This window comes from Pseudomonas sp. PDM01 (assembly GCF_014852325.1).
GTDB lineage: Bacteria > Pseudomonadota > Gammaproteobacteria > Pseudomonadales > Pseudomonadaceae > Aquipseudomonas > Aquipseudomonas migulae.
Genome location: NZ_JACVBK010000008.1, coordinates 342,682 through 397,102, shown reverse-complemented (window position 1 = coordinate 397,102; position 54,421 = coordinate 342,682). Strand labels below are relative to the sequence as shown.

49 protein-coding genes (1 of these 49 cut by a window edge) are annotated in these 54,421 nt (G+C 59.9%); 24 read left to right on the top strand and 25 right to left on the bottom strand.

Features of this window, described 5'->3' with window-relative positions:
- Positions 1 to 480 precede the first annotated feature (480 nt).
- Genes IB246_RS21720 through IB246_RS21695 form a run of 6 tightly spaced genes read right to left on the bottom strand, consistent with a single transcriptional unit; the run spans position 481 to position 6,417 of the window.
- Entirely contained in the window at positions 481 to 2,223 is a 1,743-nt protein-coding gene (locus IB246_RS21720) for an extracellular solute-binding protein (RefSeq protein ID WP_008043892.1), read from the bottom strand.
- A 47-nt stretch (positions 2,224 to 2,270) separates the two neighbouring features.
- Positions 2,271 to 2,543, bottom strand: coding sequence for a DUF2160 domain-containing protein (locus tag IB246_RS21715; RefSeq protein ID WP_032829048.1), 273 nt, complete (start codon positions 2,541 to 2,543; stop codon positions 2,271 to 2,273).
- Positions 2,544 to 2,553: 10 nt separating this feature from the next.
- Positions 2,554 to 3,354, bottom strand: a complete 801-nt coding sequence (locus tag IB246_RS21710; protein WP_008032760.1) for a carbohydrate ABC transporter permease — start codon at positions 3,352 to 3,354, stop codon at positions 2,554 to 2,556.
- A gap of 8 nt (positions 3,355 to 3,362) precedes the next feature.
- Positions 3,363 to 4,229, bottom strand: coding sequence for a carbohydrate ABC transporter permease (locus tag IB246_RS21705; protein WP_008032762.1), 867 nt, complete (start codon positions 4,227 to 4,229; stop codon positions 3,363 to 3,365).
- Positions 4,226 to 5,323 carry an ABC transporter ATP-binding protein gene (locus IB246_RS21700; RefSeq protein ID WP_008043895.1) on the bottom strand — a complete coding sequence of 366 codons (1,098 nt, stop codon included), beginning with the start codon at positions 5,321 to 5,323 and terminating at the stop codon, positions 4,226 to 4,228. Before IB246_RS21700 ends, IB246_RS21705 begins: the two co-directional genes overlap by 4 nt.
- Positions 5,323 to 6,417: an ABC transporter ATP-binding protein gene (locus IB246_RS21695; protein ID WP_008043897.1), complete on the bottom strand. Its 1,095-nt coding sequence runs from the start codon at positions 6,415 to 6,417 to the stop codon at positions 5,323 to 5,325. The genes IB246_RS21700 and IB246_RS21695 overlap by 1 nt, the downstream gene beginning before the upstream one ends.
- A 453-nt stretch (positions 6,418 to 6,870) precedes the next feature.
- On the opposite strand from IB246_RS21695, the gene IB246_RS21690 reads away from it, so the two are divergent.
- Positions 6,871 to 8,712, top strand: coding sequence for a sigma-54-dependent Fis family transcriptional regulator (locus IB246_RS21690; protein ID WP_008045123.1), 1,842 nt, complete (start codon positions 6,871 to 6,873; stop codon positions 8,710 to 8,712).
- Positions 8,713 to 8,903: 191 nt separating this feature from the next.
- On the opposite strand, the gene cysS is transcribed toward IB246_RS21690, so the two are convergent.
- Positions 8,904 to 10,286, bottom strand: a complete 1,383-nt coding sequence (cysS, locus tag IB246_RS21685; protein ID WP_008032770.1) for a cysteine--tRNA ligase — start codon at positions 10,284 to 10,286, stop codon at positions 8,904 to 8,906.
- Positions 10,287 to 10,303: 17 nt separating this feature from the next.
- Positions 10,304 to 12,004, bottom strand: coding sequence for a glutamine--tRNA ligase/YqeY domain fusion protein (locus tag IB246_RS21680; RefSeq protein WP_008032773.1), 1,701 nt, complete (start codon positions 12,002 to 12,004; stop codon positions 10,304 to 10,306).
- Between the two features lie 250 nt (positions 12,005 to 12,254).
- On the opposite strand from IB246_RS21680, the gene IB246_RS21675 reads away from it, so the two are divergent.
- Positions 12,255 to 12,758 carry a peptidylprolyl isomerase gene (locus IB246_RS21675; protein WP_008032775.1) on the top strand — a complete coding sequence of 168 codons (504 nt, stop codon included), beginning with the start codon at positions 12,255 to 12,257 and terminating at the stop codon, positions 12,756 to 12,758.
- Positions 12,755 to 13,507 carry a UDP-2,3-diacylglucosamine diphosphatase gene (gene lpxH, locus IB246_RS21670; protein WP_008045125.1) on the top strand — a complete coding sequence of 251 codons (753 nt, stop codon included), beginning with the start codon at positions 12,755 to 12,757 and terminating at the stop codon, positions 13,505 to 13,507. The genes IB246_RS21675 and lpxH overlap by 4 nt, the downstream gene beginning before the upstream one ends.
- A 119-nt stretch (positions 13,508 to 13,626) precedes the next feature.
- On the opposite strand, the gene IB246_RS21665 is transcribed toward lpxH, so the two are convergent.
- The 7 genes from IB246_RS21665 to IB246_RS21635 all read right to left on the bottom strand — a co-directional run bounded on the left by IB246_RS21665 (position 13,627) and on the right by IB246_RS21635 (position 24,773).
- Positions 13,627 to 15,156, bottom strand: a complete 1,530-nt coding sequence (locus IB246_RS21665) for a DHA2 family efflux MFS transporter permease subunit (RefSeq protein ID WP_008032779.1) — start codon at positions 15,154 to 15,156, stop codon at positions 13,627 to 13,629.
- A gap of 102 nt (positions 15,157 to 15,258) precedes the next feature.
- Positions 15,259 to 16,461 (bottom strand): efflux RND transporter periplasmic adaptor subunit, encoded by a 1,203-nt coding sequence (locus tag IB246_RS21660; RefSeq protein WP_008045127.1) that lies wholly within the window; start codon positions 16,459 to 16,461, stop codon positions 15,259 to 15,261.
- A 15-nt stretch (positions 16,462 to 16,476) separates the two neighbouring features.
- A complete protein-coding gene (locus IB246_RS21655; RefSeq protein WP_008045129.1) occupies positions 16,477 to 17,946 on the bottom strand; it encodes an efflux transporter outer membrane subunit in 1,470 nt (489 codons plus the stop codon).
- The gene (locus IB246_RS21650) at positions 17,943 to 18,416 is read right to left on the bottom strand and encodes a MarR family winged helix-turn-helix transcriptional regulator (protein ID WP_008032787.1); all 474 of its coding nucleotides are present in this window, start codon (positions 18,414 to 18,416) and stop codon (positions 17,943 to 17,945) included. The genes IB246_RS21655 and IB246_RS21650 overlap by 4 nt, the downstream gene beginning before the upstream one ends.
- A 246-nt stretch (positions 18,417 to 18,662) precedes the next feature.
- A complete protein-coding gene (locus IB246_RS21645; RefSeq protein WP_008045131.1) occupies positions 18,663 to 22,331 on the bottom strand; it encodes a translocation/assembly module TamB domain-containing protein in 3,669 nt (1,222 codons plus the stop codon).
- Entirely contained in the window at positions 22,328 to 24,055 is a 1,728-nt protein-coding gene (locus IB246_RS21640; protein ID WP_032832898.1) for an autotransporter assembly complex protein TamA, read from the bottom strand. Before IB246_RS21640 ends, IB246_RS21645 begins: the two co-directional genes overlap by 4 nt.
- A 67-nt stretch (positions 24,056 to 24,122) precedes the next feature.
- A complete protein-coding gene (locus IB246_RS21635) occupies positions 24,123 to 24,773 on the bottom strand; it encodes a GNAT family N-acetyltransferase (RefSeq protein WP_008032790.1) in 651 nt (216 codons plus the stop codon).
- A gap of 318 nt (positions 24,774 to 25,091) precedes the next feature.
- Here IB246_RS21635 and xthA point away from each other — a divergent pair, with 318 nt between their 5' ends.
- Both xthA and IB246_RS21625 read left to right on the top strand, forming a co-directional pair.
- Positions 25,092 to 25,904: an exodeoxyribonuclease III gene (xthA, locus tag IB246_RS21630; RefSeq protein WP_008045135.1), complete on the top strand. Its 813-nt coding sequence runs from the start codon at positions 25,092 to 25,094 to the stop codon at positions 25,902 to 25,904.
- Positions 25,905 to 26,105: 201 nt separating this feature from the next.
- Positions 26,106 to 27,446 carry a substrate-binding domain-containing protein gene (locus IB246_RS21625; RefSeq protein ID WP_008045137.1) on the top strand — a complete coding sequence of 447 codons (1,341 nt, stop codon included), beginning with the start codon at positions 26,106 to 26,108 and terminating at the stop codon, positions 27,444 to 27,446.
- A gap of 1,161 nt (positions 27,447 to 28,607) precedes the next feature.
- Here IB246_RS21625 and IB246_RS21620 read toward each other — a convergent pair.
- Complete coding sequence (locus IB246_RS21620; protein WP_008031507.1) at positions 28,608 to 29,126, bottom strand: ankyrin repeat domain-containing protein; 519 nt, start codon at positions 29,124 to 29,126, stop codon at positions 28,608 to 28,610.
- A 96-nt stretch (positions 29,127 to 29,222) separates the two neighbouring features.
- On the bottom strand, positions 29,223 to 31,061 hold the full coding sequence (locus tag IB246_RS21615) for a long-chain-acyl-CoA synthetase (RefSeq protein ID WP_008042780.1): 1,839 nt from the start codon (positions 31,059 to 31,061) through the stop codon (positions 29,223 to 29,225).
- Positions 31,062 to 31,392: 331 nt separating this feature from the next.
- Here IB246_RS21615 and IB246_RS21610 point away from each other — a divergent pair, with 331 nt between their 5' ends.
- Complete coding sequence (locus IB246_RS21610; protein ID WP_008031503.1) at positions 31,393 to 31,671, top strand: DUF3509 domain-containing protein; 279 nt, start codon at positions 31,393 to 31,395, stop codon at positions 31,669 to 31,671.
- 134 nt (positions 31,672 to 31,805) lie between these two features.
- Here the strand turns inward: IB246_RS21610 and mtnC are convergent, their stop codons facing one another.
- The 5 genes from mtnC to aroC are packed head-to-tail and all read right to left on the bottom strand — an operon-like array spanning position 31,806 to position 35,940.
- Positions 31,806 to 32,489 (bottom strand): acireductone synthase, encoded by a 684-nt coding sequence (mtnC, locus tag IB246_RS21605; protein ID WP_008042781.1) that lies wholly within the window; start codon positions 32,487 to 32,489, stop codon positions 31,806 to 31,808.
- Positions 32,490 to 32,493: 4 nt separating this feature from the next.
- Positions 32,494 to 33,039: a 1,2-dihydroxy-3-keto-5-methylthiopentene dioxygenase gene (locus IB246_RS21600; protein WP_008031498.1), complete on the bottom strand. Its 546-nt coding sequence runs from the start codon at positions 33,037 to 33,039 to the stop codon at positions 32,494 to 32,496.
- A gap of 12 nt (positions 33,040 to 33,051) precedes the next feature.
- The gene (locus IB246_RS21595; RefSeq protein ID WP_008042783.1) at positions 33,052 to 33,672 is read right to left on the bottom strand and encodes a methylthioribulose 1-phosphate dehydratase; all 621 of its coding nucleotides are present in this window, start codon (positions 33,670 to 33,672) and stop codon (positions 33,052 to 33,054) included.
- Positions 33,669 to 34,820 (bottom strand): MFS transporter, encoded by a 1,152-nt coding sequence (locus IB246_RS21590; RefSeq protein WP_008042787.1) that lies wholly within the window; start codon positions 34,818 to 34,820, stop codon positions 33,669 to 33,671. Before IB246_RS21590 ends, IB246_RS21595 begins: the two co-directional genes overlap by 4 nt.
- 28 nt (positions 34,821 to 34,848) lie before the next feature.
- Positions 34,849 to 35,940 (bottom strand): chorismate synthase, encoded by a 1,092-nt coding sequence (gene aroC / locus IB246_RS21585; protein ID WP_008031492.1) that lies wholly within the window; start codon positions 35,938 to 35,940, stop codon positions 34,849 to 34,851.
- An 83-nt stretch (positions 35,941 to 36,023) separates the two neighbouring features.
- Here aroC and IB246_RS21580 point away from each other — a divergent pair, with 83 nt between their 5' ends.
- Positions 36,024 to 37,022 carry an alpha/beta hydrolase gene (locus IB246_RS21580; protein ID WP_008042789.1) on the top strand — a complete coding sequence of 333 codons (999 nt, stop codon included), beginning with the start codon at positions 36,024 to 36,026 and terminating at the stop codon, positions 37,020 to 37,022.
- A gap of 110 nt (positions 37,023 to 37,132) precedes the next feature.
- A complete protein-coding gene (locus IB246_RS21575; RefSeq protein WP_008042791.1) occupies positions 37,133 to 37,924 on the top strand; it encodes a hypothetical protein in 792 nt (263 codons plus the stop codon).
- 93 nt (positions 37,925 to 38,017) lie between these two features.
- Here the strand turns inward: IB246_RS21575 and prmB are convergent, their stop codons facing one another.
- Positions 38,018 to 38,926 (bottom strand): 50S ribosomal protein L3 N(5)-glutamine methyltransferase, encoded by a 909-nt coding sequence (prmB, locus tag IB246_RS21570; RefSeq protein ID WP_008042794.1) that lies wholly within the window; start codon positions 38,924 to 38,926, stop codon positions 38,018 to 38,020.
- A gap of 238 nt (positions 38,927 to 39,164) precedes the next feature.
- Here prmB and IB246_RS21565 point away from each other — a divergent pair, with 238 nt between their 5' ends.
- The 7 genes from IB246_RS21565 (at position 39,165) to IB246_RS21535 (ending at position 44,084) form a co-directional block, all read left to right on the top strand.
- Positions 39,165 to 39,755 (top strand): cysteine hydrolase family protein, encoded by a 591-nt coding sequence (locus IB246_RS21565; protein WP_008031485.1) that lies wholly within the window; start codon positions 39,165 to 39,167, stop codon positions 39,753 to 39,755.
- 131 nt (positions 39,756 to 39,886) lie between these two features.
- Complete coding sequence (locus tag IB246_RS21560; protein ID WP_008031483.1) at positions 39,887 to 40,207, top strand: hypothetical protein; 321 nt, start codon at positions 39,887 to 39,889, stop codon at positions 40,205 to 40,207.
- Between the two features lie 86 nt (positions 40,208 to 40,293).
- Positions 40,294 to 40,851, top strand: a complete 558-nt coding sequence (locus IB246_RS21555; protein ID WP_008031481.1) for a Smr/MutS family protein — start codon at positions 40,294 to 40,296, stop codon at positions 40,849 to 40,851.
- Positions 40,852 to 40,968: 117 nt separating this feature from the next.
- Positions 40,969 to 41,682 carry an XRE family transcriptional regulator gene (locus IB246_RS21550; RefSeq protein ID WP_008042796.1) on the top strand — a complete coding sequence of 238 codons (714 nt, stop codon included), beginning with the start codon at positions 40,969 to 40,971 and terminating at the stop codon, positions 41,680 to 41,682.
- 314 nt (positions 41,683 to 41,996) lie between these two features.
- On the top strand, positions 41,997 to 42,671 hold the full coding sequence (locus IB246_RS21545; RefSeq protein WP_008042798.1) for a polysaccharide lyase family 7 protein: 675 nt from the start codon (positions 41,997 to 41,999) through the stop codon (positions 42,669 to 42,671).
- A gap of 394 nt (positions 42,672 to 43,065) precedes the next feature.
- Positions 43,066 to 43,611 (top strand): GTP cyclohydrolase I FolE, encoded by a 546-nt coding sequence (folE, locus tag IB246_RS21540; RefSeq protein WP_032832746.1) that lies wholly within the window; start codon positions 43,066 to 43,068, stop codon positions 43,609 to 43,611.
- 101 nt (positions 43,612 to 43,712) lie between these two features.
- The gene (locus IB246_RS21535; protein ID WP_008042800.1) at positions 43,713 to 44,084 is read left to right on the top strand and encodes a glutathione S-transferase N-terminal domain-containing protein; all 372 of its coding nucleotides are present in this window, start codon (positions 43,713 to 43,715) and stop codon (positions 44,082 to 44,084) included.
- Between the two features lie 177 nt (positions 44,085 to 44,261).
- On the opposite strand, the gene IB246_RS21530 is transcribed toward IB246_RS21535, so the two are convergent.
- On the bottom strand, positions 44,262 to 45,428 hold the full coding sequence (locus tag IB246_RS21530) for a PLP-dependent aminotransferase family protein (RefSeq protein WP_008042801.1): 1,167 nt from the start codon (positions 45,426 to 45,428) through the stop codon (positions 44,262 to 44,264).
- A gap of 83 nt (positions 45,429 to 45,511) precedes the next feature.
- Here IB246_RS21530 and IB246_RS21525 point away from each other — a divergent pair, with 83 nt between their 5' ends.
- The 3 genes from IB246_RS21525 to IB246_RS21515 all read left to right on the top strand — a co-directional run bounded on the left by IB246_RS21525 (position 45,512) and on the right by IB246_RS21515 (position 48,293).
- Positions 45,512 to 45,955, top strand: a complete 444-nt coding sequence (locus IB246_RS21525) for a MarR family winged helix-turn-helix transcriptional regulator (protein ID WP_008031465.1) — start codon at positions 45,512 to 45,514, stop codon at positions 45,953 to 45,955.
- A gap of 293 nt (positions 45,956 to 46,248) precedes the next feature.
- Positions 46,249 to 47,598 carry an NCS2 family permease gene (locus IB246_RS21520; protein WP_008031464.1) on the top strand — a complete coding sequence of 450 codons (1,350 nt, stop codon included), beginning with the start codon at positions 46,249 to 46,251 and terminating at the stop codon, positions 47,596 to 47,598.
- 68 nt (positions 47,599 to 47,666) lie between these two features.
- Entirely contained in the window at positions 47,667 to 48,293 is a 627-nt protein-coding gene (locus IB246_RS21515; RefSeq protein WP_008031463.1) for a LysE family translocator, read from the top strand.
- 207 nt (positions 48,294 to 48,500) lie between these two features.
- Here the strand turns inward: IB246_RS21515 and uraH are convergent, their stop codons facing one another.
- Positions 48,501 to 48,854: a hydroxyisourate hydrolase gene (gene uraH, locus IB246_RS21510; protein WP_008031462.1), complete on the bottom strand. Its 354-nt coding sequence runs from the start codon at positions 48,852 to 48,854 to the stop codon at positions 48,501 to 48,503.
- Between the two features lie 419 nt (positions 48,855 to 49,273).
- On the opposite strand from uraH, the gene puuE reads away from it, so the two are divergent.
- The 6 genes from puuE to IB246_RS21480 form a co-directional block, all read left to right on the top strand.
- Positions 49,274 to 50,200: an allantoinase PuuE gene (gene puuE / locus IB246_RS21505; protein WP_008031461.1), complete on the top strand. Its 927-nt coding sequence runs from the start codon at positions 49,274 to 49,276 to the stop codon at positions 50,198 to 50,200.
- On the top strand, positions 50,197 to 50,712 hold the full coding sequence (gene uraD, locus IB246_RS21500) for a 2-oxo-4-hydroxy-4-carboxy-5-ureidoimidazoline decarboxylase (RefSeq protein ID WP_008042802.1): 516 nt from the start codon (positions 50,197 to 50,199) through the stop codon (positions 50,710 to 50,712). The genes puuE and uraD overlap by 4 nt, the downstream gene beginning before the upstream one ends.
- 88 nt (positions 50,713 to 50,800) lie before the next feature.
- Entirely contained in the window at positions 50,801 to 51,796 is a 996-nt protein-coding gene (gene alc, locus IB246_RS21495; protein WP_008031459.1) for an allantoicase, read from the top strand.
- A gap of 120 nt (positions 51,797 to 51,916) precedes the next feature.
- Positions 51,917 to 52,420, top strand: coding sequence for an ureidoglycolate lyase (locus tag IB246_RS21490; RefSeq protein WP_007988150.1), 504 nt, complete (start codon positions 51,917 to 51,919; stop codon positions 52,418 to 52,420).
- A gap of 50 nt (positions 52,421 to 52,470) precedes the next feature.
- Positions 52,471 to 53,763, top strand: coding sequence for a urate hydroxylase PuuD (locus IB246_RS21485; protein ID WP_008031457.1), 1,293 nt, complete (start codon positions 52,471 to 52,473; stop codon positions 53,761 to 53,763).
- Positions 53,764 to 53,929: 166 nt separating this feature from the next.
- Positions 53,930 to 54,421: the 5' portion of a nucleobase:cation symporter-2 family protein gene (locus IB246_RS21480; protein ID WP_008042803.1), read on the top strand. The gene runs 867 nt beyond the window's last position; the window shows 492 of its 1,359 coding nt (coding positions 1-492); it begins with the start codon at positions 53,930 to 53,932; the stop codon falls past the right edge of the window.

Here is a 54,421-nt window from a genome sequence, read left to right as displayed (position 1 = left end):
CGGGGGCGGCTAACCCGGCATCCATGCCGGGTTGCCCACTGCGCAGAACCTGCGCTCGGCCTCTCGAGGGGGCGCTCAGATCAAAAGCTGAAGGCGAGCTAACGCTCGGCCTGATGAGTGGTGGAAAGCAAAAGCGTATGGGATTCCCTGTAGGAGCCGGCTTGCCGGCGAAAAACGTCTAGGCGACGCGTTCAATCAGACAGCACGCGTTATCGTTGACGTCCATCGCCAGCAAGCTGGCTCCTACAATTTTGAATCGTGTGAACCCAATCCCCTGTAGGAGCCGGCTTGCTGCGGGCGGCGTTCCGACGATAGCGGTGGATCAGTCAACGTATGCATTGGCTGGACAGATGCTATCGCCAGCAAGCCGGCTCCTACAGGGGAACGTGTGCAACTGGGTAATCAGGTTGGCTGATACTGGATCTGATACCAACAAAAACGGCACCTTCCGGTGCCGCTCGCCTTTCTCAGTGCCGCCGTTTACTTACGCGCATCTGCCCACGACTTCAGCAGTTCGTTGTAGCTCACGGTTTCACCCTTAGGCTTTTCGTTCGCCAGTTTCGGTTTTGGTGCCCCCGGCTGATCGAACCAGTATTGCGCATCGCGCTCGGGGTTCATTTTCGGGGCGCAGGTGGCTTGGGCCTTTGAGCGTTCCAGACGGGACATGATCGCGTCCTGATCCTTGGCCAGGCCGTCGAGCGCCTGTTGCGGGGTTTTGTCGCCGCTGGCGGCTTCGGCGATGTGGCTCCACCACAACTGCGCGAGGCGAGGGTAATCAGGCACATTGGTCCCGGTTGGCGTCCATTGCACACGGGCCGGGCTGCGGTAGAACTCGACCAGACCACCGAGTTTCGGTGCCAGGTCGGTCATCGCTTGCGAGTTGATGTCCGACTCGCGAATCGGTGTCAGGCCGACGATGGTTTTCTTCAGCGACACGGTTTTCGACGTCACGAACTGTGCATAGAGCCAGGCAGCCAGTTTCTGTTTCTCAGGCGTGGACTTCATGAACGTCCAGGAACCCACGTCCTGATACCCCAGCTTCATGCCCTCTTCCCAATACGGACCGCGCGGCGAAGGCGCCATGCGCCATTTCGGTGTGCCGTCGGCGTTCACCACGGGCAGACCCGGTTTGGTCATGTCGGCGGTGAAAGCGGTGTACCAGAAGATTTGTTGGGCGATGTTGCCCTGGGATGGCACCGGGCCGGACTCGGAGAAGGTCATGCCCGCCGCTTCCGGTGGTGCGTAGGCCTTGAGCCAGTCGACGTATTTGGTGGTGGCGAATACCGCCGCCGGGCCGTTGGTGTCGCCACCGCGAGTCACGCTGGAACCGACCGGGTGGCAGTCCTCGACGCGGATGCCCCACTCGTCCACCGGCAAACCGTTAGGCAAGCCCTTGTCGCCACCACCCGCCATGGAGAACCAGGCATCGGTGAAGCGCCAGCCCAGGGACGGGTCTTTCTTGCCGTAGTCCATGTGACCGTAGACCCGCTTGCCGTCGATTTCCTTGACGTCTTCGCTGAAGAATTTGGCGATGTCTTCATAGGCCGACCAGTTCACCGGAACGCCCAACTCGTAACCGTACTTTTCCTTGAACTTGGCTTTTAGGTCCGCACGCTCGAACCAGTCGGCGCGGAACCAATAAAGGTTGGCGAACTGTTGGTCGGGCAGTTGATAGAGCTTGCCGTCGGGCGCGGTGGTGAAGGAAAGGCCGATGAAATCCTTGAGGTCCAGGGTCGGCGAAGTGAAGTTTTTACCTTCATTGGCCATCAGGTCGGTGATCGATTCAGTCTTGCCGTAACGGAAGTGCGTACCGATCAGGTCCGAGTCGTTGACCCAGCCGTCATAGATGCTCTTGTCCGACTGCATCACGGTCTGCAGCTTTTCCACCACGTCGCCTTCCTGCAGCAAATCGTGGGTCACCTTGATCCCGGTGATCTCGGTAAAAGCCTTGGCCAACACCTTGGACTCATATTCGTGAGTGGTCAGGGTTTCCGAGACGACCTTGATGTCCATCCCGCGAAACGGCTCGGCGGCCTTGATGAACCACTTCAGTTCCGCGAGCTGCTGATCCGCCGACAGGGTGGACGGTTTGAACTCGCTGCCGATCCATTTTTTCGCGGCTTCTTCGTAGGCATCGGCCCAGGCCGAAGCGCTCAAACCGCTGAGTGCCAGCATGGCTGCCAATGAAATGCTATGTCGCAGCTTATTGTTTTTGTCGAACATAGAGACCTCCTTTTAGGGTTTCGGAGCAACATTGCCGAGCGATTCGACTAGCCCCAACGCATCACAGCCAACAGCCACACCAGGGACAACGCGAACGCTACCCAGATGCTCCAGTCGGTGACGCCGATTACCAGCAAATGCAGGTAGGCGCTGCCGAGAAGACCGATAAACAACCGATCGCCACGGGTGGTGGCAATCGGCAAAAAACCACGCCGAAGAACGCTCGGCGAGCGTAGTTCCCACGTCGTCATGCCCACCAGAATCAGGCCAATGACGGTGAAGAACGCCGCTGTGGGGACAGTCCAACTCATCCATTCCATCATCAGTTCCTCATACTCGGCCGAGGGCAAAGCCCTTGGCCACGTGGTTACGGACAAACCAGATCACCAGCATGCCCGGCAGGATGGTCAACACCCCCGCCGCCGCCAGCACGCCCCAGTCGATGCCGGACGCCGAAACGGTTCGGGTCATCACCGCCGCGATCGGCTTGGCGTTGACCGAGGTCAGCGTCCGCGCCAGCAACAATTCGACCCAGGAAAACATGAAGCAGAAGAACGCCGTCACGCCGATCCCCGAGCCAATCAGCGGCACAAAAATCTTCACGAAGAACTTGGGAAAACTGTAGCCATCAATGTAGGCGGTTTCGTCGATTTCCTTCGGAACGCCGGACATGAAGCCCTCGAGAATCCACACCGCCAACGGCACGTTGAACAGGCAATGCGCCAACGCCACGGCGATGTGGGTGTCGAACAGGCCGATCGACGAATACAGCTGGAAGAACGGCAACAGGAATACCGCCGGTGGTGCCATGCGGTTGGTCAGCAGCCAGAAGAACAGGTGCTTGTCGCCGAGAAAGCGATAACGCGAGAACGCATACGCCGCCGGCAACGCCACGCTCAACGAAATCAGCGTGTTCAGGCTCACGTAATACAGCGAGTTGAGGTAACCGGTGTACCAGGCCGGATCGGTGAAGATCACCTTGTAGTTGGCAAAGGTGAAATCCTGCGGAAACAGCGTCAGGCCGCTGAGGATTTCGGTGTTGCTCTTGAAGGACATGTTCAGCAGCCAGTAGATCGGCACCAGCAGGAACAGGATGTAGATCAGCAGTGGAATCAGCTTTCTCTTGCTCATGGTGGGCCTCAGCGGTTGGCGTCAGAGTGAGTCATGGCGGTGTAGAACAGCCAGGACACCAACAGGATGATCAGGAAGTACACCAGCGAGAACGCCGCCGCCGGGCCGAGGTCGAATTGGCCGATGGCCATTTGCGTCAGGGTCTGGCTGAGGAAGGTCGTGGCATTGCCCGGCCCGCCGCCCGTGAGCACGAACGGCTCGGTGTAGATCATGAAACTGTCCATGAACCGCAGCATCACGGCGATCAACAGCACGCTCTTGAGCTTGGGCAACTGGATGTGTCGGAACACCGCCCAGGCGGATGCGCGATCAATCCGCGCGGCCTGGTAGTACACGTCCGGAATCGCCCGCAACCCGGAGAAACACAACAGCGCCACCAGCGACGTCCAGTGCCAGACGTCCATCACCAGCACCGTGACCCAGGCGTCCATGGTGTTGGCCGCATAGTTATAGTTGATGCCCATCGCATTGAGGCTCGAACCGAGCAAGCCGATGTCGGCCCGGCCGAAGATCTGCCAGATGGTGCCGACCACGTTCCATGGAATCAGCAGCGGAATCGCCAGGATGATCAGCACCAGGGAAGACCAGCGGCCCTTGGTTGGCATGGTCAGGGCGATGGCGATGCCCAGCGGGATTTCGATCAGCAGCACGCAGCCAGAGTAGATGAACTGGCGCAGCAGCGAGTCGTGTAGCCGTGGGTCGAGCAGCACCTGTTTGTACCAGTCGGCGCCGACGAAGTAGCGGCTGGACTGGTCGAAGATGTCCTGCACCGAATAGTTGACCACGGTCATCATCGGGATCACCGCACTGAACGCCACCAGCAAAAACACCGGCAGCACCAGCCACCAGGCCTTGTTGTTCTGCACCTTGTTCATGGCAGCACCTCCAGCAGGTAATCGTCGGCATAGACCATCAACCATTGCGCCGGAAAGCTGATGTACGCCGTGCCCTCCGGCACCGGTTTGTCTTCCGCCAACCGCACTTTCAACGGCACGCCGTCGAGGTTCAGGGTCATGATCTTGTAGGTGCCAAGGTCTTCGACGTGTACGACCTTTGCCTGCATCGCGTCGTCAAACGGTTCGTCCCACACGTGTACGAACTCAGGTCGGATGCCAACCTTCAGGGTTTTCCATTCGGACCCGGCGATGCGTTGCAGTTGCGCCTCGGACAACGGCAAATGCGTCGAGGCAAAACCGACACCGCCCGGTTGCGGCTGCACGTCGATCAGGTTCATCCCCGGGCTGCCGATGAAATAACCGACAAAGGTATGGCTCGGCCGTTCGAACAATTCCCGTGGCGTGCCGAACTGCACGATCTGCCCGCCGTACATCACCGCGATCTTGTCGGCGAAGGTCGAGGCTTCAAGTTGATCGTGGGTGACGTAGACCATGGTGATGTTGAACTGCTCATGGATCTGTTTGAGCTTGCGCCGCAGCTTCCACTTCAAGTGCGGGTCGATCACCGTCAGCGGTTCATCGAAGAGGATGGCGGAGACGTCATCGCGCACCAGCCCACGGCCCATCGAGACTTTCTGTTTTTCGTCAGCGGTGAGGTTGCGCGCCTTCTTGCTCAGCAACGCCTGGAGGTCGAGGACCTCGGCAATTTCCTGCACCTTGCTGTGAATTTTCGCTTCGGCCATGCCCTGATTGCGCAGCGGAAAGGCCAGGTTATCGAACACCGTCATGGTGTCGTAGACCACCGGAAACTGGAAAACCTGAGCGATGTTGCGCTTCTCCGGGGTCAGGTCGTTGACCGCTTTGCCGTCGAACAGGACATGGCCCTGGGACGGGCTGAGCAACCCGGAAATGATGTTGAGCAAGGTCGATTTGCCGCAGCCCGACGGGCCGAGCAAGGCATAGGCGCCGCCCTGCTCCCAGATGTGATCCATCTCGCGGATCGCGTAATCCTCGGGGCCGCTCGGCGTGCGCGTGTAACTGTGGGCGAGGTTCTGCAAACGGATTTCGGCCATCAGGCAACCCTCGATATACGGCGACCGGGCGCCTGGACTAGCCGCCCCTGCGCATCGAACACAAACAGTTTATGGGTCGGGATGTAGATGCGGATCGGCGCATCGACGTCGTATTCGTGAACACCGGGCAAATGCAGCACCAGCAGGAAATGCTCGTTGCGCACGTGGAGGAAGGTTTCCGAGCCGCTGATCTCGGCGACCTCGACGGTCACTGCCAGTTCGAGGTCATCGTCGTTGCTCGGCACCAGCGAGATGTGGCTCGGACGCACACCGAAGCGGAACTCGCCCTCGCCCACCGGGCGCAAATCGACGTTCAACGGGAAGTGCACGAAATTGGCGAAGCTGACTTCGTTGCCGGCGATGCGCCCGGGCATCAGGTTGATCGGCGGTTCGGAGAACAGCTCGGCGGCCAGCACCGATTGCGGCTGGTGATAGACCTCGGAGGACTTGCCGCTCTGAATCACCCGGCCTTCGTGAAGAATGGTCGTGGTGCCACCGAGCGCCAGCGCTTCGTTGGGCTCGGTGGTGGCGTAGATGGCGATGGTGTGCCGCGCCTTGAACAGCTCGCGCATTTCCTGGCGCAGTTCTTCGCGCAACTTGTAGTCGAGGTTGACCAGCGGCTCGTCGAACAGGATCAGTTCGGCGTCCTTGACCAGCGCCCGGGCCATCGCGGTGCGCTGTTGCTGACCGCCGGAGAGCTCGAGCGGATAGCGCTGGAGAAACTTCTCGATGCGCAGCATCTTCGCGGTTTCCAGCACCTTGCTCTGGATCAGCTCGTTGGACACGCCGGCCTGACGCAGCGGCGAGGCGATGTTCTCGAACACCGTCATGGTCGGGTAGTTGATGAACTGCTGATAGACCATCGACACGTTGCGCAAGCGCACCGGGCGTTGGGTGACGTCGACGCCGTTCATCAGGATGCGGCCGCTGTCGGGCTTGTCCAGGCCCGCCATCAGGCGCATGAGACTGGTTTTGCCGGACAGCGTGCGGCCCAGCAAAACGTTGAAGGATCCAGGTTCGAAACTCAGGTACGCATCGTCGATCCAGGTCTGGCCCTCGACGGTGCGGCTGACGTGCTCCAGAGTGAGTGACATGGCTCGGCCTTTTTATTATTGGAGTCAAGCGACCGGAGCAGTAGAGCGAGTTTCATGCCAGAAATTGCAAGTGGTTGATCTGGTTTGGAAATCCGTGAAACAGCGGTGAAACCGCTTTCGTTGCTGAACAGAAATGAACAACGTCGGCTGAACAATTGAACAATCGAACCGTTGACAATGAACAATAGTGAACAACACTCTACGGACTGTTCACGGTCCCTGTAGGAGCCAGGCTTGCCGGCGAAGGCGATTTCAAAGACGCCTTCGCCGGCAAGCCTGGCTCCTACAGGGCGCAGGCACAGAATTGCAGTACCTGTGGGAGCGAGCCTGCTCGCGATTACGGTGGGTCAGTCAATTTGATTTCGACTGACCCACCGTAATCGCGAGCAGGCTCGCTCCCACAGGGGGAATACCTATAACAACAATAAAAGCGTTATTCAGAGGCTGACTGTAATGGCCGCACCTGCCCCCGTTTTGTCCCACGACGCCATCATCCAGGACTCCTGGTCCCGTTGCCGCGCGTTCGGGCTCGATCATCAGAGTGCCCCGGCATTCGACCAGCTACCGGCAGCGGACATCGCGCAGTTGCTGGAAAGCCAGCATTCATTGGTGCAGACCACCCATCAAGAAGTCCTGCCCTACTACGAAAACATCCTCAGCAACTCCAATTGCCTGATCATGCTCGCCGACAATCAGGGCCAGGTCCTGACCTCCTGGGGCACCCAGCGTTTCATCGAGCCGAGCCTGACCCGCGGCTTCAGCGCCGGCGCCAGCTGGATGGAGCGTTGCAGCGGCACCAATGCCATCGGCACCGCCCTGGCCTGTGAGCAGGCGGTGCACATCGAGCACGATGAACATTTCCTCAAGGCCAACCGCTTCATGACAGGTTCCGCCGCGCCGATTTTCGATGCCGAACGCAAGGTCATCGCGGTGCTGGACGTGTCCAGCGACAGTTACCTGCCGCCGTCCCACACCCTCGGCATGGTCAAGATGATGAGCCAGACCGTGGAGAACCGGCTGATCCTCAACCTGTTCCACGGCCAGCACTTTCAACTGACGTTCAACACCGGGTTGAACAATCTCGACAGCCAATGGGCCGGTCTGTTGATTTTCGATGAGACCGGCCAGGTGCTCTCAGCCAATCGCCGCGCCGACAATCTGCTGGGCATCAGCCTGTCGCGGGTCAGTGTCGAAAGCCTGTTCAAGGTCTCGTTGCTGGAACTGCTGAATCAGCCGGACGGCCTGCCCTTCTCCCTCCAGGCGTCCGGGCGCAACCGCTTCCAGTGCCTGTTGAAGCGGCCGAAGCAGGCGCCGATCCAGGCAAGAATGTTCGCCGAGCCCGCCGTGGCGGCACCCGCACCCGCCGCCATCAGCCTCAATACCCTGCATTTCGGCGACAGCCGAGTGGAAAAAGCCGTGCGCCAGGCCGAGCGCCTGCTGGAGAAAGACATTCCGCTGCTGATCCACGGCGAAACCGGGGTCGGCAAGGAAGTGTTCGTCAAGGCGCTGCATCAGGCCAGTTCTCGCAGCAAACAACCATTCATTGCCGTCAACTGTGCAGCGATCCCCGCCGAACTGGTGGAGTCCGAGCTGTTTGGCTACGAGAAAGGCGCGTTTACGGGTGCCAATCAGAAAGGCAGCATCGGGCTGATTCGCAAGGCCGACAAAGGCACGCTGTTTCTCGATGAAATCGGTGACATGCCATTGCCGACTCAAGCCCGGCTATTAAGGGTTTTGCAGGAGCGCTGCGTGCAGCCGGTGGGCAGCAGCGAGCTGTTCCCGGTGGATATCCGCATTATCTCGGCGACTAACCGTTCGTTGCGCGAGCAGGTTCAGTTGGGACGGTTTCGCGAAGACCTGTATTACCGGATCGGCGGCTTGACCCTGGAATTGCCGCCGCTCAGGGAACGCAGCGACAAGCAGGCGCTGTTCAAACGCTTGTGGGAACAACACCGTGAACCGTCGCAGTGGGCCGGGTTGAGCCGTGAGGTGCTGGAGTTGTTCGGCCGTCATCCGTGGCCGGGGAATTTAAGGCAGGTCAGCAGCGTGATGCAGGTGGCGCTGGCCATGGCGGAAGAGCAACCGGTGCGGCCGGAGCATTTGCCGGATGATTTTTTTGTCGATCTGGAGATGGAACCGGTGGAGGTGGATGAGCCGTTGGCGGTTGATTTGAATGATGTGGAGGATTTGAATCGGCAGTTGCAGGCGGCTGGGGGGAATATTTCCCATCTGGCGCGGCGGCTGGGGGTTAGTCGCAATACCCTCTATAAAAGGTTGCGTCAATCAGACAGCTGACCGCTGCGCGGTCAATCGCCGGCAAGCCGGCTCCTACAGGGGTCGAGTCGTTCGCGAATGTTGTGTACGACTCGCCCCCTGTAGGAGCCAGCTTGCTGGCGATGACGTCAGCCGCAACTCCACATCCCTGATGCCCATACGAAAAACAAAAACCCGCACAAGGCGGGTTTTGTTTGTAACGAACGCAGCAATCAGTCAGCCAGACGCCAGGTCGTACCGCCCTTGCCATCTTCCAGCACCACACCCATCGCGGTCAGTTGATCGCGAATACGGTCGGATTCCGCCCAGTCCTTACCGGCACGAGCCGCCAGACGCGCAGCAATCAGCGCATCAACCTCAGCCGCATCAACCCGCCCTTCGGCACCGGCCTGCAGGAAGTCATCGGCCTCAAGCTGCAACACACCCAGCACGCTCGCCAGCTCTTTCAGACGCGCCGCCAGACCGGCCGCCGCATCCAGATCGCTCTCACGCAGACGGTTGATCTCGCGAACCATCTCGAACAGCACCGCGCAGGCTTCCGGCGTGCCGAAGTCGTCGTTCATCACCTGAGTGAAGCGCTCGACGAACGCTTCGCCGCCAGCAGGCGCGACAGTCGGCAGGCCTTTCAACGCATGGTAGAAACGCTCGAGTGCGCCTTTGGCGTCCTTGAGGTTGTCTTCCGAATAGTTGATCGCGCTGCGGTAGTGGCTCGACACCAGCAGGTAACGCACGACTTCCGGATGGTACTTTTCCAGCACGTCGCGAATGGTGAAGAAGTTGTTCAAGGACTTGGACATCTTCTCGCCATTGATGCGAATCATGCCGCAATGCATCCACGCGTTGGCGTAGGTCTTGCCGGTGGCCGCTTCGCTCTGGGCGATTTCGTTTTCATGGTGCGGGAACTCAAGGTCGCTGCCGCCGCCATGAATGTCGAAGGTCTCGCCCAGGCAGCAGGTCGACATCACCGAGCATTCGATGTGCCAGCCCGGACGACCGTCGCCCCACGGCGATGGCCAGCTCGGTTCACCCGGCTTGGCGCCTTTCCACAGCACGAAGTCCAGCGGGTCCTGCTTGGACTCGTCGACTTCGATCCGCGCGCCGATGCGCAGGTCTTCGATCTTCTTGCGCGACAGCTTGCCGTAGCCCATGAACTTGGCGACGCGGTAGTACACGTCGCCATTGCCCGGTGCGTAGGCGTAACCCTTGTCGATCAGGGTCTGGATCATGGTCTGCATGCCAGCGATGTGATCGGTGGCCCGCGGTTCCATGTCCGGCTTGAGGATGTTGAGGCGCGCCTCGTCCTCGTGCATCGCGGTGATCATGCGCTCGGTCAGCACGTCGAACGGCTCACCGTTCTCCTTGGCCCGATTGATGATCTTGTCTTCAATGTCGGTGATATTGCGCACATACGTCAGGTTATAACCGCTGAACCGCAACCAGCGGGTCACCAGGTCAAACGCGACCATGCTGCGGCCGTGGCCAATGTGGCAGTAGTCGTACACGGTCATCCCGCAGACGTACATGCGCACATTGTTGCCATCCAGCGGTTTGAATACTTCTTTGCTCTTGGTGAGCGTGTTGTAGATCGAAAGCACGTTAGAGGTTCCTTGAATCACTGGCCCCACGAATCACGCAAGGTCACGGTACGGTTGAATACCGGAGCACCTGGTTTCGAGTCCTTGATATCCGCGCAGAAGTAACCTTCGCGCTCGAACTGGAAACGGTCTTCCGGCTGTGCATTGCCCAGGGAGGGTTCAGCACGACAACCAGTGAGTACTTGCAGCGAATCAGGGTTGATGTTGTCCAGGAAACTGGCGCTGTCTTCGGCCTTTTCAGGGTTCGGCGAGCGGAACAGGCGATCGTACAGACGCACTTCGCACTCGACGCTGGCCGCGGCCGGCACCCAGTGAATCACGCCTTTGACCTTGCGGCCTTCAGGGTTCTTGCCCAATGTTTCCGGATCGTACGAGCAACGCAGTTCGACGATGTTGCCATCGGCGTCCTTGATTGCTTCGTCGGCACGGATCACATAGCTGCCGCGCAGACGCACTTCGCCGTTCGGTTCCAGGCGCTTGTAGCCTTTTGGCGGCTCTTCCATGAAGTCATCGCGGTCGATGTAGATTTCACGGGCGAACGGCAGCTTGCGCACGCCGAGTTCTTCTTTCTGCGGGTGACGAGGCAGTTCGAGGTGGTCGACCTTGTCTTCCGGGTAATTGGTGATCACGACCTTCAGCGGACGTAGGACGCACATGGCGCGCGGGGCGTTCGCGTCGAGGTCCTGACGGATGCTGAACTCAAGCATGCCGAAGTCAACCACGCCGTCGGAACGGTTGGTGCCGATCATGTCGCAGAAATTGCGGATCGACGCCGGGGTGTAGCCACGACGGCGGAAGCCGGACAGCGTGGACATGCGCGGATCGTCCCAGCCATTGACGTGCTTCTCATCGACCAACTGCTTGAGCTTGCGCTTGCTGGTGATGGTGTAGTTCAGGTTCAGGCGGCTGAACTCGTACTGGCGCGGGTTCGCCGGCACCGGCAGGTTCTCGAGGAACCACTCGTACAGCGGACGGTGGCTTTCGAACTCCAGGGTGCAGATCGAGTGGGTGATGCCTTCGATGGCGTCCGACTGACCGTGGGTGAAGTCGTAGTTCGGGTAGATGCACCACTTGTCACCGGTCTGGTGGTGATGCGCATGACGGATGCGATACATGATCGGATCGCGCAGGTTCATGTTCGGCGAAGCCATGTCGATCTTGGCCCGCAGCACACGTGCGCCGTCCGGGAACTCGCCGGCGCGCATGCGGGCGAACCAGTCGAGGTTTTCTTCGACGCTGCGATCACGGAACGGGCTGTTGCGGCCCGGCTCGGTCAGAGTGCCACGGTATTCCTTGGCTTGTTCAGGGCTCAGGTCGTCAACATAGGCCTTGCCGGCCTTGATCAGTTCAACGGCCCAGTCGTGCAACTGGTCGAAATACTGCGAGGCATAGCGCACTTCGCCAGACCATTCGAAACCCAGCCATTTGACGTCGCTTTCGATGGCGTCGATGTATTCCTGGTCTTCCTTGGCCGGGTTGGTGTCGTCGAAACGCAGGTGGGTGACGCCGCCAAACTCCTGGGCCAGACCGAAGTTCACACAGATCGACTTGGCGTGACCGATGTGCAGGTAGCCGTTGGGCTCAGGCGGGAAACGGGTGACGATCTGCGTGTGCTTACCCGAGTCCAGGTCCGCCTGGATGATCGGGCGCAGGAAATTGACCGGCACGGCAGGGCCGGTCTTGGAATTCGAGGTAGGGTCGACAGTGGGCTTGCTCATAGGATCCTTGAACGTACAAGTGCGCGGCCGGAACACGGGCCTGATAAAACAAAGCCGCTATCATAGCCGAAGCCGTCAAGTCGCTGACAGTACAGGCCCGAAAACGGCTGCATTTAATCGGATGCAAATGAAAAACAGCCTCGAAATTGGCGTCTGTCGCGCTAAACTGCGCACCTTGGCCGACATCGGCCGGACCGGTTGAGGGCTCGACAGCCCTGAAACCCACGAATTCCCAGAAAGAGTACCGATCATGACCCAAGTCAAACTGACCACCAACCACGGCGACATCGTCCTGGAACTGAACGCTGAGAAAGCCCCGATCACCGTGGCCAACTTCATCGAGTACGTTAAAGCCGGTCACTACGAAAACACTGTTTTCCACCGCGTCATCGGTAACTTCATGATCCAGGGCGGCGGTTTCGAGCCAGGCATGAAAGAAAAGAAAGACAAGCGCCCAAGCATCCAGAACGAAGCCGACAACGGTCTTTCCAACGACAAATACACCGTCGCCATGGCCCGCACCATGGAGCCGCATTCGGCTTCCGCCCAGTTCTTCATCAACGTCGCTGACAACAGCTTCCTGAACCACAGCGGCAAGAACGTTCAGGGCTGGGGCTACGCAGTGTTCGGCAAAGTGACCGCCGGTACCGACGTTGTCGACAAGATCAAAGGCGTGTCCACCACCTCCAAGGCCGGCCACCAGGACGTACCAGCAGACGACGTGATCATCGAGAAAGCCGAGATCATTGAGTGATATTGCTGATTTCAGACTTGCATCTGGAAGAGGAGCGCCCGGACATCACCCGGGCGTTTCTGGATTTGCTCGCCGGACGCGCCCGCTCGGCGAGTGCGTTGTACATCCTCGGCGACTTTTTCGAAGCGTGGATTGGCGACGATGCCATGACGCCCTTCCAGCGTTCCATCTGCCAGGCCCTGCGCGACCTCAGCGACAGCGGCACGGCGATTTTTCTGATGCATGGCAATCGTGACTTCATGCTCGGCCAGGCCTTTTGCAAACAGGCCGGTTGTACGCTGTTGAAGGACCCGAGTGTCGTGCAGTTCAACGGCGAGCCGGTGCTCTTGATGCACGGCGACAGCCTCTGCACCCGCGACGAGGCTTACATGAAGCTGCGTCGTTACCTGCGCAACCCGATCACCCTGTTCATCCTGCGCCACTTGCCGTTGCGCACCCGCCATAAACTGGCGCGCAAACTGCGCAGCGAAAGCCGTGCGCAGACGCGGATGAAGGCCAATGACATTGTCGATGTCACGCCGGACGAAGTGCCACGGGTGATGCAGGCCTATGGCGTGAAAACCCTGATCCACGGGCACACCCATCGCCCGGCCATCCACAAGTTGCAGATTGGTGAGCAAGCGGCCAAGCGCATTGTGCTGGGGGATTGGGATCGCCAAGGCTGGGCGTTGCAGGTGGATGAGAGCGGGTTTGCGTTGGCGCCGTTTGATTTCACCCCGCCGCCACAACTCGCAGCCCCCACGAGCTAACGCCAAACACTGGAACCTTGTAGGAGCGAGGCTTGCCCGCGAAGGCATCGTGTCAGTCAACATCAATGCTGAATGATCCGACGCTTTCGCGGGCAAGCCTCGCTCCTACAGGGATTCGCTCAATGGCCGGAGGCCGCGGGCCCGGCCTTTGCCGCGAACGGCGGTTTCGCCAGCCACACCAGCACGATCAACCCCATGAACGCCCACCCCAGCAACGTAAAGTAATCCACGGTGGAGAGCATGTACGCCTGGCTGGTCAGCACATGATCGAGCTGTGCATACGCCGGGTTGTTCGCACCGCCCAGCGCATTCAGGGCCTCGCGGGTCGCCGGTTCGTAGGTGCTGATGCTCTCGCTCATGTACGCGTGATGCTGATCCGCCCGGCGAATCCAGATCCACGTGGTCAACGACGCTGCAAAACTGCCGCCCAGTGTCCGCAGGAACGTCGCGAGGCCCGCGCCATCGGCGATCTGGCTCGGTGGCAGGTCCGACATCAAAATGCTCAAGGTCGGCATGAAGAACAGCGCCACGCCAATGCCCATGAACAACTGCACCAGGGCGATGTGCTGGAAGTCCACTTCGTTGGTGAACCCGGCGCGCATGAAGCAGCTGAGGCCAATCGCCAGGAACGCCAGGCCTGCCAGTAGCCGCAGGTCGAACTTGTGCGCGTACTTGCCGACAAACGGCGAGAGGATCACCGGCAGAATCCCGATTGGCGCAACCGCCAGCCCGGCCCACGTTGCCGTGTAGCCCATCTGCGTTTGCAGCCATTGCGGCAGGATCAGGTTGATGCCGAAGAACCCGGCGTAACCCAGCACCAGCACAATCGTGCCGATGCGGAAGTTGCGATACGCGAACAAGCGCAGGTTGACCACCGGGTGTTTGTCGGTCATTTCCCAGATCACGAACACCGCCAGCGCAATCGCGGAAATGGCCGCGCCGATGAGGATGAAATTCGATTCAAACCAGTCGAGGTCGTTGCCCTTGTCGAGGATCACCTGCAACGCGCCGACACCGATGATCAACGTGATCAGACCGACGTAATCCATTGGCTGATAACTGGTCACCACCGGCCGCGCCTTGAGCTGCGAACGCACCACCATCACCGCGAAAACCCCGATTGGCACGTTGATGAAGAAGATCCACGGCCAGCTATAACTGTCGGTAATCCAGCCGCCCAGAATCGGCCCGGCAATCGGCGCCACCACCGTGACCATCGCCAGCAACGCCAGAGCCATGCCGCGCCTGGCGGGGGGATAGACCGCGATCAGCAGCGTCTGGGTCATCGGGTACAACGGCCCGGCGACCAGACCTTGCAACACCCGAAAGCCAATCAGCTCTGGCATCGAGGTGGAAATACCGCAGAGAAACGAAGCCAGCACAAACAGGATCGTCGCCCACAGAAACAGTTTCACTTCGCCAAAGCGCCGACTGAGCCAGCCAGTCAGCGGCAGCGCAATCGCATTGCTCACCGCAAACGAGGTGATCACCCAGGTGCCCTGCTCCGAACTCACCCCCAGGTTGCCGGAAATCGTCGGCAGCGCCACGTTGGCGATGGTGGTGTCGAGCACTTGCATGAAAGTCGCCAGCGACAGGCCGATGGTGCTGAGCAGCAGGCTGGGCGGGGTGAAAGACGCGTTATTGCTCATCGCGAATCCTTTGAAACCTGATGGGCGCTGCGCCCCTTACAGACGCAGCAGGACCCTTGTAGGAGCCTGCGGCAGCTCCCACAGGGTCGGTGTCATGGCGAATCAGCGTTGCGCGGTTTTGCTGACCGCTGCGCTGTTGTCGTGGATCAACTGCGTGATCATCGCGTCGGCCTCGGCCAACTGACGGTCGTAGACGCTGGTGCTGAACGACGCCTTTTGCGGCGGCTGTTGCGCCAGCACCGGGCCGCTCTGGTCGCGCAGGTTCACATCGACCTGAGTCGACAGGCCCACGCGCAACGGGTGCTTGGCCAGTTCTTCGGCGTTGATGTGAATCCGCACCGGCACACGTTGCACGATCTTGATCCAGTTGCCGGTGGCGTTCTGCGCCGGCAGCAGGGCAAACGCGCTGCCGGTGCCAGCGCCGAGGCTGTCGATGGTGCCGCTGAATTTCACGTCGCTGCCGTACAGGTCAGCCTGGATATCCACCGGTTGGCCAATGCGCATGTCGCGCAGTTGGGTTTCCTTGAAGTTGGCGTCGATCCACAACTGATCCAGTGGAATGACGGCCATCAGCGCGGTGCCCGGCTGAACCCGTTGACCGAGTTGTACCGAGCGCTTGGCGACGTAACCGGTCACCGGTGCAATCAGAGTGCTGCGGGAATGGTTCAGGTACGCCTGGCGAAGTTGCGCGGCGGCCGACATCACGTCCGGGTGCGACGACACCACCGTGTCATCCACCAGGGCGCTGGTGGTTTTCAGTTGCTGTTTGGCGTTGGCCAGGGCGTTTTGCGCCGAGGTCAGGTCATCGCGAGCGTGGGACAGTTCTTCCTGGGAAATCGCCCCGCCCGCCGCGAGATTTTTCCGGCGATTGAAGTTGTCCTGGGCCTTCTGCACTTCCGCCTGCTGGGCGTTGACCTGGGCTTTCATGCCGTCGACGTTGCTGTACAAGCCGCGCACCTGACGCACGGTGCGAGCGAGGTTGGCCTGGGCACTTTGCAGACCGACTTCGGCGTCGTTCGGGTCGAAATTCACCAGCACCTGGCCTTCATGAACCAGGTCACCGTCATCAGCGCCGATGCTCACGACGGTGCCGGTGACCAGCGGCGTGATTTCCACCACGTTGCCGTTCACATAGGCGTCGTCGGTGCTTTCATTCCAGCGCCCGAAGAATTCGTGATAACCCCAGACGCCGACACCGGCGAGGACCACCACGATGGCCAGGACCACCAGCATGACTTTGCGTTTGCGCGGGTTGCTGGTGTCCTGCGGGTTGCCGGAGGTTTGTGTGTTTTGTGCAGTGGCCATGACCATTACCTTGAATTAGTTGTGCTGCGTGGCTGGGGTTGCGTTGGCCGCGGTCAGGGTTTCGCCCTGAAAACCGCCGCCCAGCGCCTGCATCAGTTGGATCGACAGGTCGATCTGCTCGGCATTCAGGTTGGCCAGCTGACGCTGGGCCTGGAGCAATTGCTGCTCGATGCTGAGCACGTCCAGGTAGTTACCGATGCCGGAACCGTACCGCTGGACCACGGTGTTGTAAGAATCCTGGGCAATGTCGGTGGCGTGCTGCTGAGCGCCGATCTGCCGGCCGATGTCACGCAACTGGTTGATGGTGTCGCTGACATCACCGAGGGCTTTCACCAGGCTTTTGTTGTACTGCGCAACGGCGAGGTCGTAATCGGCGTCGCGGGCATCGAGGTCGGCGCGCAGGCGGCCGCCGTCGAAAATCGGCAGGGAAATGGTCGGTGCGATGTTGAAGAATCGACTTGCGGACCCGAACATCGCGTCACCCAGCAACGATTCGGCACCGGCCGCCGCGCTGAGGTTCAGGTTGGGATAGAACCGGGTCTTGCCGGCGTCGATGTTCTTGCTCGCAGCCTCGACCCGCCAGCGCGCGGCCACCAGATCGGGACGACGACCGAGCAACTCGGCAGGCAGGACCGACGGCAAAGCCACGGCGCTGGCCTGAAGAATCTTCGGCCGGGCGATTTCATTGCCGCGATCCGGGCCTTTGCCGAGCAAGACCGCCAAGGCGATTTTCGCGCTTTGCAGGCGTTTCTCGGCGTCGATCAGGCTGGCTTCAGACGTGGCTTCCAGGCTTTCGGTTTGCTGGAACTGGTACTGGCTGTCGATCCCGGAACTCAGGCGACGCTGGCTCAGGTCGAGCATTTGCCGGGTGCGCTTGAGGTCTTCGTTGGCGAGGTCATAAACGATGTGCGCCTGCCCCAGATCGCTGTAGGCGCGGGCGACGTCGGCAGACAACGTCAGCTGCGCGGCCTGTTGATCGACTTCGGCAGCCCGGGCTTGGCCCAACGCAGCTTCCCAGGCGTCGCGCTGACCGCCCCAGAGGTCGAAGTTGTAATTGAAACTGGCGCCGATGTTGCGCACGGTGGAGTAGGCATCGCCCTCGCCCCTCGGGTCTTGATCCCGGGCCAGACGCGAACGGCTGACGCCGGCGCTGGCATCGAGGGTCGGCATCCGCGCAGCGTCGGCGGCATACGCGGCGGCGCTGGCCTGATGGGCGCGGGCGTCGGCGATCTGCATGTCGGGGCTGTCGTGCAGGGCTTCGCGAATCAGGCCGTCGAGCTGCGGGTCGCCGAGGCTTTTCCACCAGTCGCTTTTCGGCCAGGCCGCAGGCGACAGGGTCACGCCGCTGAGTGATTGCCCGGCCTTGAGGTCTTTCGCATCGAGGCTTTTGCCTTCGGTGGTCAGGCCGCTGTAGCTGGCGCAACCGGCCAGGGTCATGGCCGCGAGCACCAGGCTCAGGCCGGCGCGCAAGGTTTTGCTGCTCATTTGTCACCTACCCGCAGCAGCGTGATCGAGTCACCGGCTGCCACCAAAATTTTCTTCAGGATCTGTTCCAGGGTTTTCAGCTCATCCGGAGTGATCGCACCGGCCAGTTCGTTCATCGCGTCGGCGCCGATCACCGGCAAGCGGTCAGCCAACTGCTGGCCTTGCTCAGTCAACACAAGCTGCACCTGACGGCGGTCCGCTTCGGAGCGTTGGCGGGCGAGGAAACCTTTCTGTTCCAGACGATCGAGCATGCGGGTCATCGAACCGCTGTCGAGTGACAGGTGCCGGCACAGCTCGGCCGGGGTATCGACGCCGTATTGGGCGATGATGATCAGCACTTTGAACTGCGCGGCGGTGATGCCGTGGGGCTCCATGTGCGTGTCGATGATCCGGTCCTTGAGCAGCGCGGCGCGCCCGAGCAGGAGACCGAGATGGCAGTTCTTGAATTCGTCCGGGGTGAAATGTTTCATCTGACCACCAATTAGCTGCCTAGGCAGAGAATGTATGTCGAGATGTTACTGCCTAGGCAGCCAATGTCAACGTAATAGTTAGGTTGCTTTGTATTTGATGGATAAATGGTGCGGATTTTTGTGGTGAACACACTGACGCCATCGCGAGCAGGCTCGCTCCCACATTGGTTCTGCGGTGTACACAAATCCACTGTGGGAGCGAGCCTGCTCGCGATGGCAGCAACTCGGTTTCGGAAAGGACGGGACCTAGAAATCCCGCTTGTAAAAGATATCCAGCGAACTGGCCACGCCACCCGCCGCTTCGAGGTACACCTTCTTGCTCAGCTTGTAGCGCAGGGCAATGGTGTTGGCCGGTTCAAACACGCCAACGCCATATCGCAGGCTGAGCTTCTCGGAGATATTGCCGCTGGCGACCACACTCGTCGTATTGCCGCTGCCCTCGGTATCGAGCTGGAAATCCTGAATCCCCAGATCGCTGGCCAGTTTGCCGGTCACCCCGGAACTACCCATCAGCCCCAACCCCAGCGCAGCCTGCGCCAGCATGTTGTTGTCTTCACCGGTGGTGCTCAGCGGACGCCCGAGCACCAGATAGGACAAGGCCTGTTCCTGGCTCATCGCCGGTTCGGAGAAGATCTGCGTGGTCGGCTGCTCGGCGCTGCCGCTCAGGCGAATACCGGCGATGACGTCGTCGGTCTGGCGAATCGCCTCGATGTCCAGGTACGGCTGATCGATCGGGCCGGCAAACAGCAATCGTGCCCGGCGCACCGTCAGCCGCTGGCCGTAGGCCCGGTAACGCCCGTCGTTGAGCCACAGCTCGCCGCGGGTGTCCATATTGTCGCCGATGTGCACGTGCCCTTGCAGGTTGGCGGTCAGGCCAAACCCGGCGAAGCTGAGTTTGTCTTCGCCGACCGCCACGTCGATGTCCATTTTCATCGCCAGCGGCGGTTTGCCCTCTTCGGTCTGCGCGCCAATGATCACCGTGTCATCAGAAACCTTGACCGTCGATGGCGGCAACTCGCGCACGGTGATTTCGCCTTTCGGCACCAGCACTTTGCCAGCGATGGCCAGCTCGTCGCCCTTCATCGAAACCTTCAAGTCCGGCGCCACTTCGAGTTTGGCGTACGGTTCGACAGTGACCGGCAACTGCGTGCCTTTGAGCGCCAGGTCCACCACCAGCACCTGACCCCAGGCGATGCTGCCGGTCAAGCTTCCCTGCCCGCTCTTGCCGCTTTTCCAGCCACCGTTCAACTGCACGGTTTCGCCGGCGATCAGCGCTTGAAGCTGCAATGCTTCAAGGTCCATCGGCAATTCAGGACCGGAAATCTCGCCGTCGCTGAGCAACAGGTTACCGTTGACCAAAGGCGCCAGCAGCCCACCGGAAATCGTGCCGCTGCCATTCAGGCGTCCGGTGAGTTTCTCGACCATCGGCACAAACGGTCGCGCCACGGACAGGTCGAGGCCATTGAGGCGGAACGCGCCGGTCAGCGGTTTGTTCTTCGGCAATGGATTGATCTGCGCCTGCACACTCAATTCGCCGAGCTTGCCGCCAACGAAGTTGAGGTCGGTGTCGATGCGCTTGGGCGTGAGTTTGCTGGTGAGTTTCAGGGCCTGGTAGGGGAAGTCCAGCCACTGATCCTTTTCCTTGATGCGCAGGGTGCCGCCGCTGGCATCAAGGCTGATCTGGCCGTTCGGGCCGCTGGCCGGAAGGTCCAGTTGCAGATCGGCGTTGAGCCGGCCCTTCCAGGCGAAATCCTTCGGCAGCCATTGCGCAAGGCTTTCAATCGGGAATTGCTTGAGGTGATAACGCAACTTCGGTTCCGGCATCAGGCGCTGGTCTTCACCGCACAAACTGGCCGGGCCAGACATCCAGCAATGGGCACCGAAGTTGATTTTGCCGTCCGCCAGCCGTTCGAGTTTCGCCGGGTTTTGCAACTTCCAGTCCTGGCCACCGGCCTGAATATCACCGCTGGCCAAACGTCCGCGCCAGTTGCCTTTGTCCAGATTGCCGTCGAGGCCCAGGGCCAGTTTCAGTTGCGGGCCTTGCAGGTCGAGTGTCAGCTTCTGGTTTTTGATATCGCCCTGACCGCTGGCCGTCAGCGTGCCCAGCGACGTGTCGCCAGCCTGAATGCCCGAGCTCTTGAAATCGATTTTCGCCCGTTGCGCACTGTCGAGGGTCGCGTCGAGGTTCAGGCTTTGCAGTCGATTATCTTCGAACGCCAGTTGCGTGCCTTGCAGCCCGAGCTTGCCTTGCGGCGCCTTGAGCGTGCCGGCGACATCGACGCGGCCATTGAGCTGGCCGCGCAGTTGCGGCCACAGCTGCGCCAGGCGCGACAGTTTGATGTCGATCTGGCCGGCGAGTTTCTGTTGCAGGCTGCCTTTGCCGGTGATGCTGTTGTCACCGAGGCGGATTTGCAGCGCGCTGAGGTTCCATTGCTCGCCGCTACCATCGGCCTTGGCTTGCAGGATGGCCGGCTGGCCACGCAGTTTGCCCTTCAGATCAAGGTCCGCGTTCAGGCTGAGTTTTTCATTCTTCATCTCGCCTTTACTGCGCAACGGTCCGGCCAGGGTGCCCGGCAATTCCGCGACCCAGTACGCCGGGTTGATCGCCGAGAGGTCCAGCGCGGTGTCCCAGGCAATGCCATCGGCAAACTGCAGGTTCAGGTGGCCTTCGGCCTTGCCCTGCCCCGCTTCGAGCTGGATTTGTTGCAGGTAGATTTTCGTCAGGTCGCCGGCGAACGGGCTGCTCAGGCTGAACGCCCCGGCCGGACCATCCAGTGCAGCCTTGAAGTTGCCGAGGTATTTGCCGTCGGTGTAAGAGACTTCGCCGTTGAAGCTACGCAACGCCACTTCAGGTTCGTCGATCAGCGGATAGAGCCGGTGCCAGGGGAAATCCAGCCAGTCGATTTTCGCCGTGGCATTCAGGCCTTTGCTCCAGTCCAGAACACCCGTGAGTTTGAGACTTTGCTTGTCGTTGGCGGTCAGGTCCAGCGCGGCGATCTGCGCGCCGTTGGCGTCGACTTTGCCTTGCAGCATCAGTGCAACCGGGCCTTGCTCAGCGGGCAGCGTGGCGTTGCCGCGCAACTGGTAGCCGTTTTTCAGGTCGCCGTCGCCGGTCAGTTCAAGCTGATTGAGTTGCAGGGTGTCTGGCAAATCGGCGCTGGGCTTGAAGCCATCGGCGGTGATCCGCACCTTGGCCGGCAGGTTGTCCATCAGCGGCTGCAACTCGCCGGTCAGTTGGCCGTTCAGGTAACCGCTGCTGTCGGCGGTGAGCTTCAGGGTTTTCAGCAGGTCGCCGTTGATTTTCAGCGTCAGCGCCCAGGGCTCGGGCGCCGGCAGGGTCAGTTTGCCTTCAGCCTTGAGCGGCCAGTTGCCGTTGGGTTGCAGGAGGCCGGACAGATTCAGGCTGAGGTCGTCGCGTTGCAGTTGCACCGAGTCGATCTGCATCCCATGCTCGGTCCAGTGCGCCGCCAGTTGCAGGCCTTTAAGTTCTTCGCTGCCGTTGAACAGCAAGCTGCCGACCTGCACGTCGCCCAGCTCGATGGCCAGTGGCAATTTCAGGTCCGGCAAGGTGATCGGTCCGCTGCTCTGTTCTTCAGGGCCCGGTGGAAATTGCAGGCTGACCTGATCGGTTTTCAGTTGCTCGATGCACAGGGCCATGCGCGTCAGGCACAACGGCGACCAGGCGAAAATCACCTTGTTCAGCTCAACCCGGCTGGTGTCCTGCTGCCAGACCAGATGATCGGCGCTCCATTGACCGCCCAGACGGCCCTGGAAATTCTCGACCGTCAAACCCGGCACAAAGCCGAGCGCCCAGCGGCTGCCCGTCGCGGTGCCCAGCACCGTGGTCACGGCCAGCAGCACCAGCATCAACAGCGCCAGAATCGTCAGCAGCGTTACTTTCAAACCACGCTTCACAGCTCAGGCCCCATGGAAAAGTGCAGTCGTATGCCGCCGTCGTCGTCCATCGCGTGGGCCAGGTCGAGGCGAATCGGCCCCACCGGTGACACCCAGCGCACACCGATACCGACGCCGGTCTTGAGGTCGGGCAGTTCGAGTTTGTTGAAGGAATTGCCCTGGTCGACGAACGTTGCGACCCGCCATTTTTCGGCGATGGAATATTGATACTCGACGCTGCCGGCAATCATGTAGCGGCCACCGATGCGGTCGCCGTCGGAGTTTTCCGGGGACAGGCTCTGGTAGTCGTAACCGCGCACGCTCTGATCGCCACCGGCGAAGAAGCGCAGCGACGGCGGCACCGATTTGTAGCCATTGGTGGCACTGCCACCCACCTGCACCCGGCCGAGGAAACGGTGTTTATCAAAGACTGTGGTCAGGCCTTTGACCAGCGCGGTGCCGTAAAGCAGGTTGTTGTCGGAACCCAAGCCTTCCTTGGCCACTTTGGTTTCGAACTGCAGCCGATAGCCGTTGTGCGGGTCGATGCGGTTGTCGCTTTTCAGGTAGGAATAGCTGACGCCGGGCATCAGCAGATTGCTCAGCCCCGAGTCATCGCCGAGTCGATATTCTTCGCGCTGCCATTTCAGCGACACCACCCGCTGCCAGCCGCTGGGCAACTTGCTGTGCCATTCGGGGCCGAGGGTCAGCAGTTTGCTCAGGCTGTCCTTGTCGGCGATTTCTTCGCTCTGATAACCACCGGCGAAACGCAGTTTGTCGGTCAGCGGCGGGTCCAGCGGAATATCATAGAACAGCCCGACGTTTTGCCGTGGCGCCGAGACTTCGGTTTCCCAGCCATAGCTGTGGCCTTGAGGGTTGACCCAGTGCCGGGTCCAGTTGGCCTTGACCCGTGGGCCGACGTCTGTGGAATAGCCCAGGCCGAGACCCATGGTCCGTGGCTTGCGGGTATCGAGCTTGACGTCCACCGGGATCACATCGTTCTTGGACGCCGTCGGCGCGGCGTCGACGCGCACACCTTCGAAGTACCCGCTTGCCTGCAGATTCTGATTCAGTTCGGCGATCAGTTCGGAGTCATAGGGCTCACCCGCCTTGAACGGCACCATGCGTTGCAGCAGCTCTTCGTCGAACGGCGTATCGCCTTCGAAACTGACTTTACCCAAGGTGTAACGCGGGCCGCTTTCGTAGATCAGTTCGATGTCGGCAACGCCGGCTCGCGGGTCGACCGCCAGTTTCTGCCGGGTGAAATAACCGCTGAAGAAACCGTAACGCGAGGCCTGGTTCTGGATCAGCCGCTTGGCGTCTTCGTAGCGGCCATGATTGAGCACCGCGCCGGTTTTCAGCGCATTGCTTTTCGGCACACGAAAGGTTTTGAGGGAGGCCGCAGGGCCGTCGATGCGAATAGTGACATTGCGCAAATGCACAGGCTCGCCGGGATCGATGTTCATGACCAGGCGCGGTGTCTTGCCGCCCTTCACGTCCGTGTCGATCTGTGGCTGGTAATAACCCAAGGCCTGGGCGGCCTTGCGCGCCTGTTCTTCGGCGCCACGACTGAAGCGCAACAAGGCCTCCTCGTCACGATCGCCGAGGCTGCCGATATAGCCCTCTATATTGGCCTTCAGTTCATCGTTGGACGGTTTGATCCGCACATCCAATTCACTTTGCGCCAGCGCCGCGCAGCTGGTGATCAGCATCAGCACGCCACTGGTAATTCTTCCTGGAAACTTCATAGGCGCGGATGCTATCACGAGCGTGGGAGCGTGATAGAGCCTCGCGCCCCGCGAAAGTTCTACCGTTTTATGCCGTGGCGGTTTGCAGCACCTGTGGGTTGGCGTGGAAAAACACGTGCTCGCGGATCGGTCCTACCGCCACTTCACCGATTTCCTCGTAGCCCTGACGTTTATAGAACTCCAGATAACGCGGATTCCCGGTATCGAGCACTACACCCTGGGAATGTTCATCGACCGCGCACCAGTTATGGACCGCCTGCAGCAGTTGTTCGCCGAAGTGCTTGCCCTGAAATTGCGGGTGAACCCCCAGCAATGGCAGCAGGTGCACCGAATCGGACGGCACGCAGGCCATCACTGCGTCGTGGTATTCAAGGTAGCGGCGAGTGCAGCGAAAACCGGTGCTGAGCACCATCCGCAGGCGCCACGCCCAGCTTTCGGTGATGCCCAGGCGTCGTTGCGGCGGCGCGATCAGCGCGATACCGATCAAGCGATCGTTGACCAGCAGGCCGATGGCCGGCAAGTCCTGAAGAAAGTGTTGCTTGACCAGTTCCCGCACGGTGGCGCGCACCCGCTGTTCATAACCGGGACGTTCGGCTTCGAAGAGGTAACCAAAGGTCGGCTCGTGGCGGTAGGCCTGGTACAACAGGGAGCGGGCTTCGCGGGAATAACCGCTGTCGAGCATGTGGATATCGGCGATGACGGTCGAGGTTTCGGGCATAACGGTCATTCTCCCCGGCGCGGCTCGGGTGGCTGCGCTCTTATTGGTACGAGCGTTTGGGTGGCTTCACAGTTCCCCAGACAGGTATAGACCAAGTCAGGATCTTCATCGACTGGGCTGCCGTCTTCGCGGGCAAGCCTCGCTCCTACAGGACCGGTGCCCTACACAAAATATGTGAACCCGTAGGAGCGAGGCTTGCCCGCGAAGAGGCCATTACTGCCTATGCAAATCTGACGGACAAAAGCGAATCCCCTCACCCCACACTGGCCCCAATCCCACAGGTCAGCTAGCATCGCCCTTTTGCCAGGACTGCCGACCATGAAGATCGTCTCCTTCAACATCAACGGGCTGCGCGCTCGTCCTCATCAGCTGGCGGCGCTGATCGAAAAGCATCAGCCGGACGTGATCGGCCTGCAGGAAACCAAGGTCCACGACGATCAATTCCCGCTGGCCGAGATCCAGGCGCTGGGCTATCACGTGTATTTCCATGGGCAAAAAGGTCACTACGGCGTTGCCCTGCTCTCTCGCAAGGAACCGCTGGAACTGCACAAAGGTTTCGTCACCGATGAAGAAGACGCCCAGCGCCGCTTCATCTGGGGCACCTTCGCTGATGCCAATGGCGTGCCGGTGACCATCATGAACGGCTATTTCCCACAGGGTGAAAGCCGCGACCATCCAACCAAATTCCCGGCCAAGGAACGGTTCTACAACGATCTGCAGCACCTGCTGGAAAGCCAGTTCAGCAACGAGCAGCCGCTGGTGGTGATGGGCGATGTGAACATTTCCCCGGAAGACTGCGACATCGGCATCGGCCCGGACAACATGAAGCGCTGGCTGAAAACCGGCAAATGCAGCTTCCTGCCGGAAGAACGCGAGTGGATGGCCCGCCTGAAGAACTGGGGCCTGGTGGACAGCTTCCGCCACCTGAACCCGGACGTGGCCGACCGATTCAGCTGGTTTGACTACCGCAGCCGTGGCTTTGAGGATGAACCGAAGCGCGGGCTGCGGATTGACGTGATCATGGCGTCCCACGGCTTGTTGCCGCGAGTGAAGGATGCCGGTGTGGATTACGAACTGCGCGGGATGGAAAAACCGTCGGACCATGCGCCGATCTGGCTTGAGTTGAGCTGATCCCCCGGTTCAACGCAGCTCAACTGTAGGAGCAAGCTTGCTCGCGATAGCGGACTGTCAGCCAACTTAGATGTTGAATATCAGCCCCCATCGCTGGCAAGCCAGCGTCGACCGGCCGCTCCTACAAGGTTAACTGTCATCTTTCAGAAACCTTACTGACTTAATCTCCCGGCACTTTCTTTGTTCTTTAAAGGTGCCGGCATGACGCTGCGCGTTTTCTTCCTGTTAATGCTGTGCGCCGGGTTGCCCATCACCGCGTCGGCCGGTGACTTGCCGACGCCCAAACAGGGACCGGTGTTGCGCATCCAGGGTTCCAACACCATTGGCGCGGCATTGGGCCCGGCGCTGGTCGAGGGCTTGATGCGCGAGCAAGGCTTGCTCAAGGTCCACAGCGAAACCCCGGACAAAGCCAACGAATTGCGCGTGGTCGGCGAAACCGCCCAGGGCCGCCGGGTTATGGTGGACATCGCGGCCCACGGTTCCAGCACCGGTTTCACCGCCCTGAAAAACGCCACGGCGGACCTCGCCGCCTCTTCGCGCCCGATCAAGGACAGCGAACTGCTGGCCCTGCAATCCCTCGGTGATCTGAAGAGCCCCGGCGCCGAGCAGGTCATCGCCATCGACGGCCTGGCAATCATCCTTCATCCGCAAAACCCGCTGAATCAACTCAACACCGAACAACTGGCACAAATCTTCAGCGGCGAAGTGAAAACCTGGGAAGAACTCGGCGGCAGTGGCGGAGCCATTCACCTGTATGCGCGGGATGACCAATCGGGCACGTACGACACGTTTAAGGAAGTGGTGCTCAGCCGTCGTGGGAAAACGCTGAACAGCGCAGCGAAACGTTTCGAATCCAGCGAGCAGTTGTCCGACGCGGTCAGCCTCGACCCGCAGGGCATCGGTTTTATCGGCCTGCCCTACGTGCGTCAGGCTAAAGCCGTAGCGATCGTCGATGGCCAATCCCAGGCTATGCCGCCGCTTAACAGCCTGATCGCCACGGAAGACTATCCATTGTCGCGGCGGTTGTTCTTTTACCTGCCGCCCAACGCCAAAAACCCTTGGGCCGAAGCGTTGGTGGCGTTTGCGCAAAGCAGCAACGGCCAGGCCATCGTCGCGGCCAACGGGTTTATTGCCCAGACCGTCCAGGCGATGGCCGTTACGCCCAATGCATTGATGCCCGAGGGCTACCAGGCGCTCAGCCGACACGCACAGCGCTTGACCGTGAATTTTCGTTTCGAGGAAGGCAGCGCAACGCTGGACAACAAGGCCCGACAGGACCTGACGCGGGTGCTTGATTACCTTCAGCAGAACCAGAAAACCAACCGGCAGGTGACGTTGGTGGGGTTTGGCGATGCCAAGAGCGATCCGGCGCGGGCTGACCTGCTGTCGAAATTGCGGGCCATGGCGGTGCGGCGGGAGTTGGTGAAAAGCGGCGTGGTGTTTCGCGAGATTCGCGGTTTTGGCGCCGAGATGCCGGTGGCGGCCAATAGTGCGGATGAGGGGCGGATCAAGAATCGGCGGGTTGAGGTTTGGGTGTATTGACACCCTGTTCGATCAAACGAATTGAGTACATATCCGTTGCTGCGGTAACGGCTTCTATTGGTTTCGCCCTTACGGCGAGTCACTTGGAAGAGCCCCAAGTAACCAAGGGCTCTTGCCCCTTTCGTTCGGTGGCTCGCTAAGGCTCGCCATGCCCTCGCTCCGGTCCTGCTCCGTGGGCCCGCCGCCATCGGCCATCCATGGCCGGGGGCGGCTAACCCGGCATCCATGCCGGGTTGCCCACTGCGCAGAACCTCCACTCGGCCTCTCGAGGGGGCGCTTGGATCAAAAGCTGAAGGCGAGCTAACGCTCGGCCTGATGAGTGGTGAAAATCAAAGGCGTACGCGCGCCCTGTAGGAGCCGGCTTGCCGGCGAAAATCGTCTGGACACCGCGTTCATTCAGACAGCCCGCGTTATCGTTGACGTCCATCGCCAGCAAGCTGGCTCCTACAGGGGAAATGCATATGCATTTGGATAAATACGATCAACTGTAGGAGCCGGCTTGCTGCGGGCGGCGCTCCGACGATGGCGGTGGGTCAGTCCCCCTCCTTTTCGACTGGACGGACGCCATCGCCAGCAAGCTGGCTCCTACGGGGAAATGCATATGTGTTCGGAATGTACACGATCAACTGTAGGAGCCGGCTTGCCGGCGATGGCGGTGGGTCAGTCGACGTATGTATTGGCTGGACGGACGCAATCGCCAGCAAGCCGGCTCCTACAGGGGAGCGGTGTACATGTCGGGAATGAGTGAACGCATCAAAGAAGGACAACGCGGACAACTGAAGAGCCAGGTCGGCTTTCAGGCCGCCTCGGCGGCTGTGGCGGTAGTCGCCCCCTCGAGAGGCCGAGCGCAGGTTCTGCGCAGTGGGCAACCCGGCATGGATGCCGGGTTAGCCGCGCACGGCCAAGGATGGCCGATCGCGGCGGGCCCACGGAGCAGGACCGGAGCGAGGGCATGCCGAGCCTAGGCGAGGCACCGAACGAAAGGGGCAAGAGCGCTTTGGTTACTTTGGGGCTTTTCCAAAGTGACTCGCCGTAAGGGCGAAACCAATAGAAGCCGTTACCGCAGAAACGGATATGTACACCATCGAAAAACCAGGCGTCTGACACACAGCCATCGCGAGCAGGCTCACTCCCACAGAGGTTCCGGGGCCAGATGCTCAATCAGCCCAGCAGTTTCTCCAATTGCGCAACGGTATCCACCGCACCCAACGTTTTCGCAGCATCCAACGCCGAAACTCCATTGGCATCCTTGGCCTTCGGATCCGCCCCTTTGCTAATCAGGTAATCAACGATTTCCACGCGATTGAACATCGCCGCCATCATCAACGCCGTGCGACCGTCAAACGATGCACCTTCCACCAGCGCACCGCCCTCGACCAACGCCTTGACCACCGCCAGGTCCCCTTTGAACGCCGCGCCAGCAATCGGGCTCTGGCCATTGTCGTTGCGGATTTCCGGATCAGCCTTGTGCTCAAGCAGCACTTTCACCGTGTCCACATGGCCGTGGTAAGCGGCCAGCATCAGCAACGTGTCACCCTTATGGTTGCGCAGGTTCGGCGGCAGGCCTTTGGTCAGCAGCGCAGCCATCATCGCCGCATCACCCTCGCGCGCCTTGTTGAAAACCTGTTCGGCAAATTCGGCGGCTTCTTCGGGGGTCATCTGGCGGCTTTGATCGGACATTGGAAACTCCACTTACAGTTATTCGCAAAGCCGACAGTTTCCCGAGCGCCCCCGACACTGTCACTTGTTTTTTCTCAAGGCACGCCATAGCCACAATCAATAGCGGTACTTGCCGCCGTGAATATCCGCCAGCAATTGTTCGTCGACCTGCACGTAAGTGTCGGTCCCCGGCAACCAGGCATAGATCGGGTCGTCGCCGGTTTTGCCAGGGTCGAAGGCTTCGTCCTTGAGCCGGGTCTTCTGGTATTTGAAGGTGCCGGTAGTCTCCATCTTCACTTTCACCCGCAGGAACAGCGGCACCGCATACGCCGGCATTTGCTCACGGGCGAAGGCCAGCAGCTCGCTGAAATCCAGGGTCGCCAGGGACTCGGCGGGCGTGATCGCCGCCATCCCGGCGCGCCCGTTGGTGTTGCGGACCTCCACGCCATAAGCCACGGCTTCGGAAATGTTCGGGTGTTGCAGCAGGATGTTTTCGACCTCGGTGGTCGAGACGTTTTCACCCTTCCAGCGATAAGTGTCCCCCAGGCGGTCGACGAACTGCGCGTGACCAAAACCGATGTTGCGCAGCAGGTCACCGGTGTTGAAGTAACGGTCACCCTTCTCGAACACGTCGTGCAGCACGACTTTTTCAGTCTTCTGCGGATCGGTGTAGCCATCCAGCGGCGCCTTGTCGTCGATCTTCGCCAGCAACAGCCCCTGCTCGCCCTTGGCCACCTTGCGCATGAAGCCGTTGGCGTCCCGCGTCGGCACACCGCTGTCATGGTCGTAGGCCGCAAGCTCCCAGGACATCAGGGAAAACCCGACGGTGTTGTCGAAGTTGAGGATGTTGGTGAAACCGATATTGCCGTCGCTGGCCGCGTACAACTCGCAGATGTGGTTCACGCCAAAGCGCGTCTTGAATTCGTGCCATGCGCCGGGGCGCAGGCCGTTGCCGATCATTTTCGTCACGCCGTGCTTGTTGTCCTCGGCGCTGGGCGGTTGATCCACGAGGTAGCGGCACAATTCGCCGACGTAACCGAGGGTGGTCGCGCGGTAATTGCGCACGTCGCTCCAGAACTGGCTGGCGCTGAACTTGCGGCGGATGGCAAACCCCGAGGCGCCGCTGATGGCCGAGCCCCAGCACACGCACAACCCGGTGGCGTGATACAGCGGCAAGGTGCAATAGACGATGTCTTCGGGGCGCATGTCCAGCGCGATCAAACCGAAGCTCGCCGAGCTGCGCATCCAGCGGCCGTGTTTGAACACCCCGGCCTTGGGCAGCCCGGTGGTGCCCGAGGTGTAGATGTAGAAACACGGGTCGTCGAGGAAAACCTGCTGGCTGCTGACGGGGTTGTCGCTGGGGCTGTCGGCAATCGCGGTCATCAGGTTGATGAAACCGTCGGGCGCAATGCCCGGTTGGCGGTAGGTGTCCTGGTCGGCGACGAACCAGGTGCGCGCCGCGTCGATCGAGACCCGTTCGCGCACTGCCGCAAACGCCGGTACCAGCTCCTCACCGACAATGATCGCTGCCGGCGCCACCAGGTTCAGGCTGTGGGCCAGGGTATCGCGGGTTTGAGACGTGTTGAGCAAGGCACTGATCGCCCCGACCTTGGCCACCGCCAATATGTTCACCAACAACTCCGGGCGGTTTTCGATGAACACTGCGACCACGTCGCCCTTGCCGATGCCTTGGGCAATCAGGTGATGGGCGATGCGATTGGCCCATTGATTGACTTGCGAGTACGTGAGCACCACCGCGCCCTGCAGCAAGGCGGGGCCGGCGGGATTGCGCAATGTCGCTTGTTCGAAGCTCCAGCCCAGGCCACACGGTTGGGTCGGGTCCTTGACGTTGGCGGCCTTCATGCCTTTCACCACCCGTGGGATGGCTTTGGCAATGGACGGCAGCTTGCGGAGCATCATGCCCCAGGTAATCGTGTCGTTCGTCGTGCGGCTCATGGGTGCTCCCGTTCGATCTTTTTATTGTCGGGCGACGGTGATTGAGCCCGAAAATACGTCAACGGTTCTTGAGCTGTACACGCGGTTTTTGAAATGTTTTGTATCCGCGAAAAACGCGAACCCGGAGGATGTGAATGGTTCCATCGAACCGACATCGACCCCGCAAAATGCAGGATGCACGATGGCCATTCATGCAGATTGCACGAAAGCAAAAAACTGGCTTGAAATTAACTTATTGATTTATAACGTTTTTTAAAAAATCAGGTGCTGGCACAATCACTGCAACTACCTCTGCATGCTTGCCATTCAAGCGCTTACGGAGCTGATAGACATGAACCTGATCCAGGAAAAATTTTCGTCCCTGTTCTCCAACTTCGAAGTCACCACCCAGCCACGTCCCGACGGTGGCATTCTGCTGACCTTGCGCAGCAGTGAAGGCAGAGTCTTCAAGCGCTCGGTTTCCTACCAGCAGTTGCATGCCGGTGATCAGCTGTCGTGGGTGATCAGTGCGATCCGCCGTGACCTGGCCGAACAGGCCAGCGAGTTACCGCAGATCTCCATGCTACAAAGCCAACAGCGCTTTGCGCTGCCGACGTATCACTCGGCATAAACCGTTTCAACGCTGCAAACCAGCCCTTGTAGGAGCGAAGCGTGCTCGCGAAGGCAGCGTATCAGTCAACATTAATATCGCCTGATACGCCGCCTTCGCGAGCAAGCTTCGCTCCTACAGGTTAGCGTCGTGAATTAGTACGCGGAAGGGTTGATCCGGGCGAAGCTGTCCACGGTCACATGCCCTGCCAACTCCCCGCCTTCACGTGCCAGTCCGCAGGTTGCCATACCCGCCGTGCGCGCCGCGTCCAGCTCTTCGACGATGTCCGACAGGAACAGAATCTGCGCTGCTTCAAGGCCGATGGCCTGGGTGATGCGCTGGTACGACTGCGCTTCACGCTTGGGTCCCGACGTGGTATCGAAATAGCCGCTGAACAACGGCGACAAATCCCCCGCCTCGGAGCAGCCGAAGATCAGTTTTTGCGCCTGAATCGAACCCGAGGAATAAACAAACAGTTTGAAACCCTGCTGATGCCAGCGCTTGAGCGCTTCAACGGCGTCCGGGTACACGTGACCTTTCAACTGCCCGGCCTGATAGCCCTGCTCCCAGACCATGCCTTGCAACGCCTTGAGCGGCGTGGCTTTGCGGTCTTCGGCGATCCAGCCCAGGAGAATCTCGATGACGCGTTCGACATCGGCGTCCGGCTCTTGATTGTCCCGGCGCACGGCGTGCAGTTGCTCCGCCACATCGGCGCGCGCGGCGTGCTGGCGCACGAAGTCCGGCAGGTGTTTGGCGGCGTAGGGAAACAGCACCTCGAACACAAAACTCACCGCGCTGGTGGTGCCTTCGATGTCGGTGAGAATCGCTTTGATCGGCATCGACTCAGTCCTCAAGACGCGGGAAGCGGCTGGCGATGTCTTCGCCAGTGAAATTGGCCACCCAGCCTTCCGGGTTGTTGAACAGCCGGATCGCAACGAAATGCGGATGCTCGCCCATGTCGAACCAGTGCGGCGTGCCGGCCGGTACCGAGATCAGGTCGTTTTTCTCGCAGAGCACGGCGTAGACATAATCGTCGATGTGCAGGGTAAACAAGCCACGGCCGGCGACGAAAAATCGTACTTCGTCTTCGCCATGGCGGTGCTCGTCGAGGAACTTGGCGCGCAATTCGGCTTTTTGCGGATGATCGCTGTTCAGGCTCACCACATCGACGGTGATGTAACCGCGTTCGGTCATCAGCTTGTCGATTTGCTCCTGGTACGCGGCAATCACTTCTTCCTGACTGGCGCCGGGCTGGATTTTCGCCGCCGCTTGCCAGCGGTCGAAGCGCACACCCTGCTCGGCCAGGGTCGAGGCGATGTCTTCGAAATGGGTCAGCACCTTGTTCGGAATGTCAGGGCTTGAGACATGGTAGACGGACAGGCTGCTCATCAGGGCAACTCCTTAACGGTTTAGGATCGAACGCGTCTTCAACTCGCACTCGAACAAAAATTCAAAGGCCTCGATCTGCCGCAACGCATCACTCATGCGGGCGCCCCAGGTGTAGAGGCCGTGACCGCGAATCAGATAGCCAACGCAATCGGGATGGGCTTCCAGCCAAGGCTGCACCTTGGCGGCCAAGCGCGCAATGTCCTGATCGTTGTCGAAAATCGGCACGCGCACCCGGGATTCGTGGGTCGAGATGCCGCTGAACGCCTTTTGCAGCTCGTAGTCTTCGAACTCGATGAAATCTTCCGGCGTCAGGCGCGACAGCACCGTGGCGTTCACCGAATGAGTGTGCAGCACCGCGCCGATCTCCGCACGCCAGCTATAGAGCTGGGTGTGCAACAAGGTTTCGGCGGACGGTTTCTTGCCCGGTTCCAGACTGTTGCCCGACAGATCAGTGGCCAGCACATCGTCGATGCCCAACTGGCCTTTGTGCTTGCCGGACACGGTCAGCAAGGCTTCGTTCGCCGACAGTCGGGTCGAATAGTTACTGCTGGTGGCCGGCGACCAGCCGCGGCCATACAAAAAACGCCCGGCGTCGATGATTTCCTGGGCGAGGTGTTCACGGGTCAGGCTCATGGCCGGTCCTCTTGCATACGTGTGGCAATGATAACGGCAGCCGCGAAGGCTGCCAGACTGGCAATACTAAAGGTGAACGAGGCCCCGAGGGCATTCCAGCTGTAGCCGGAGTACAACGCGCCCAGTGCGCCGCCGGTGCCGGCCAGTGCTGCGTACAACGCCTGGCCCTGCCCTTGCTGGCGCGCGCCGAAGCTACGTTGCACGAACTGGATGGCAGCGGCGTGAAAGCTGCCGAACGTCGCCGCGTGCAATACCTGGGCAAACAGCAGCACCGATAAAAATTCAGCGAGCGACCCCAGCAGCAACCAACGCAGCGCCGCCAGCAGAAAACTCGCCAGCAGCACCCGGCGCACGGAGAAGCGCGCAAGGATCTTGCTCATGGCCAGAAACATCAACACTTCGGCCACCACGCCAACTGCCCAGAGCAGACCGATCAAGCCACGGCTGTAACCCAATCGTTCAAGGTGCAACGTCAGAAAGGTGTAATACGGGCCGTGGCTCATCTGCATCAGTGCCACGCACGCGTAAAACGCCAGCACACCGGGGCTGCGCAACTGCTTGAGAAACCCGTCAGCCGCCAGTTTTTCACTCTGGACCGGTTGTGCGTTCGGCACCCACAGGCTGCTGACGACGATCCCGGCCATGATCAACACCAACGCCACCGGGTAGATGTCGAGGCTGAGCCATTCGAACAAGCGGCCGAGCGCGACCACGGTGATGATGAAACCGATGGAACCCCACAAGCGGATCTGGCTGTAACGCGACGTCTGCCCTTTCAGATGCGCCAGGGTGATGACTTCGAACTGCGGCAACACCGCGTGCCAGAAAAACGCATGCAACGCCATGACCATCGCCAGCCAGGCGTAGGTTTTGCTGACGAAAATCAACGAGAACGTCAGCAGCGTGCAGACTGCGCCAAAGCGCACGATGGCCAGGCGCTGGCCGGTGTAGTCCCCGAGCCAGCCCCAGATGTTCGGCGCGACGCAACGCATCAGCATCGGGATCGCCACCAGCTCGCCGATGCGCGCGGCAGAAAAACCCAGGTGATCGAAGTACAGCGCCAGGAACGGCGCTGTCGAACCGAGCAAGGCGAAATAGAACAGATAGAAACTGGAAAGCCGCCAGTACGGGAGCGCCGCCACGGTCATCAGACCGCAGCGACTGAGAGGTCAGCCATTAAAGCTGACCCAGCACCGGCGTGCTCACGCGCACATCGGCATTTTGCCCGCGGTGACGCAACAGGTGATCCATCAGCACGATGGCCATCATCGCTTCGGCAATCGGCGTGGCGCGGATGCCGACGCACGGGTCGTGACGGCCCTTGGTGATGACCTCCACCGGGTTGCCATTGATGTCGATGGAACGGCCCGGCGTGGTGATGCTCGACGTCGGTTTCAACGCCAAATGCGCAACGATTGGCTGGCCGGAGGAGATGCCGCCGAGGATGCCGCCAGCGTTGTTGCTGAGGAATCCTTCCGGGGTCATTTCATCGCGATGCTCGGTGCCGCGTTGGGAAACACTGGCGAAACCGGCGCCGATTTCCACGCCTTTGACCGCGTTGATGCTCATCAGCGCGTGGGCCAGTTCGGCGTCGAGACGGTCGAAGATCGGTTCGCCGAGGCCTGGCATCACGCCTTCGGCAACGACGGTGATCTTCGCGCCAACCGAATCCTGGTCGCGGCGCAACTGGTCCATATAGGCTTCCAGTTCTGGCACCTTGTCCGGATCAGGGCTGAAAAAGGCGTTTTCTTCCACCGAATCCCAGGTCTTGAACGGGATTTCGATCGGGCCGAGCTGGCTCATGTAACCGCGAATGACGATGCCCTGGGTGGCCAGGTATTTCTTGGCAATCGCGCCAGCCGCCACACGCATGGCGGTTTCCCGCGCCGAGCTGCGGCCACCACCGCGGTAATCGCGTTCGCCGTACTTGTGGTGATAGGTGTAGTCGGCGTGGGCCGGGCGGAACAGGTCCTTGATCGCCGAGTAGTCCTTGGACTTCTGGTCGGTGTTGCGGATCAACAGGCCGATAGAGCAACCCGTGGTGCGGCCTTCGAAAATGCCGGAGAGGATTTCGACTTCGTCGGCTTCCTGGCGTTGGGTGGTGTGGCGGCTGGTGCCGGGTTTGCGGCGATCGAGGTCGCGCTGCAAATCTTCCAGGGAAATTTCCAGCCCCGGCGGGCAGCCGTCGACAATGGCGACCAACGCCGGACCATGGCTTTCGCCCGCGGTGGTGACAGTGAACAGCTTGCCGTAGGTATTGCCGGACATGCAGGACGCTCCGTGAAATGAACCTGAATACGTAATGCGCGCCAGTATACGCAGGCTACCCAACTAGTTCATCCTCGAACCTTATGGGTGCCTGCGAGTCCAACCGGCATCTTGTTCATGATGGCGTGATGATGCTGCGAGTTTTAGCCTTGAGCCTTACCTTGTTTACCGGCTTTGTACAGGCCACCGTCCTGCAACGGCCGATCACACTGGATACCGGCACCGGGGAGCTTTTCGGCTCGTTGTTGCTGCCAAAATCCGACAAACCCGTACCGGTTGTCCTGATCATTTCCGGCTCCGGTCCTACAGACCGTGACGGCAATAACCCCGACGGCGGACGCAACGACAGCCTCAAGCGCCTCGCCTGGGTACTGGCCAAACACAACATTGCCAGCGTGCGTTACGACAAACGCGGCGTGGCGGCGAGCCTCGCGGCGACCCCGGATGAACGCAATCTGACGGTGGAAGCCTATGTGGCCGACGCCGAGGCCTGGGGCCACAAGCTCAAAAGCGATCCGCGCTTTGGCCAGTTGATTCTGCTGGGCCACAGCGAAGGCGCGTTGATCGCCAGCCTCGCGGCGCCGAGCGTCGATGCCGCCGGGGTGATTTCCCTGTCCGGCAGCGCACGGCCGATCGATCAAGTGCTGCGTCAGCAACTGAGCAATCGCTTGCCTCCTCCGCTGATGCTGCGCAGCAATGAACTGCTCGACAGCCTCAAGGCCGGCCGCACCGATGACAACGTACCGCCGCAACTTCAGGTGATATTCCGCCCGAGCGTGCAGCCGTACCTGATCTCACTGTTCCGCCAGGACCCCGCCGCCGCATTCGCCAAACTGAAAATGCCGGCGCTGATCATTCAGGGCAGCAACGACATCCAGGTCGGTGTCGGCGACGCCAGGTTGCTGCAGGCCGCCAAACCGGACGCCGAACTGGCGTTGATCGAGGGCATGAACCACGTCATGCGCATCGTGCCCAACGACGTCAAACGGCAATTGGCCTCCTACAAAGATCCGCAATTGCCGCTGGCAGCCGAACTGGGCACACGGATCCTCGGGTTTATTGACGGACTTCGCTCCAGTTGAGCGCTTTTTTAAGCGCTTTTTCCCTCCAGTCCTGAAAAAAACGGCCGATAAGCCTTTGTCGCCAGCGTTATGACTGGCGACAAGCTGAGCTTGGACAGGATCTCGCCGTTATGACTGATACCCCGACTTCACCCGACACCACCGCTGAAAAAGACGCACCGCCAGCGGTCGAGCTGCCGTGGGCGGACGTCCACGTCGAGCACCACAAGATGCTCCGCCTGGCACCGTTGCAGACCGACCGCAACACCGGCGGGCGGCCACTGCGCTTTGTCGAATTCGGTTATGCCGAACGCAACGACAAGAAACACAGTCTGTTGCGCATGACCATTTCCCTGCCCGGCCAGCGCGTGCGCAAGGAACAGAACCACCTCGACGTGTGGGTCGACCACACCACAAAACGTGTGCATTTCGGGCCGGAAAGCGGTTTGCAGATCGAACCGATGAACCGTGGCATCGGCCGCTACATGGCAGCCCAGGGTATTACCTGGGCTAAAAAGCGCTGGCCCGGCTACACCGTCGACGGCACCGACCTGAACAACAAGGACGCGCTGAACGAAGACACGCGCCTGCGCCGTGATCGCTTTTTGAAAGCGCATGGTTTTGAGGTGGTGTATGCCGACGCCCAGCATTTGAAGGGCAGCGTCAAAGAGGTGCAGGTCGGCGACCTGTTGGCCGACTGGAACACCGAGAAGTTGCAGCAGGTGGAAATTCTCGAAGCGGCGCAGATGCTGCAGCAGGCCGAGCAGAACCTGGCCGAGCAGGAAGTGAAGCTGAAGAAACACGAAGAAAAGGTCAGCAAATACAAACGCGAAGACGCGGGGCTGCGGTTCACCATTACGTGCCTGGTGGCGTTTGCGGTGTTTCAGGCGGGGTTGTTGATCTGGATTGCCACACACCGTTAATCGGCGGTGCGGCCATTCGCGGGCAAGCCTCGCTCCTACAGGTCATGCGCTAATCCTGTAGGAGCGAGGCTTGCCCGCGAAGGCGTCCTCAGGTCAGACGCGTGAAGCGAACAACGCCTGATGCTCCCGGCACTGCTGCGCCGTCAACATGAACACGCCATGCCCGCCGCGCTCGAAATCGAGCCAGGCAAAGTCGACTTCCGGGTACAACGCGTCAACGTGAACCTGGCTGTTGCCCACTTCGACAATCAGCAAACCCTTCTCGGTCAGATGATTCGCCGCTTCGGCGAGCATCCGTCGTACCAGGTTCAAGCCATCATCGCCACAGGCCAGGCCCAGCTCGGGTTCATGCTGATACTCCTGCGGCATGTCGGCGAAATCTTCCGCATCGACGTAAGGCGGGTTCGACACGATCAGGTCGAAACGCTGACCCGGCAAGCCATCGAAACCATCGCCCTGCACGGTGTAGACCCGCTCATCGACACCATGGCGCTCGATGTTCTGGTTGGCCACTTCCAGCGCTTCGAACGACAGATCCGCCAGCACGACTTCGGCGTTCTGGAATTCATAGGCGCAGGCGATACCGATGCAACCGGAACCGGTGCACAGGTCAAGAATCCGCGCAGGCGCGGCGCCCAGCCACGGTGCGAACCCCTTTTCAATCAGCTCACCGATCGGCGAACGCGGAATCAATACACGCTCATCGACGATGAACGACATGCCGCAGAACCACGCCTCACCCAACAGATAAGCGGTCGGAATGCGTTCTTCGATGCGCCGCTTGAGCAAACGCTGCAGCTTGACCAGCTCATCGTCTTCCAGATTGCAGTCGAGGTAGCTGTCAGCAATTTCCCACGGCAAGTGCAAGGCACCCAACACCAGTTGACGGGCTTCGTCCCAGGCGTTGTCGGTCCCATGGCCGAAAAACAGATCCTCCCCATGGAAGCGGCTGACGGCCCAACGGATATGGTCACGCAGGGTACGAAGTCGGGAAGTGATCACGGGGTAAACTCCAGAAAAAACGACTGGCGATTCTAACAGCCAAAACGCGTTACGACGACGCAGGAAAAACACCGGCTCAGATGTAGGACATATCCATTTTTATCGCTGGCTATTGAACAAAACGAGGATATTGACAAGGCTGCAGGCCAGTAACGACGGCGCCTACGATGGTAGCGATTCACAGAAGCGCTCAGCCAGAGGACAATGTCGCAAAAGCCCCACTCCAAGGAGCCCCAGAATGTCCGTTCCAAAAACGATGTTTCAACTCAGCGGTCGCGGTTATGCCGCCGCCAATCTGAGCCATGCGACCCTTGTCATCATCGATGCCCAGAAAGAATACCTCAGCGGCCCCCTGGCCCTGGTCGGCATGGATGCTGCTGTCGCGAACATCAAGCAGCTGGTGAGCGCTGCCCGCGCAGCCGGCCGTCCTATCGTGCATGTGCGCCACCTCGGCACCGTCGGCGGGCTGTTCGATCCGCAAGGCGAGCGCGGTGAATTCATCCCGGGCCTCGAACCACAGAGCGACGAAACCATCATCGGCAAGTTGTTGCCGAGTGCGTTTCACGGCACCGAACTACTGGACCGCCTGCAAAATCTCGGCTCCCTGGACCTGATCGTGTGCGGTTTCATGAGTCACTCCAGCGTCAGCACCACCGTGCGCGCCGCGAAAAACCTGGGCTTTCGCTGCACCCTCGTTGAAGACGCCTGTGCAACGCGCGATTTGCCCTACAAGGGTGGCGTGTTGAGCGCTGACCACGTTCAACAGACCGAAATGGCGATCATGGCGGACAACTTCGCCACCCTCGCCCTGACCCACGATCTGATCTGATCGACGCTTGATGAGCGGTTCATGCCGCCGCTCATCCGCAAAAGCCTCTCGTTCGCTGTAAATGTCATAGCCTCAGGAACATCCCGGTCAACTCCCGGTCGAAGGGCCGATACCCATTGAGGAAGGTCGGAATGAAGTTATCCGATGGTTTTGACGCACGCCGCTTGCGGCCCAAAGGCCAAAGCAACTGGCGTTTTCGATTCGGCGCAGCCTTTGCTGCCTTGCTGGCAACGTGCGGTGTGTTGCTGGCGATGGCCGGCGCCGCCAGCCTGCTGGGCCACCCGCCGGCACTCGGCGAGTTGAATGCCAGCCCGCTGGGCTCGGCAATCATTCTGGCGGTCGGTCTGTTCCTGCTCTACCTGGGCGTTTGGCTGTGGCGGCGTTGCCGTCGCCGTGCGCGCCAGTCGCAAGAGCTGAACATGTCCCCGCATCTGATGAAAAAACACGACTGAATTGACGGCCTGACGTTTAGCGGGCCCCAATTGTTATCGGTCGTGTCTCGACTTGGGTAAACTGGCCGCCCTTCGCGGAGGCTGATATGCAAGACAACGATTTTTCCCTGTTCAAAAGCGCGATCCAAGGCGTCAAGCCGATCAAGCACGATCGCGCCGAAACCGGCAAACCCAAGGCTGACCGCGCGCAGATCGCCAAGCTGCGTCAAGCCGCCACCGTGCGCACCGATGCCACCACCGTTGACGGTCTGTCCGATCAGTTCGTGATCGACGTCGGCCCGGAAGACGAGCTGATGTGGGCGCGCGACGGCGTGCAGGAAAGCCAGATGCGCAAGCTCAAGATCGGGCAAATCCCCTTCGAAGGCAGCCTCGACCTGCACGGCATGAGTGTGGAAAAGGCCCGGGAAACCCTCTGGGCGTTCCTGGCGGAAGCGACCAAATTCGAAATCCGCTGCGTGCGCGTCACCCACGGCAAAGCCGTGCGCCTGGACGGCAAGCGGCCGATGATCAAAAGCCACGTCAACACCTGGCTGCGCCAGCATTCACAGGTACTTGGCTTCACCTCGTGCCAGGCGAAACATGGTGGTGCCGGAGCGGTTTATGTGATGCTCAAACGCACCATGATGGAAGGTCGCGACGAGTAAAGTCGTTGCGCCACGCTTGCAGCGTCGTATCCGCCACACCGATCTGGCTACTGGCTGACCAATCAGTACAGGTACACCGACTTGCAATGATATGGGAGCTCCCGTAATACTTCGCAGATGGAATTTAAAGAAAGACTCAAAACAGCCCGCCAACACGCCAAGCTCAATCAGACCGAGCTTGCCGAGCGCGCGGGGCTGACTCAAACCTCAATCTCCGACCTCGAGCGCGGGAAATCGAAAGCGACAGCCTTTGTTGCCCAGATCGCCTCAGTGTGTGGCGTTTCACCGATGTGGCTGGCTGAAGGTGTCGGTGACATGCTTAAAGGGGTCTCCCCCCCTCCAGACATTTCAATGTCAGACATCCAGCCTTGGGACGACAGCACACCCCTGGATGACGATGAGGTTTATGTCCCCTTCCTGCGTGAAGTTGAGCTGGCGGCGGGTTCAGGTCGTTTCGTGATCGCAGAAAACGACAGCGCCAGGCTGCGTTTCTTCAAGAAAGACCTGCGTCACAATAACGTGCAGTTCAACAACGCCAGGTGCGTGCGGGTGAGCGGGAACAGCATGTTCCCGGTACTGCGCGACGGCGCCACCGTCGGCATGAACATTGGCAAGAATTCGCTGGGCGACATCGTCGACGGCGACATGTACGCGATCAACCACAACGGCCAGCTCCGCGTGAAACAAGTCTACCGACTGCCCAGCGGGATCCGTCTACGCAGCTTTAACCGTGACGAGCATCCGGACGAGGACTACACCTTCGCCGAGGTCCAGGAGCAGCAGATTGCGATCCTGGGTCATGTCTTTTGGTGGGCAATGTATTCGCGGTGAACCGAGTTGCGGTGATTCGTGAACGTCCAGTGCCATGACGTGCAATACAGCAAATCGACGCACATCCAAGAGGAGCCCGCCAAGCGCGGGCTTTTTTTTGCACCTGAAATACAGGCGCAGAATAAAATATGGGAATACCCGTTTACACGAAATATGGGAAGGCCTATATTCGTATTCAAGCCAACGGGAAATCGATCGGAAGCTGCCAACTATCACTTCTGCCCATTCATTGAGTGGGCAGTGGGATGTAGGCCTGCATCAAACGCAAGGCTCACCAGAGCAAAAAGCGACATCAATGGACTGAGGTAAAAACCATGACTGTAGACATCAGCAACTTCACCATCGCTACCCCGCTTCCAATCTCCGACACCAACCCGATTGCGCTTGAGCTCATCGGCTGGCGCGCACTGCTCGAATGCCCCGACGTCATCTCAATGCTTGAAGATGGTTCGCTGCAGATGACGGCGCCGACGCTTGGAGCGTCCAGCAAGAGCACGCTACGAACTCGCTGTGAGTGGAAGGAGCCAGGTTACTGGCTGTTCTCCAGCGCAGCGGACCACTGGAACCGCCAGGAAATGCGACTGACCAAAGTCAACTCGCTGCAGAAAGTCGTGATTGGCCAAATTCATGTGAAGGGTTCAGAACGACCTCCGGTGAAGGTGTTCTGGAACAAAGGAAAAATCACCATGGGGTTCCGGTCAAGCTACCTCCAGGACGATCCGGTCAACTCGACGGTGTTGGAGAACGTACCGCTCGGTGCACTTTTCAAAATCAACATTCACGCCAACTCGAGCGGCGCCGTTTCTGTATCGGCCAGCTGTAACGGCGTCAAATCCACTTCCGCGATCATGCGCCTCGACAACACTTGGGACACGAAGACGCTTGCCTTTCACGGCGGCGTGTACAACCAGATCGATTACTCCGACACCACCGACCCGCTAGACGGTTCTGTCTGCATCATCAGCGATCTGTCGATCACTCACGCCTGATAGACCTGCTCGGCCTGATGAGCAAAACAGGTTTCAGGGGAATATCACTGCTGCAGCCTGGCGACAGGCTGTAGCGGGATGCGGATAAAATCCGGCAGGCCTGCGCGACCGACGAACACTTGCAGGCCGCAACGACCGATTTTGGGCTTCGCGCCCGCTGGCAATACAACTGCCGTCACACATACGCTACCATGTGCCTCATGTCGGGGATGAACCCTGCGTTTTATTGCCACTCGGCTCGGTCGTAGCGTTCAGATGTTGCTATCGACCACGCCCGACGAATCAACTCCGGCATCGACCAGAGTGAACGGGCCGTTTGAAACGAGCTCGATTGGTACAACATTGGTACAGACAGAAACAGTACCCCTCTGAAACCCTTATGGAATCAGCCCCTGTGACACTGGAACAGAATTACACCGCGATTCTCGGCCAATTGGGCGAGGACGTCTCCCGCGAGGGCCTGCTCGACACGCCAAAACGTGCCGCCAAAGCCATGCAGTACCTCTGCCGCGGTTATGAACAGACACTGGAAGAAGTCACCAACGGTGCCTTGTTCAGCTCCGACAACAGCGAAATGGTGCTGGTGAAAGACATCGAGCTCTACTCGTTGTGCGAACACCACCTGCTGCCGTTCATCGGCAAGGCGCACGTCGCCTACATCCCGAGCGGCAAAGTGCTGGGCCTGTCGAAAGTCGCGCGGATCGTCGATATGTACGCCCGCCGCCTGCAGATCCAGGAAAACCTCAGCCGCCAGATCGCCGATGCGGTCCAGCAAGTCACCGGCGCCCTGGGCGTTGCGGTGGTGATCGAGGCCAAGCACATGTGCATGATGATGCGCGGTGTGGAAAAGCAGAATTCGACGATGATCACCTCGGTGATGCTCGGTGAGTTCCGCGAAAACGCGGCGACCCGCAGCGAGTTTCTCAGCCTGATCAAGTAATTCGCAGCAACGAAGAAAACCGGCATTCATCGCCGGTTTTTTTTCGTCTGCGAAAAATCAGGTAAGCTGCGCGCCTTCTTTCGCCCCGTGAGGCTTGTACCGTGTTCGTTAAAGCGCTTCGTGTCGGCCTCGGCCAACTGATCATTTTCATCGACTTCATCACCCGTCCCGGCAAGAAGCAGCGCCCTGCCGCCGCCCAGGCTCAGGTTGAAGCGGCTGCCAAGGACCTGACGCTGTATCAGTTCCACGCCTGCCCGTTTTGCGTGAAAACCCGCCGCACCCTGCGCCGCCTGAACGTGCCGGTGGCGTTGCGTGATGCGAAGAACAACGAGCAGGATCGTCAGGTTCTGCTGGAGCAAGGCGGCAAGATCAAGGTCCCGTGCCTGCGCATTGAAGAGAATGGCCAGACCACCTGGATGTATGAGTCCAAGGTGATCATTGATTATCTGGACAAGCGCTTCGCGGCGGCCTGAGGTTTACGGTGTGGCTGATGGCCTCTTCGCGGGCAAGCCTCGCTCCTACAGGTTATGCATCTTCTGTAGGAGCGAGCGGTGCGGCGATCCGACTTGCCCGCGAAGGCGTCGGATCAACCACCACAAATCTCAAACAAAAAAAAACCGGCCCATGAGCCGGTTTTTTTATCTCTGCGATCAGGCCGCTTCCGCAGCCTGCGCCTGTCGCACCACCGCCGCCAATCGCTTCAACCCTTCATCCAGCCGCGCCGGATCGATGTGGCTGAAGTTCAGCCGTAAATGCCCCGGGTGATTGTCCGGCTCTGGAAAAAACGGCTCACCCGGCATGAACGCCACATCCGCCGCCAGTGCAGGCTTGAGCAACGTGCGCGTGTCCAGCGGTTGTTTCAGCGTCAACCAGAAAAACAACCCGCCCTGCGGCACGTTCCACTCTGCCAAATCAGAAAAATGCGTTTCCAGCGCCGACTGAAACGCATCCCGGCGCACCCGGTAAAAATCCCGCAGTTCACTCAGGTGCTGCTGGAATTTCTCGGTACCGATCCATTGCAGCGCTTGCCACTGGCCGACGCGGTTGGTGTGCAGATCGGCGGACTGCTTGAGCTTCAGCAAATGCGGAAACAGGTCCGGACTGGCAATCAGGTAGCCGACTCGCAGCCCCGGCAACAGGGTTTTCGACACGGTGCCGGTGTAGATCCAGCTGGTCTTTTTCAAGCGACTGACGATTGGCCTGGCACTGCCGCCATCAAACGTCAGCTCGCGATACGGCTCGTCTTCGATCAGGGTGACGCCGAACTCATCCAGCAACGCGGCGACCGCATCGCGCTTGGCCTCGCTGTAGCGCACCGCCGACGGGTTCTGGAAAGTCGGGATCAGGTAGATGAAAGCAGGCTGGTGCTTTTCCAGACGCGTGCGCAGCTCAAGCAGATTAGGGCCATCGGCCTCCAGCGGCACGGTGATGCAGTCGGCGCCAAACAGTTGAAAGATCTGCAACGCCGCCAAATACGTCGGCGCTTCGAGCAGGATCTCGGTGCCTTTGTCGATGTAGAGCTTGGCCGCCAGATCGAGGGTTTGCTGCGAGCCGCTGACCACCAATACCTGACTCGCCTCACAGGGCACGCCCAGTGCTCGCGCCTCGGCGGCCAAGGCCTCGCGCAATTCCGGTTCGCCTTCGCTCATGCCGTATTGGCCGATGGACAGCGGCATGTCGGCCCATTCGACGGTCGGCAGCATGACTTCGGCCGGCAAGCCACCGGCGAACGACATCACTTGCGGGCTCTGGGCGGCGGCGAGAATTTCACGAATCAAAGAACTTTTAAGGCGCGAGACACGTTCGGAAAAAGCCATGGGGGGTCACCGGTAGCGAGGCCTGAGGAAAATGAGTCAAACTGGTTGACCGAAATTACGACAACCCGAACGGATACGTCAACATGCTTGACCTTAAAAATCCCGCCTCCCAACAACAGGCCATGGAAGCGTTTTTCTTCGGCTACCAGGCGTTCACCGCCAAGGCCGACGAAATGCTCGAGCGTCGCGGCTTGAGCCGGGTGCATCAACGCATTGTGTTTTTCATCGCCCGATACCCGAATCTCAGCGTCAAGGAGTTGCTGGCATTGCTCGGCGTGAGCAAGCAGGCACTGAACATTCCACTGCGCCAGTTGGTGGAAATGCACTTGGTGGACAGCGTTGCGTCCGAGACCGACAAGCGTAAACGGTTGCTGGAACTGACCGTGGAAGGGGCGCGGTTTGAGCAATCGTTGCGACGTGAGCAGGTGAAACTGCTGGAGCGGGTGTTTGCCGAGGCTGGGGAGACGGCGGTGAATGGGTGGTTGGCGGTGAATCTGGCGTTGGGGGAGAACCAGCAAAAAATCTGAATCCTGGAAACCGCCTTCGCGGGCAAGCCTCGCTCCTACAGGATATGCGCCGCTTTTGTAGGAGCGGGGCTTGCCCGCGAAGGCGTCCTTTCTGGCGATATATCCCTATTGCCAAACTTTTCGTCTACAAAATCAAAAACATTATTTGCATTATTTGTATACAAAAGCATAATCCACTGCGTGCGAGTTCCTGACCAAGCGGTCAACAAATTCGCGAATGCCTCAAAGGGCCGCTGCCACCCTCATGGGTCCGGCCCTGGAAATAACAATAAAACTCTTGAGGAGTACTCGCTGTGGAAAGCCGCAAATCCGAAGCCCCGTCGCTGGAACTCTCGCCGCCATTACGCAATGGCTGGCTGGAACGTATCTTCAAACTCAGCTTGCATGGCACCACGGTGAAGACCGAGTTGATTGCCGGTCTGACAACCTTCATCACCATGGCTTACATCATCTTCGTCAACCCCAACATCATGGCCGACGCCGGGATCGATCACGGCGCGGCATTCGTTGCAACGTGCATCGCGGCTGCGCTGGGTTGCCTGTTGATGGGCCTGTACGCCAACTGGCCAGTCGGCCTCGCGCCGGGCATGGGCCTCAACGCCTTCTTCACCTACACCGTGGTCGGCACCATGGGCTACAACTGGGAAACCGCACTCGGTGCAGTGTTCGTGTCCGGTGTGTTGTTCATGATCCTGACCTTCTCCAAGATCCGCGAATGGCTGCTCAACAGCATTCCGGTGAGCCTGCGCTTTGCGATGGGCGCCGGCGTAGGTCTGTTCCTCGGCCTGATCGGCTTGAAAACCGCCGGCATCGTCGTCGATAGCCCGGCGACGCTGATCAAGCTCGGCTCGCTACGTGAACCCGGCCCGCTGCTCGCCGCCATCTGCTTCCTGATGATCGCCGTGCTCAGCTACCACAAGGTGTTCGGTGCGATTCTCATCAGCATCATCACCGTAACGCTGGCCGGTTGGGGTCTGGGCCTGGTGCATTACGAAGGGATCATGTCGGCACCGCCGAGCCTGGCACCGACCTGGATGGCCATGAACGTCGCCGGCGTATTCAACGTCAGCATGATCAGCGTAGTGCTGGCCTTCCTCTTCGTGCACATGTTCGACACCGCCGGCACTTTGATGGGCGTCGCCCAACGCGCCAACCTGGTGAACGCGGACGGCCGCATCGAAAACCTCTCTCGCGCCATGAAAGCTGACAGCGCCTCCAGCGTATTCGGCGCCGTGGTGGGTGTTCCTCCGGTAACAAGTTATGTGGAAAGTGCCGCGGGTGTAGCCGCTGGTGGTCGGACTGGTCTTACCGCTGTGACCGTAGGTGTGTTATTTATTGCAGCCATGTTTTTCGCACCGCTGGCTGGCATGATCCCCGCTTATGCAACAGCCGGCGCGCTGATTTACGTGGCGATGCTGATGATGGGCGGCATGGCGCACATCGAATGGGACGAAGCGACCGACAGCATTCCGGCGATCGTCACCGCGATCATGATGCCGCTGACCTTCTCGGTCGCCGACGGTATTGCGCTGGGCTTCATCACCTATGTGGCGTTGAAAGCCGGCACCGGTAAATACAAGGAAATTTCCGTGAGCCTGTGGGTGCTCTGCGCGATCTTCATCGCCAAGTTCATCTTCTTGTAAACACAGGTACTCGCTTGAAAACAGCCTCACCCCGTCGGGTGAGGCTTTTGTGCAAATGGAGGAAAGTGATGAGTCTGGAAACCTGGCTGCTGTTCAGCGGCGCTGCGCTGGTGGTGATCCTGATCCCGGGGCCACTGTCGTTGCTGATGATCAGCAACAGTCTGAATTACGGTTTGCGTCGTTCTTACCCGGCATTTCTGGGTGGCGTGATTGCGTCGATCTGCTTGCTCAGCGCTTCCGCGTTGGGATTGGGGGCGTTGTTGCTGGCTTCGGAACAGCTGTTCAGCGCATTGAAAATCGTCGGTGCGCTGTACCTGTTCTACCTCGCCTGGCAGAGCTGGCAGCAATCGCGCCAGCCATCGGTCGGCGCTGAAGTGCCCCAGGCTGCGCCGGTGCCGCGTTTCCGTGCCCTGTTCGGGCGCGCATTTGTGCTGGGTGCGAGCAATCCGAAAGACATCCTGTTCTTTGCCGCATTCCTGCCGCAGTTCTTGAGCGCCGGGCAACCGTTCCTGCCGCAGTTGCTGGTGATGATTGCTACGTGGACGGTGTTGGATCTGCTGTGCAAATTGGCTTACGGGTTAGGTGCCCATGGTGCGGCGCGGTATCTGCGCAGTGGCAAGGGGCAGAGCTGGTTTAACCGGGTGAGTGCCGGACTGTTTAGCGGCGCCGGCGCAGCGTCGCTGTTGAGCCGTTAAGAGCTTCGCGGGCAAGCCTCGCTCCTACAAGGTTGTTCTCCATTCCATGAACGACACAAAAACCTGTAGGAGCGAGGCTTGCCCGCGAAGGCGTCGGCACATTCACCACATTCCTCGGGACGAAAAAAAGCCCGCAGTGTGAGCGGGCGAAAGACCAAAGAAGCTATATGCGCAGTCGCTTCTCGGAGGCGACAGCTGCTTGGGGGATCAGCTGCCGCGGTACGTGGAATAGCTATAAGGCGAAATCAGCAGCGGCACATGGTAGTGATCCTGTTCCGCAGAGATGCCAAACCGCAGCACCACCACATCCAGGAACGCAGGCTCCGGCAGCTGAACGCCACGGGCGCGGTAGTAATCGCCCGCATGAAACTGAACCTGATAGACCCCGGTGCGGTAGTCATCGCCCTGCAGCAGCGGTGCATCGACGCGGCCGTCGCTGTTGGTGATTGCGCTGGCGACCAATTCCAGCTGCGAGCCTTCAACGCGGTACAACTCGACCTTGATCGAGCTGCCCGGGCAACCGTGTGCAGCGTCCAAAACGTGTGTAGTCAAACGTCCCATTGATTCTGCGCGCCTGCCTGCTTGGAGCAGTCAGACCTCGCGCCTCCCGAAGTCAGTTGAAAAGGAGACCGCACCGATTCGGAGCACGAAAAGCTGCGGCGAGCGACTGATTAAGACACTTTTCATAAAAATTGTACACAATAAAAACGACATTTTTGCAGCCAGTACCGCCATTCAAGGATTCGCAGTCAATCTTACGCCAAACCATGCGAGCAGCGGACCTTCTATCCATTAGCTGACCAACTGGGCAGGTTTCTTGCAGTAGCACTCCAAGATGACAGCAGATGAAAAATGCGAAAATTCAGGCTTACAAAGTGGATATAAAGTTGTATACAATCAGCCCATCGCTGTGACGCCAGCCTGTCATCCCATCGCCAGGCCGCCACACAACCTGTCAACGAATAAGAAGGAAGACTGCAGTGAGCGCTGACTACCCACGCGACCTGATCGGTTACGGCAGTAACCCTCCTCACCCACACTGGCCGGGCAATGCGCGCATCGCCCTGTCTTTCGTGCTCAATTACGAAGAAGGCGGCGAGCGCAACATCCTGCACGGCGATAAAGAGTCCGAAGCCTTCCTTTCGGAAATGGTCTCGGCGCAGCCGCTGCAAGGCGCGCGCAACATGAGCATGGAATCCCTTTACGAGTATGGCAGCCGCGCCGGTGTCTGGCGGATTCTGAAACTGTTCAAGGAATTCGACATTCCGCTGACCATCTTCGCCGTGGCCATGGCCGCCCAGCGCCACCCGGACGTGATCCGCGCGATGGTCGATGCCGGTCACGAGATCTGCAGCCACGGCTATCGCTGGATCGACTACCAGTACATGGACGAAGCACAGGAACGTGAGCACATGCTCGAAGCGATCCGCGTCCTCACCGAAATCACCGGCGAACGCCCACTGGGCTGGTACACCGGCCGCACCGGCCCGAACACCCGTCGGCTGGTGATGGAAGAAGGCGGCTTTCTCTACGACTGCGACACCTACGACGACGACCTGCCCTACTGGGAACCGAACAACCCGACCGGCAAGCCGCACCTGGTGATCCCGTACACCCTGGACACCAACGACATGCGCTTCACCCAGGTCCAGGGCTTCAACAAGGGCGACGACTTTTTTGAATACCTGAAAGACGCTTTCGATGTGCTGTACGCCGAAGGTGCCGAAGCGCCAAAAATGCTCTCGATCGGTCTGCACTGCCGGCTGATCGGCCGTCCGGCGCGTCTCGCCTCGCTCAAGCGCTTTATCGAATACGCTAAAAGTCATGAACAGGTGTGGTTCAGCCGCCGCGTCGACATCGCTCGCCACTGGCACGAAACCCACCCGTACCAAGGGGCTGCCCAATGAGCACCTTTCAAACCCTGAAACCCTCGACCCTGAGCCGCGACGCGTTCGTCACCGCTTTCGCCGACATCTACGAACATTCGCCATGGGTGGCCGAGAAGGCCTTCGACCTGGGCCAGGACGCTTCGATCGACGAGATCGAAACCCTGCACCAGCGCATGAGCGACATCCTGTTGAGCGCTGATCACGAAAGCCAGTTGGCCCTGATCAACGCTCACCCGGACCTGGCCGGCAAAGCCGCCGTCCAGGGCCAGTTGACCGAAGCCAGCACCAATGAACAGGCTGGCGCCGGTATTCACCAATGCACGGCCGAAGAGTTTTCTCGCTTCACCGAGCTGAACGACGCCTACAAAGCCAAGTTCAAGTTTCCCTTCATCATGGCGGTAAAAGGCAGCAACCGGCATCAGATCCTCGCGGCGTTCGAAACGCGCATTCACAACCCGGCAGAAACCGAGTTCAAGTGCGCGCTGGCGGAGATCAACAAGATCGCCCTGTTCCGATTACTGACCCTATAGCGAGCCTTGCCCGAGCGACATTGGACGCAAACATCGCCCAGGGCACTGCAAGCATCCCAAGCCAACTTATTAAAGGCAGACAAGAAGAATGAAAGCTTACGCCGTACCTTTCGAGAAGTTCGTCAACCTGGCCGACGCCCGCCTGGGCACCAAAATCATTTCGGTCACCGATGACTGGTTCGCAGACGCCAACCGTCTGTTCCAACCGACCCCGGCCGTGTGGAAGGAGGGCGTGTTCGATGACAACGGCAAGTGGATGGACGGCTGGGAATCGCGTCGCAAACGCTTCGAAGGCTACGACAGCGCGGTCATCCGCCTGGGCGTGCCGGGTTCGATCAAAGGCGTAGACATCGACACTTCATTCTTCACCGGCAACTTCCCGCCGTCGGCCTCGCTGGAAGCCTGCTTCCTGGCCTCGGGCGAGCCGGACGACAACACCCAGTGGACTGAAGTGCTGTCGGCCGTCGAGCTGCAAGGCAACAGCCATCACTACCACGAAATCAGCAACGACCAGGCCTTCAGCCACCTGCGCTTCAACATCTACCCGGATGGCGGCGTGGCCCGTCTGCGTGTCTACGGCATTCCGTTCCGCGACTGGTCTGCTGTGGGTGACAACGAGCAAGTGGACCTGGCCGCAGCCCTGAACGGTGGCCGCGCCCTCGCCTGCTCCGACGAACACTTCGGCCGCATGAGCAACATCCTCAACCCGGGCCGTGGCATCAACATGGGCGACGGCTGGGAAACCGCGCGTCGTCGCACGCCGGGCAATGACTGGGTCATCGTCGCGCTGGGTCATGCCGGCGAGATCGAAAAAGTCGTCGTCGACACCCTGCACTTCAAGGGCAACTACCCGGACACCTGCTCGATCCAGGGCGCCTTTGTGAAGGGCGGCACCGACAGCCAGATCGAAACCCAATCGCTGTTCTGGCGCGAACTGTTGCCGGCGCAGAAACTGGAAATGCACGCCGAACACACCTTCGCCGAGCAGATCAAGGCACTGGGCCCGATCACCCACATCCGCCTGAACGTGTTCCCGGATGGCGGTGTGAGCCGCCTGCGTGTCCTGGGCAAGGTCGCTAAATAAGCGCTGAACCCAATCGCCAGCAGGCTGGCTCCCACAGAGGAATGCATTCCAAATGTGGGAGCTAGCCTGCTAGCGATAGCAACAGAACCAACAACACAGAATTCGGAAAAGAAGACCAGCATGCGCACACTGACGATTGAACCGCTGACCAAAGAAGCCTTCGCCCCTTTCGGTGACGTGATCGAAACCGACGGCAGCGATCACTTCATGATCAACAACGGTTCGACCATGCGCTTTCATAAACTGGCGACGGTGGAAACCGCCACGCCAGAAGACAAGGCGATCATCAGCATTTTCCGCGCCGACGCGCAGGACATGCCGCTGACCGTCAGCATGCTGGAGCGTCACCCGCTGGGCAGCCAGGCTTTCATTCCGCTGCTCGGCAACCCCTTTCTGATCGTGGTCGCGCCACTTGGCGATGAACCTGTATCAGGCTTGGTCCGCGCCTTCGTCACCAACGGCAGGCAGGGCATTAATTACCATCGCGGCGTCTGGCACCACCCGGTGCTGACGATCGAAAAGCGGGATGACTTCCTGGTGGTTGATCGCAGTGGCACAGGCAATAACTGCGATGAGCATTTTTTCAAAGAGGATGAGCGTTTGATCCTCGCCCCCCACCAATAAGAGAAGGTCTGATCACTCGACAACAGAGTGACAGGCGAGAGGTAAAGACTGTGGAAGCACATCTGTTGGAATGGCTGAACCTGAGCGTGCGCTGGGTTCACATGATTACTGGCGTGGCCTGGATCGGTGCGTCGTTCTATTTCGTCTGGCTGGAAAACAACCTCAATCGGGTCAACCCGAAAAGTGGTCTGGCCGGCGATTTGTGGGCGATCCACGGCGGCGGTATCTATCACCTAGAAAAATACAAACTGGCTCCACCGACCATGCCGGACAACCTGCACTGGTTCAAATGGGAAGCCTACTTCACCTGGATGTCGGGGATCGCGCTGCTGTGCGTGGTGTTCTACTCCAACCCGACGCTGTACCTGCTGGCACCGGGCAGCAGCCTGACCGGCCCTGAAGGTGTTGCCCTGGGCATCGCTTCTTTGTTCGTTGGCTGGTTCGTCTACTCCTTCCTCTGCGACTCGGCCCTGGGCAAACGCCCTGCCCTGCTCGGCTTCATCCTGTTCGTGCTGATCATTGGCGCCGCTTACGGCTTCAGCAAAGTGTTCAGCGGTCGTGGTGCGTACCTGCACGTCGGCGCGATCATCGGCACCATCATGGTCGGCAACGTGTTCCGCATCATCATGCCGGCGCAGCGCGCACTGGTAGCGGCGATTGCCGAGAACCGCACGCCCGATCCGGCACTGCCGGCCAAAGGCCTGCTGCGTTCGCGTCACAACAACTACTTCACCTTGCCGGTGCTGTTCATCATGATCAGCAACCACTTCCCGAGCACTTATGGCAGCCAGTACAACTGGCTGATCCTGGCCGGGATCGCGGTGCTGGCGGTGTTGGTGCGTCACTACTTCAACACCCGTCATGACAGCCACAAGTTTGCCTGGACCCTGCCCGTCGCAGCCGTGGGCATGATCTGCCTGGCTTACGTGACTGGCCCGGCGCAGATGCCAAGCGCACCTGAAGTGGCCAAGGCACCTGGCACCATCGAGTACCAGCCGCTGCCGGAAACCGCCCTCGGCGGTGGTGCCAAACCTGCCGCCGCGAAACCTGCTGAAGCACCGGTCCAGGCGGCAAATGCCGGCCCGGGTTTCGACAAAGTGCACAGCGTGATCCAGGAACGTTGCGCGGTATGCCACTCGGCCAAGCCGACCAGCCCGTTGTTCAGCGCAGCACCGGCCGGCGTGATGTTCGATACCCCCGAGCAGATCCGCCAGAACGCGGCGCGCATCCAGGCTCAAGCCGTCACCAGCCAGATCATGCCACTGGGCAACATCACCCAGATGACCCAGCAGGAACGTGACCTGATCGGCGCGTGGATTGTTCAGGGAGCTCCGACCAATTAATCGCTAAAAGCTTCGCGAGCAAGCTTCGCTCCTACAGGTTTTGTGTCGTTCACAAATGATGCAAACGGCACAAAACCTGTAGGAGCGAGGCTTGCCCGCGAATGGCCGCAACGCGGTCTTCCCTGATGCACAAAATCACAAGAATAAAAAAGATCCGAGGTGTTGCATGTCCGAGCTATCCCAAGCGCGCATCCCCGACGCACCCGCCATTCAGCGTTTGCCCCTTTTGCAACTGATCCTGGTCGGTCTGCAACATGTTTTGCTGATGTACGGCGGAGCCATCGCGGTGCCGCTGATCATCGGACAGGCCGCTGGCCTGAGTCGTGAAGAAATCGCCTTCCTGATCAACGCCGACCTGCTGGTGGCCGGCATCGCCACCATCGTCCAGTCGCTGGGCATCGGCCCGATGGGCATTCGCATGCCAGTGATGATGGGCGCCAGCTTCGCCGCTGTCGGCAGCATGGTCGCCATGGCCGGCATGCCCGGTATCGGCCTGCAAGGAATCTTCGGCGCGACCATCGCCGCCGGATTCTTCGGCATGCTCATCGCGCCGTTCATGTCCAAAGTCGTACGCTTCTTCCCGCCGCTGGTGACCGGCACGGTCATCACCTCGATCGGTTTGTCGTTGTTCCCCGTCGCCGTCAATTGGGCGGGCGGT

What these genes read in the sequence shown, in the direction of transcription:
- IB246_RS21720 (WP_008043892.1), bottom strand. Translation starts at nt 2,223, where the DNA reads ATGTTCGACAAAAACAATAAGCTGCGACATAGCATTTCATTGGCAGCC.
- IB246_RS21715 (WP_032829048.1), bottom strand. Translation starts at nt 2,543, where the DNA reads ATGGAATGGATGAGTTGGACTGTCCCCACAGCGGCGTTCTTCACCGTC.
- IB246_RS21710 (WP_008032760.1), bottom strand. Translation starts at nt 3,354, where the DNA reads ATGAGCAAGAGAAAGCTGATTCCACTGCTGATCTACATCCTGTTCCTG.
- IB246_RS21705 (WP_008032762.1), bottom strand. Translation starts at nt 4,229, where the DNA reads ATGAACAAGGTGCAGAACAACAAGGCCTGGTGGCTGGTGCTGCCGGTG.
- IB246_RS21700 (WP_008043895.1), bottom strand. Translation starts at nt 5,323, where the DNA reads ATGGCCGAAATCCGTTTGCAGAACCTCGCCCACAGTTACACGCGCACG.
- IB246_RS21695 (WP_008043897.1), bottom strand. Translation starts at nt 6,417, where the DNA reads ATGTCACTCACTCTGGAGCACGTCAGCCGCACCGTCGAGGGCCAGACC.
- IB246_RS21690 (WP_008045123.1), top strand. Translation starts at nt 6,871, where the DNA reads ATGGCCGCACCTGCCCCCGTTTTGTCCCACGACGCCATCATCCAGGAC.
- IB246_RS21680 (WP_008032773.1), bottom strand. Translation starts at nt 12,004, where the DNA reads ATGAGCAAGCCCACTGTCGACCCTACCTCGAATTCCAAGACCGGCCCT.
- IB246_RS21675 (WP_008032775.1), top strand. Translation starts at nt 12,255, where the DNA reads ATGACCCAAGTCAAACTGACCACCAACCACGGCGACATCGTCCTGGAA.
- IB246_RS21665 (WP_008032779.1), bottom strand. Translation starts at nt 15,156, where the DNA reads ATGAGCAATAACGCGTCTTTCACCCCGCCCAGCCTGCTGCTCAGCACC.
- IB246_RS21660 (WP_008045127.1), bottom strand. Translation starts at nt 16,461, where the DNA reads ATGGCCACTGCACAAAACACACAAACCTCCGGCAACCCGCAGGACACC.
- IB246_RS21655 (WP_008045129.1), bottom strand. Translation starts at nt 17,946, where the DNA reads ATGAGCAGCAAAACCTTGCGCGCCGGCCTGAGCCTGGTGCTCGCGGCC.
- IB246_RS21650 (WP_008032787.1), bottom strand. Translation starts at nt 18,416, where the DNA reads ATGAAACATTTCACCCCGGACGAATTCAAGAACTGCCATCTCGGTCTC.
- IB246_RS21640 (WP_032832898.1), bottom strand. Translation starts at nt 24,055, where the DNA reads ATGAAGTTTCCAGGAAGAATTACCAGTGGCGTGCTGATGCTGATCACC.
- IB246_RS21635 (WP_008032790.1), bottom strand. Translation starts at nt 24,773, where the DNA reads ATGCCCGAAACCTCGACCGTCATCGCCGATATCCACATGCTCGACAGC.
- xthA (WP_008045135.1), top strand. Translation starts at nt 25,092, where the DNA reads ATGAAGATCGTCTCCTTCAACATCAACGGGCTGCGCGCTCGTCCTCAT.
- IB246_RS21625 (WP_008045137.1), top strand. Translation starts at nt 26,106, where the DNA reads ATGACGCTGCGCGTTTTCTTCCTGTTAATGCTGTGCGCCGGGTTGCCC.
- IB246_RS21620 (WP_008031507.1), bottom strand. Translation starts at nt 29,126, where the DNA reads ATGTCCGATCAAAGCCGCCAGATGACCCCCGAAGAAGCCGCCGAATTT.
- IB246_RS21615 (WP_008042780.1), bottom strand. Translation starts at nt 31,061, where the DNA reads ATGAGCCGCACGACGAACGACACGATTACCTGGGGCATGATGCTCCGC.
- IB246_RS21610 (WP_008031503.1), top strand. Translation starts at nt 31,393, where the DNA reads ATGAACCTGATCCAGGAAAAATTTTCGTCCCTGTTCTCCAACTTCGAA.
- mtnC (WP_008042781.1), bottom strand. Translation starts at nt 32,489, where the DNA reads ATGCCGATCAAAGCGATTCTCACCGACATCGAAGGCACCACCAGCGCG.
- IB246_RS21600 (WP_008031498.1), bottom strand. Translation starts at nt 33,039, where the DNA reads ATGAGCAGCCTGTCCGTCTACCATGTCTCAAGCCCTGACATTCCGAAC.
- IB246_RS21595 (WP_008042783.1), bottom strand. Translation starts at nt 33,672, where the DNA reads ATGAGCCTGACCCGTGAACACCTCGCCCAGGAAATCATCGACGCCGGG.
- IB246_RS21590 (WP_008042787.1), bottom strand. Translation starts at nt 34,820, where the DNA reads ATGACCGTGGCGGCGCTCCCGTACTGGCGGCTTTCCAGTTTCTATCTG.
- aroC (WP_008031492.1), bottom strand. Translation starts at nt 35,940, where the DNA reads ATGTCCGGCAATACCTACGGCAAGCTGTTCACTGTCACCACCGCGGGC.
- IB246_RS21580 (WP_008042789.1), top strand. Translation starts at nt 36,024, where the DNA reads ATGGGTGCCTGCGAGTCCAACCGGCATCTTGTTCATGATGGCGTGATG.
- IB246_RS21575 (WP_008042791.1), top strand. Translation starts at nt 37,133, where the DNA reads ATGACTGATACCCCGACTTCACCCGACACCACCGCTGAAAAAGACGCA.
- IB246_RS21565 (WP_008031485.1), top strand. Translation starts at nt 39,165, where the DNA reads ATGTCCGTTCCAAAAACGATGTTTCAACTCAGCGGTCGCGGTTATGCC.
- IB246_RS21560 (WP_008031483.1), top strand. Translation starts at nt 39,887, where the DNA reads ATGAAGTTATCCGATGGTTTTGACGCACGCCGCTTGCGGCCCAAAGGC.
- IB246_RS21555 (WP_008031481.1), top strand. Translation starts at nt 40,294, where the DNA reads ATGCAAGACAACGATTTTTCCCTGTTCAAAAGCGCGATCCAAGGCGTC.
- IB246_RS21550 (WP_008042796.1), top strand. Translation starts at nt 40,969, where the DNA reads ATGGAATTTAAAGAAAGACTCAAAACAGCCCGCCAACACGCCAAGCTC.
- IB246_RS21545 (WP_008042798.1), top strand. Translation starts at nt 41,997, where the DNA reads ATGACTGTAGACATCAGCAACTTCACCATCGCTACCCCGCTTCCAATC.
- IB246_RS21530 (WP_008042801.1), bottom strand. Translation starts at nt 45,428, where the DNA reads ATGGCTTTTTCCGAACGTGTCTCGCGCCTTAAAAGTTCTTTGATTCGT.
- IB246_RS21525 (WP_008031465.1), top strand. Translation starts at nt 45,512, where the DNA reads ATGCTTGACCTTAAAAATCCCGCCTCCCAACAACAGGCCATGGAAGCG.
- IB246_RS21515 (WP_008031463.1), top strand. Translation starts at nt 47,667, where the DNA reads ATGAGTCTGGAAACCTGGCTGCTGTTCAGCGGCGCTGCGCTGGTGGTG.
- uraH (WP_008031462.1), bottom strand. Translation starts at nt 48,854, where the DNA reads ATGGGACGTTTGACTACACACGTTTTGGACGCTGCACACGGTTGCCCG.
- uraD (WP_008042802.1), top strand. Translation starts at nt 50,197, where the DNA reads ATGAGCACCTTTCAAACCCTGAAACCCTCGACCCTGAGCCGCGACGCG.
- alc (WP_008031459.1), top strand. Translation starts at nt 50,801, where the DNA reads ATGAAAGCTTACGCCGTACCTTTCGAGAAGTTCGTCAACCTGGCCGAC.
- IB246_RS21490 (WP_007988150.1), top strand. Translation starts at nt 51,917, where the DNA reads ATGCGCACACTGACGATTGAACCGCTGACCAAAGAAGCCTTCGCCCCT.